At 58.0% G+C, this 57,671-nt stretch carries 49 protein-coding genes (2 of these 49 running past the window's edge); 23 read left to right on the forward strand and 26 right to left on the reverse strand.

Features of this window, described 5'->3' with window-relative positions; genetic code table 11:
- On the forward strand, window positions 1-846 hold the 3' end of the coding sequence (locus tag ACO079_RS11640) for an alpha/beta hydrolase family protein (protein WP_421790228.1). Its footprint begins 1,146 nt before the window's first position; the window shows 846 of its 1,992 coding nt (coding positions 1,147-1,992); its start codon lies off the left edge, out of view; the stop codon is at window positions 844-846.
- A 77-nt stretch (window positions 847-923) separates the two neighbouring features.
- On the opposite strand, the gene cpdR is transcribed toward ACO079_RS11640, so the two are convergent.
- Window positions 924-1,289, reverse strand: coding sequence for a cell cycle two-component system response regulator CpdR (cpdR, locus tag ACO079_RS11645; protein ID WP_421790230.1), 366 nt, complete (start codon window positions 1,287-1,289; stop codon window positions 924-926).
- 117 nt (window positions 1,290-1,406) lie between these two features.
- Between cpdR and ACO079_RS11650 the strand changes: the two genes are divergently transcribed.
- From ACO079_RS11650 to ACO079_RS11660, 3 genes are all read left to right on the forward strand, one after another.
- A complete protein-coding gene (locus tag ACO079_RS11650; protein WP_421790232.1) occupies window positions 1,407-2,300 on the forward strand; it encodes an N-formylglutamate amidohydrolase in 894 nt (297 codons plus the stop codon).
- A gap of 117 nt (window positions 2,301-2,417) precedes the next feature.
- A complete protein-coding gene (locus ACO079_RS11655; protein WP_421790234.1) occupies window positions 2,418-2,810 on the forward strand; it encodes a helix-turn-helix domain-containing protein in 393 nt (130 codons plus the stop codon).
- A 43-nt stretch (window positions 2,811-2,853) separates the two neighbouring features.
- The gene (locus ACO079_RS11660; protein ID WP_421790236.1) at window positions 2,854-3,642 is read left to right on the forward strand and encodes an inositol monophosphatase family protein; all 789 of its coding nucleotides are present in this window, start codon (window positions 2,854-2,856) and stop codon (window positions 3,640-3,642) included.
- Here the strand turns inward: ACO079_RS11660 and ACO079_RS11665 are convergent.
- Window positions 3,639-4,586, reverse strand: coding sequence for a class I SAM-dependent methyltransferase (locus tag ACO079_RS11665; protein ID WP_421790238.1), 948 nt, complete (start codon window positions 4,584-4,586; stop codon window positions 3,639-3,641). The two genes, ACO079_RS11660 and ACO079_RS11665, sit on opposite strands and share 4 nt — an antisense overlap.
- A 228-nt stretch (window positions 4,587-4,814) precedes the next feature.
- On the opposite strand from ACO079_RS11665, the gene ACO079_RS11670 reads away from it, so the two are divergent.
- Window positions 4,815-5,288 (forward strand): Hsp20 family protein, encoded by a 474-nt coding sequence (locus tag ACO079_RS11670; RefSeq protein WP_421790239.1) that lies wholly within the window; start codon window positions 4,815-4,817, stop codon window positions 5,286-5,288.
- 70 nt (window positions 5,289-5,358) lie between these two features.
- On the opposite strand, the gene ACO079_RS11675 is transcribed toward ACO079_RS11670, so the two are convergent.
- From ACO079_RS11675 to gpmA, 3 genes are all read right to left on the reverse strand, one after another.
- Entirely contained in the window at window positions 5,359-6,660 is a 1,302-nt protein-coding gene (locus ACO079_RS11675) for a pentapeptide repeat-containing protein (protein ID WP_421790241.1), read from the reverse strand.
- Window positions 6,661-6,723: 63 nt separating this feature from the next.
- The gene (gene ribD, locus ACO079_RS11680) at window positions 6,724-7,359 is read right to left on the reverse strand and encodes a bifunctional diaminohydroxyphosphoribosylaminopyrimidine deaminase/5-amino-6-(5-phosphoribosylamino)uracil reductase RibD (protein ID WP_421790242.1); all 636 of its coding nucleotides are present in this window, start codon (window positions 7,357-7,359) and stop codon (window positions 6,724-6,726) included.
- Window positions 7,356-8,081 (reverse strand): 2,3-diphosphoglycerate-dependent phosphoglycerate mutase, encoded by a 726-nt coding sequence (gene gpmA, locus ACO079_RS11685; RefSeq protein ID WP_421790243.1) that lies wholly within the window; start codon window positions 8,079-8,081, stop codon window positions 7,356-7,358. Before gpmA ends, ribD begins: the two co-directional genes overlap by 4 nt.
- Window positions 8,082-8,215: 134 nt before the next feature.
- Here gpmA and ACO079_RS11690 point away from each other — a divergent pair, with 134 nt between their 5' ends.
- From ACO079_RS11690 to ACO079_RS11705, 4 genes are all read left to right on the forward strand, one after another.
- Window positions 8,216-9,886, forward strand: a complete 1,671-nt coding sequence (locus ACO079_RS11690; RefSeq protein ID WP_421790245.1) for a hypothetical protein — start codon at window positions 8,216-8,218, stop codon at window positions 9,884-9,886.
- Window positions 9,887-9,976: 90 nt separating this feature from the next.
- A complete protein-coding gene (locus tag ACO079_RS11695) occupies window positions 9,977-10,942 on the forward strand; it encodes a KpsF/GutQ family sugar-phosphate isomerase (RefSeq protein WP_421790247.1) in 966 nt (321 codons plus the stop codon).
- Between the two features lie 71 nt (window positions 10,943-11,013).
- Window positions 11,014-12,315, forward strand: a complete 1,302-nt coding sequence (locus ACO079_RS11700; protein ID WP_421790249.1) for a UDP-glucose dehydrogenase family protein — start codon at window positions 11,014-11,016, stop codon at window positions 12,313-12,315.
- A 24-nt stretch (window positions 12,316-12,339) separates the two neighbouring features.
- Window positions 12,340-13,848, forward strand: a complete 1,509-nt coding sequence (locus ACO079_RS11705; RefSeq protein WP_421790251.1) for a phosphomannomutase/phosphoglucomutase — start codon at window positions 12,340-12,342, stop codon at window positions 13,846-13,848.
- Here ACO079_RS11705 and ACO079_RS11710 read toward each other — a convergent pair.
- Window positions 13,845-15,077 (reverse strand): glycosyltransferase, encoded by a 1,233-nt coding sequence (locus tag ACO079_RS11710; protein ID WP_421790253.1) that lies wholly within the window; start codon window positions 15,075-15,077, stop codon window positions 13,845-13,847. The two genes, ACO079_RS11705 and ACO079_RS11710, sit on opposite strands and share 4 nt — an antisense overlap.
- Before the next feature lie 74 nt (window positions 15,078-15,151).
- On the opposite strand from ACO079_RS11710, the gene asnB (ACO079_RS11715) reads away from it, so the two are divergent.
- On the forward strand, window positions 15,152-17,056 hold the full coding sequence (gene asnB / locus ACO079_RS11715; protein ID WP_421790254.1) for an asparagine synthase (glutamine-hydrolyzing): 1,905 nt from the start codon (window positions 15,152-15,154) through the stop codon (window positions 17,054-17,056).
- On the opposite strand, the gene ACO079_RS11720 is transcribed toward asnB (ACO079_RS11715), so the two are convergent.
- The 3 genes from ACO079_RS11720 to glmM form a co-directional block, all read right to left on the reverse strand.
- The gene (locus ACO079_RS11720; protein WP_421790256.1) at window positions 17,035-17,769 is read right to left on the reverse strand and encodes an ABC transporter ATP-binding protein; all 735 of its coding nucleotides are present in this window, start codon (window positions 17,767-17,769) and stop codon (window positions 17,035-17,037) included. The genes asnB (ACO079_RS11715) and ACO079_RS11720 overlap by 22 nt on opposite strands.
- 4 nt (window positions 17,770-17,773) lie before the next feature.
- Complete coding sequence (locus ACO079_RS11725) at window positions 17,774-18,601, reverse strand: ABC transporter permease (protein WP_421790258.1); 828 nt, start codon at window positions 18,599-18,601, stop codon at window positions 17,774-17,776.
- Between the two features lie 70 nt (window positions 18,602-18,671).
- Window positions 18,672-20,039 (reverse strand): phosphoglucosamine mutase, encoded by a 1,368-nt coding sequence (glmM, locus tag ACO079_RS11730; protein ID WP_421790260.1) that lies wholly within the window; start codon window positions 20,037-20,039, stop codon window positions 18,672-18,674.
- Window positions 20,040-20,193: 154 nt separating this feature from the next.
- Here glmM and glmS point away from each other — a divergent pair, with 154 nt between their 5' ends.
- Window positions 20,194-22,014 (forward strand): glutamine--fructose-6-phosphate transaminase (isomerizing), encoded by a 1,821-nt coding sequence (gene glmS, locus ACO079_RS11735; RefSeq protein WP_421790262.1) that lies wholly within the window; start codon window positions 20,194-20,196, stop codon window positions 22,012-22,014.
- On the forward strand, window positions 22,014-22,883 hold the full coding sequence (galU, locus tag ACO079_RS11740) for a UTP--glucose-1-phosphate uridylyltransferase GalU (RefSeq protein WP_421790264.1): 870 nt from the start codon (window positions 22,014-22,016) through the stop codon (window positions 22,881-22,883). Before glmS ends, galU begins: the two co-directional genes overlap by 1 nt.
- Here the strand turns inward: galU and ACO079_RS11745 are convergent.
- From ACO079_RS11745 to ACO079_RS11765, 5 genes are all read right to left on the reverse strand, one after another.
- The gene (locus ACO079_RS11745; RefSeq protein ID WP_421790266.1) at window positions 22,880-23,992 is read right to left on the reverse strand and encodes a glycosyltransferase; all 1,113 of its coding nucleotides are present in this window, start codon (window positions 23,990-23,992) and stop codon (window positions 22,880-22,882) included. The genes galU and ACO079_RS11745 overlap by 4 nt on opposite strands.
- Window positions 23,993-24,061: 69 nt before the next feature.
- Window positions 24,062-25,435, reverse strand: a complete 1,374-nt coding sequence (locus ACO079_RS11750; protein WP_421790268.1) for a nucleotide sugar dehydrogenase — start codon at window positions 25,433-25,435, stop codon at window positions 24,062-24,064.
- Window positions 25,436-25,446: 11 nt separating this feature from the next.
- Complete coding sequence (locus tag ACO079_RS11755) at window positions 25,447-26,601, reverse strand: DegT/DnrJ/EryC1/StrS family aminotransferase (protein ID WP_421790270.1); 1,155 nt, start codon at window positions 26,599-26,601, stop codon at window positions 25,447-25,449.
- Window positions 26,602-26,689: 88 nt separating this feature from the next.
- Window positions 26,690-27,640 carry a Gfo/Idh/MocA family protein gene (locus ACO079_RS11760; protein WP_421790272.1) on the reverse strand — a complete coding sequence of 317 codons (951 nt, stop codon included), beginning with the start codon at window positions 27,638-27,640 and terminating at the stop codon, window positions 26,690-26,692.
- Between the two features lie 248 nt (window positions 27,641-27,888).
- Complete coding sequence (locus ACO079_RS11765; protein ID WP_421790274.1) at window positions 27,889-28,905, reverse strand: transglutaminase-like domain-containing protein; 1,017 nt, start codon at window positions 28,903-28,905, stop codon at window positions 27,889-27,891.
- 153 nt (window positions 28,906-29,058) lie between these two features.
- Between ACO079_RS11765 and ACO079_RS11770 the strand changes: the two genes are divergently transcribed.
- The gene (locus tag ACO079_RS11770) at window positions 29,059-30,540 is read left to right on the forward strand and encodes a transglutaminase-like domain-containing protein (RefSeq protein ID WP_421790276.1); all 1,482 of its coding nucleotides are present in this window, start codon (window positions 29,059-29,061) and stop codon (window positions 30,538-30,540) included.
- On the opposite strand, the gene ACO079_RS11775 is transcribed toward ACO079_RS11770, so the two are convergent.
- From ACO079_RS11775 to ACO079_RS11795, 5 genes are read right to left on the reverse strand one after another with little or no spacing between them, the layout of a single operon-like run.
- Window positions 30,537-30,923 carry a DUF4345 family protein gene (locus tag ACO079_RS11775; RefSeq protein ID WP_421790278.1) on the reverse strand — a complete coding sequence of 129 codons (387 nt, stop codon included), beginning with the start codon at window positions 30,921-30,923 and terminating at the stop codon, window positions 30,537-30,539. The genes ACO079_RS11770 and ACO079_RS11775 overlap by 4 nt on opposite strands.
- Before the next feature lie 14 nt (window positions 30,924-30,937).
- Window positions 30,938-32,776 carry an asparagine synthase (glutamine-hydrolyzing) gene (asnB, locus tag ACO079_RS11780; protein WP_421790280.1) on the reverse strand — a complete coding sequence of 613 codons (1,839 nt, stop codon included), beginning with the start codon at window positions 32,774-32,776 and terminating at the stop codon, window positions 30,938-30,940.
- 21 nt (window positions 32,777-32,797) lie between these two features.
- On the reverse strand, window positions 32,798-33,538 hold the full coding sequence (locus ACO079_RS11785) for a hypothetical protein (protein ID WP_421790282.1): 741 nt from the start codon (window positions 33,536-33,538) through the stop codon (window positions 32,798-32,800).
- Window positions 33,535-34,485 (reverse strand): methionyl-tRNA formyltransferase, encoded by a 951-nt coding sequence (locus tag ACO079_RS11790; RefSeq protein ID WP_421790284.1) that lies wholly within the window; start codon window positions 34,483-34,485, stop codon window positions 33,535-33,537. Before ACO079_RS11790 ends, ACO079_RS11785 begins: the two co-directional genes overlap by 4 nt.
- Window positions 34,486-34,500: 15 nt before the next feature.
- Complete coding sequence (locus tag ACO079_RS11795) at window positions 34,501-35,649, reverse strand: glycosyltransferase (protein ID WP_421790285.1); 1,149 nt, start codon at window positions 35,647-35,649, stop codon at window positions 34,501-34,503.
- A gap of 205 nt (window positions 35,650-35,854) precedes the next feature.
- Here ACO079_RS11795 and ACO079_RS11800 point away from each other — a divergent pair, with 205 nt between their 5' ends.
- Entirely contained in the window at window positions 35,855-36,046 is a 192-nt protein-coding gene (locus tag ACO079_RS11800; protein ID WP_421790287.1) for a hypothetical protein, read from the forward strand.
- A 59-nt stretch (window positions 36,047-36,105) separates the two neighbouring features.
- Here ACO079_RS11800 and ACO079_RS11805 read toward each other — a convergent pair whose 3' ends face one another.
- Window positions 36,106-37,419: an ABC transporter ATP-binding protein gene (locus ACO079_RS11805; protein WP_421790289.1), complete on the reverse strand. Its 1,314-nt coding sequence runs from the start codon at window positions 37,417-37,419 to the stop codon at window positions 36,106-36,108.
- 187 nt (window positions 37,420-37,606) lie between these two features.
- On the opposite strand from ACO079_RS11805, the gene ACO079_RS11810 reads away from it, so the two are divergent.
- Genes ACO079_RS11810 through ACO079_RS11825 form a run of 4 tightly spaced genes read left to right on the forward strand, consistent with a single transcriptional unit; the run spans window position 37,607 to window position 46,626 of the window.
- Window positions 37,607-38,410 (forward strand): ABC transporter permease, encoded by an 804-nt coding sequence (locus ACO079_RS11810; RefSeq protein WP_421790291.1) that lies wholly within the window; start codon window positions 37,607-37,609, stop codon window positions 38,408-38,410.
- Between the two features lie 59 nt (window positions 38,411-38,469).
- Complete coding sequence (locus ACO079_RS11815) at window positions 38,470-42,768, forward strand: glycosyltransferase (RefSeq protein WP_421790293.1); 4,299 nt, start codon at window positions 38,470-38,472, stop codon at window positions 42,766-42,768.
- A complete protein-coding gene (locus ACO079_RS11820) occupies window positions 42,765-44,948 on the forward strand; it encodes a glycosyltransferase (protein ID WP_421790294.1) in 2,184 nt (727 codons plus the stop codon). The genes ACO079_RS11815 and ACO079_RS11820 overlap by 4 nt, the downstream gene beginning before the upstream one ends.
- Before the next feature lie 22 nt (window positions 44,949-44,970).
- Window positions 44,971-46,626, forward strand: a complete 1,656-nt coding sequence (locus ACO079_RS11825; protein WP_421790296.1) for a D-glucuronyl C5-epimerase family protein — start codon at window positions 44,971-44,973, stop codon at window positions 46,624-46,626.
- On the opposite strand, the gene ACO079_RS11830 is transcribed toward ACO079_RS11825, so the two are convergent.
- Window positions 46,623-47,696: a glycosyltransferase gene (locus tag ACO079_RS11830; protein WP_421790298.1), complete on the reverse strand. Its 1,074-nt coding sequence runs from the start codon at window positions 47,694-47,696 to the stop codon at window positions 46,623-46,625. The two genes, ACO079_RS11825 and ACO079_RS11830, sit on opposite strands and share 4 nt — an antisense overlap.
- 162 nt (window positions 47,697-47,858) lie before the next feature.
- Between ACO079_RS11830 and ACO079_RS11835 the strand changes: the two genes are divergently transcribed.
- Window positions 47,859-48,497, forward strand: a complete 639-nt coding sequence (locus ACO079_RS11835) for a hypothetical protein (RefSeq protein ID WP_421790300.1) — start codon at window positions 47,859-47,861, stop codon at window positions 48,495-48,497.
- A 51-nt stretch (window positions 48,498-48,548) separates the two neighbouring features.
- Here the strand turns inward: ACO079_RS11835 and asnB (ACO079_RS11840) are convergent, their stop codons facing one another.
- The 3 genes from asnB (ACO079_RS11840) to ACO079_RS11850 are packed head-to-tail and all read right to left on the reverse strand — an operon-like array spanning window position 48,549 to window position 52,360.
- Window positions 48,549-50,441, reverse strand: a complete 1,893-nt coding sequence (gene asnB, locus ACO079_RS11840) for an asparagine synthase (glutamine-hydrolyzing) (protein ID WP_421790302.1) — start codon at window positions 50,439-50,441, stop codon at window positions 48,549-48,551.
- A 34-nt stretch (window positions 50,442-50,475) separates the two neighbouring features.
- Complete coding sequence (locus ACO079_RS11845; RefSeq protein WP_421790304.1) at window positions 50,476-51,297, reverse strand: NAD-dependent epimerase/dehydratase family protein; 822 nt, start codon at window positions 51,295-51,297, stop codon at window positions 50,476-50,478.
- 55 nt (window positions 51,298-51,352) lie between these two features.
- On the reverse strand, window positions 51,353-52,360 hold the full coding sequence (locus tag ACO079_RS11850; protein WP_421790306.1) for an NAD-dependent epimerase/dehydratase family protein: 1,008 nt from the start codon (window positions 52,358-52,360) through the stop codon (window positions 51,353-51,355).
- 165 nt (window positions 52,361-52,525) lie between these two features.
- Here ACO079_RS11850 and ACO079_RS11855 point away from each other — a divergent pair, with 165 nt between their 5' ends.
- The 4 genes from ACO079_RS11855 to ACO079_RS11870 are packed head-to-tail and all read left to right on the forward strand — an operon-like array spanning window position 52,526 to window position 56,461.
- Window positions 52,526-53,647, forward strand: a complete 1,122-nt coding sequence (locus ACO079_RS11855; RefSeq protein ID WP_421790308.1) for an NAD(P)/FAD-dependent oxidoreductase — start codon at window positions 52,526-52,528, stop codon at window positions 53,645-53,647.
- Between the two features lie 22 nt (window positions 53,648-53,669).
- Complete coding sequence (gene wecB, locus ACO079_RS11860; protein ID WP_421790310.1) at window positions 53,670-54,722, forward strand: non-hydrolyzing UDP-N-acetylglucosamine 2-epimerase; 1,053 nt, start codon at window positions 53,670-53,672, stop codon at window positions 54,720-54,722.
- A gap of 58 nt (window positions 54,723-54,780) precedes the next feature.
- On the forward strand, window positions 54,781-55,386 hold the full coding sequence (locus ACO079_RS11865) for an acyltransferase (RefSeq protein ID WP_421790312.1): 606 nt from the start codon (window positions 54,781-54,783) through the stop codon (window positions 55,384-55,386).
- 40 nt (window positions 55,387-55,426) lie between these two features.
- Window positions 55,427-56,461, forward strand: a complete 1,035-nt coding sequence (locus ACO079_RS11870; protein ID WP_421790314.1) for a glycosyltransferase family 2 protein — start codon at window positions 55,427-55,429, stop codon at window positions 56,459-56,461.
- On the opposite strand, the gene ACO079_RS11875 is transcribed toward ACO079_RS11870, so the two are convergent.
- Entirely contained in the window at window positions 56,449-57,414 is a 966-nt protein-coding gene (locus tag ACO079_RS11875; RefSeq protein WP_421790316.1) for an NAD-dependent epimerase/dehydratase family protein, read from the reverse strand. The genes ACO079_RS11870 and ACO079_RS11875 overlap by 13 nt on opposite strands.
- A gap of 4 nt (window positions 57,415-57,418) precedes the next feature.
- A protein-coding gene (locus tag ACO079_RS11880) for a hypothetical protein (protein ID WP_421790318.1) crosses the window boundary here: on the reverse strand, window positions 57,419-57,671 show its end. It continues 359 nt past the right edge of the window; 253 of the gene's 612 nt are visible here — the last part of the coding sequence; its start codon lies beyond the right edge, outside the window; its stop codon occupies window positions 57,419-57,421.

The raw sequence follows: 57,671 nt of genomic DNA on the forward strand, positions 1-57,671 counted from the left end.
CAGCCCACAGTTATTGGGCGGCAGTACCCGCAATTGCTGGACGCCGCATTCGGTGAAGAGCAGTATTTTGAATATACGGCCCGCGACGGGCTGGTCATCCCGTCACTGCTAACCTTGCCGCCCTTTGGCGAAGCGCCGTACCCGCTGGTTGTCGTGCCTCATGGTGGGCCATGGTCAGCCGATCTCCGCTCCTATGATGAATGGGTCACTGTTTTGACCAATCGCGGATATGCGGTCATGCAGCCTCAATTCCGTGGAACCACGGGCTATGGTTTGCGTCATTGGCTGCTCAGCTGGGGCCAGTGGGGTATCACCATGCAGGACGACAAGGACGATGGCGCCCGGTATCTGGTTGAACAAGGCATTGCCGATCCCAACAGGATTGCCATGTTCGGTTGGAGTTATGGCGGCTATGCGGCCTTTGCGGCCGCTGTGCGACAACCGCCAGCCTATAATTGTGCGATTGCCGGCGCAGGCGTATCCAACATTGATATCATCCAGCGAGACTTTGGAGGATCGCCGATCCGGCGCGAGCTGATTGAGGATGGCTATCAGGGCATGTCTCCGAACGAGTTTGCCGAAGACATTCGGATGCCCCTCTTGATTATCCACCCTGAGAACGATCAGCGCGTGCCGATCTATCAGAGTGAGTTCATGGTTCGGGCACTTGAACGCAATCGGGTTCCGCACAGATTCGTGCGGCTCCCCGATGCGGATCACTTTGGCATCACCTTGAATTTCGACAATCAGCTGACACTCTTTACCGAGCTGACCAGCTTCCTTGCGAATGAGTGCGGGATGCCGACTGATCAAAACCCGCCACGGCAGGGTTCCGGTCCAAACTAGGAGTGGCATAATAACTCTTACAAGAAAGGCCCGCTCGGTTGAGCGGGCCTTTTGCTTGACTGCGGTTTGCTGAACCGTCAGGCCGCCATCACTCGGTCAACCTCATCGACCAACTCACGCAAATGGAAAGGCTTGGACAGCACTTTGGCATTTGTTGGCGCGCTGGAGCCCGGATTGAGCGCAACGGCCGCAAATCCGGTGATAAACATGATCTTGACCGAAGGCGTCAGCTCGGCGGCGCGGCGCGCCAGCTCGATGCCGTCAATGCCCGGCATGACAATATCGGTCAGCAACAAGTCAAAACCGTCCTTATTGGCTTCGAAAACCGACAGGCCTTCATCGCCGTCTGAACACGCAACCACTTCGTGCCCGGCGCGCTTCAGCGCCTTGGCAAGAAAATCGCGCATCGACCCATCATCTTCCGCAAGCAGAATTTTTGCCATTGTTGAACTCTCCACCCGACCTGTTCAGCACATGTCTCTAGCCCATTAAGGTAAAATTCCGCTGAACGCCGCCGCAATCGCTTGACCCGATTCACCTCGCTGGAACACACTGCACTCATGACGCGGAAGACAGCGCATAAACCCCTGCCCATGGATACGCATCCAGCGGTAATTGCGCGGATCGAAACCCCGGTGCATGTCCGGCGGCCAGAAAGCCGCCGTTCACCGCTCGTGCTGGCCTCCCCGCATAGCGGCCGCACCTATCCGCCGGATCTGATATCCCAGACCGTGATTCCGCTCGAATTGCTGCGGCGGTCGGAAGATGCCTATGTGGATATCCTGATTTCCGGCGCTAGCGAGATCGGGCTGACCACGGTGACCGCAGCTTTCCCGCGCGTCTTCATCGACCCGAACCGCTCTACGCGGGAGCTCGACCCCGCCCTGTTTGCCGACTTCACGTCGCCGGACGGTGCAATGACCGCCCATGTGCAGGCCGGTCTCGGCATTATCCCGCGCATCTCTGCAAATGGCCGCGATCTTTATCCCGACCCATTACCGCTTGCCGAAGGACGGCGGCGAATCGCAGACTTCTACCGGCCTTATCACGGCGCTCTGGATATCGAACTCAAGGCCGCGCGCGATATTCACGGCCTGGCCATCTTGCTGGATTTCCATTCCATGCCCGCCGCAGCGGCTGCCGGCGCAGACATTGTGCTGGGCGACCGGTATGGCGAGGCGTGCGCGCCGGAGATTATCAACGAGGTTGAACACCGCTTCGAGCAAGCCGGGCTGCGCGTGCGCCGCAACCGGCCCTATGCCGGCGGCTATACGACGTCCTTTTACGGGAAACCGGCCCAGCATCGCCATGCCCTCCAGATCGAGATCAATCGCGGTCTTTATCTGGATGAGGACCGGGTGACCCGTTCCGGGACATTTGACCAGTTAAAGTCGGTTCTGGAAGGCGTCTTGCAACAGCTCGCCGATGCTGACTGGGCATCATCAAATCAATAAATCACTGAAATAACGGCGTAAAAAGTGCCAAATAGGGTCCGGCACGGGCTTTGCTCTCCTCTCAGGCGAACGCGCAGTTTGCGCTATTCGAGCAAAGCAGGGATCGGAGCCGGGAAGATGACGAACGAGATCGATTTTCACATTGGCAAGAGGCTGCGCCGCCGCCGCCGCCTTTTGGGCATGACGCAACAACAGCTGGCGGAATCCGTCGGGATTCGCTTCCAGCAGATTCAGAAATACGAGTGTGGCGCTAATCGTGTCAGCGCCAGCCGGCTGTTCGAGCTCTCTCGATCGCTCGATGTGCCTGCGCAGTATTTCTATGACGGTCTGGTACCGGATGATGAAGAGGCTGGCGAAAATGAAGACGCTATGGCGGCCGACATCCTGTCGCAAAAAGAAACCATGGATCTGGTCCGGGCCTATTATCGGCTGGGTGAACGGCCCCGCAAGCGGCTGCTGGAACTCGCAAAGTCGTTAGAACCCTCAGAGCCAGCCAACGACGCCGCCTGACCTGCAGGCTGACAAGTGCGGCCCGGCCTGATAACCGGACGATATGACCGCACGTGATTTAAACTCTGATCTGGCTTTTGCGCACCGGTTGGCTGATGCCGCCGGTGCCGCCATTTTACCGCACTTTCGCAACCTTCAGACCGTGGCCAATAAGGCTACGGAAGGCTTCGACCCTGTTACTATTGCTGACAAGGCCGCCGAAACAGCGATCCGTGAGTTGATCGACATTGAGCGGCCCGAGGATGGTATCCGTGGCGAAGAGTTTCCGGAAAAAACCAGTCAGACGGGCTGGTCATGGACGCTCGATCCGATTGATGGCACCCGCGGATTTATCGCCGGCACCCCGACCTGGTGCGTGCTGATCGCCCTCGCATTTGAGGGCAAGCCGGTGCTTGGCCTGATTGATCAACCCCATACCGGCGAGCGGTTTTCCGGTCTGGGCGCCGAGGGTTTTTTGCGAACGCGCGCCGGACGCAACCCGCTGGCGGCTTCGTCGATTGCAACGCTTGCCGACGCCATTCTGGCGACAACCGACCCTTATCTCTTTGAAAAGGATCAGGCGGAAGCCTTCGCACGTGTCAGACGGGGTGCCCGCCTGACCCGCTATGGCATGGATGCCTATGCTTATGGCCTGCTGGCGGCCGGTGGCGTAGATGTTGTGGTTGAATCCGGTCTCGATCTACATGATCTCCATGCCCTGATCCCCGTTGTGAAAGCCTCCGGCGGCGTGATCTCGGACTGGAAGGGCGGTGAGGATTTCAGGAGCGGAAACCTGCTGGCGGCTGCGACCCCGGCCTTACAGGCCGAGGTCCTGGCATTATTAGAGGCCTAGCCGCCGTCAGACGGGACCGGGCTGGTTTCCGGTTTGCGGAACAGCAAGGTCATCCGATCGCTCTCGCCAATGGCTTCGTAGGGCGCAGAATCAAAGCCCTCTTCATCCCAGCCATTTCCGACGGGTTGAAGGGTCCAGACCCCGTTAGGGTGGTCGGCTGTGTCCGCAGGGTTGGCATTGACCTCGCTGCTTCCGACCAATTCAAATCCGGCTTCTTCCGCCAGGGCGATCACATAGGCCTGTTGCACATAGCCGCTCATCGCGCGCGGATCCTGTTCGCGCGTATCGGGCAGGCGGTGTTGTACCACGCCCAGATGTCCGCCGGGTGCCAGCACCTCGAAGAAATCGGTAAAGGCGCGCTCGGCATAGCCGCCCCGCATCCAGCCATGCGTGTTGCGGAACGTCAGGACAAAATCTGCTGATCCCGGCGCGCCCATATCGCTGCTCTCCGGGGTGAATTCACCCATAACGATGTTGCCAAACACATCATTGTTCAAAAAGCGCTCTTCGAAATTTGCCCGGGAAATACGGCGAAACTCACTGGAGGAATCCGCGTCAAAATGAGCGGCCACATATGTGCCGCCATTCGCTGAGATCCAGGGCGCCAGAATTTCGGCATACCAGCCGCCACCCGGCGAAATCTCGATCACAGTTGAGCTTGGATCCACTCCGAAGAACTCAAGCGTTCCTTCAGGATTCCGGAAACCGTCCCGTGCGGCGTTTTCACCGCGCCAGTCACCGGCGATGGCCCAGGCCAGCGTACCGGTGTCCGGTCCCGCTACTGCGGCCTCCATTCCGGAGGTTTCACTGTCTGCGTCACCCGCTGTTTCCGTCGCCAGATCGGCCACATCCTCATCGGCAGACGCCTCCGATTCGGTTGTTGAATTGCCGCATGCCGCGAGCGCGAGACTGGCAAGTCCGGTCAGCCAGATTGATTTCTTCATAAAACCCTCTCCCGTTTGGGCTCGATATAGGATGTGACGGCTAAACATCCAGCCACCCCCTTGCAAGCAAATTGGTCGCTTCCTAACTGGTATTTTGCAGGCCGCCACAACGGGGCCTGTGCGTATGGCAAAACCGGCCGCAATGGCGGTTCCAGGCCCGCGCAATCCGATCCGGCCTCAGGCTTTGGCCGGTGACACAACTTGTCGCTTCTGAAGGAGGATAAGACTATGAGAAGCCTTGATTATTCCCCGCTTTACCGGTCCATAGTCGGTTTTGACCGCCTGGCCAATATGATTGATTCGGCCTCGAAGACCGATCCGTCCGCGGGATTTCCGCCCTATAATATCGAACAGCTTGGCGAGCATGATTACCGCATCGAACTGGCCGTAGCGGGCTTTGGCGATGAGGACCTGACGGTAGAGGTTCAGGAGAACGTATTGACGATTTCTGGCCGCAAGGACACCCGGTCCGAGGACGAAACGCCAAACTATCTCTATCGCGGCATTGCCGAGCGCGCCTTCGAGCGCCGCTTCCATCTGGCTGACCACGTCGTGGTCGATAATGCAGAGCTGAGAAACGGCCTGCTGGCGGTGACGCTGCGGCGTGAAATTCCGGAAAGCGCCAAGCCGCGCCGGATCGACATTGCGAATGGCGGCCCGGCCCGCAAGGTAATTGAAGGCAAAAAGTCGAAAGCGGCTTAAGCCTCATGAACCGAAATTCGAGTACACAGCACGAGCGCGCGCCTTTCCCTTCAGGCGCGCGCTTTTGTGTTCAGGCGGCATCCATATCGATGGCGCCTCTGGCATCTTCAACGTCATCAAGAAAAGAGTCGCCCAGCCGTGCGCCGGTAAAGCAAGAGCCAGTAAACAGGCCATGTCGGACATCGGCCCCGAACAGTGTCGAATAGGAAAAGTCAGCGCCGGTCCCCTTTAGATGGCGCAGATCCGCCCCGGTGAGATCACTGTAGCGGACTTTCGCGGCCGCCAGCGAGGCCGGCAGCAGGCGGTCACCTTCGAGCAGGAGAGGGCCCAGCTTGCAGTCGCGTAAATCGGCATTGTTCAGCTTGGCACCGGTCAGATCCGCACCACGTAAATCCGCGCCGCGCAGGCCAGCCATTCGCAAATCCGCGCGTTCCAGTTTCGCACCCTGCAACTGCGCGCCTTCAAGATCCAGCCCGTAGAGCGTGGCCCCACGGGCATGGAAAGCCGTCAGCGTTTTTCCGGCCAACGATTTCAGCGGCCGCAGATCGGTCTCGTCAAACGAAGACGGCTTGCCTTCCTTGCCACCGGTCGCGCACCATTTCATGTGATCAGCAATCATGTCCTCAACCGGCCGGTCCAGCTCACGCATATTTTTGCCGATGGGGTCGTCGGTCAGCGCACCGGTCCGGTCACAATTGTCCAGACGTGCCATGGTCAACGTCGTATCGATCAACACCGTGTCGGTCATATCCGCATCGGTCAGATCGGCACCGGACAAGTCCGCGCCTTCCAGATTGGCACCTGAAAAGCAGGCAGAACGGAGATTGGCGCGCACCATGCGCGCACCCAGCATAACGGCGTCGGTAAAATCAGCCTTCTGGGCTGTGGATCCCGACATCTTGGACCGGGAAAGGTTGGCGCCCTGAAAATTCGCCATGGTCATTTCGCCTGGTCTCGTCTGATGCTTCAGCACTGACAGACCACGGTCGCGATCAACCTGGGCGATCATGCCCTCACGCAGATCGGTTTCAGACAGGTCCGCACCCTGCAGATTGGCCCCGCGCAGGGCCGCACCCCGCATATCAGCACGACGCATGGACGCCCCGGCAAGGTTGGCGCGGCGCAGATCAGCGCCATACAGGCTGGCAGAGTTGAAAACCGTGCCGGAAAGGTCGGTCCCCACCAAAGTCGATCCGGTCAAATCCGCGTCTGATAGATCGCGGTTAGAGAGATCCAGCCCGTCAAGAACACAATAAGTCATGGAGGCGCGGGCGCCGCCGGGCTTGCCGCTCCACAACAGCTCGTGCCGGCGGCAGATCTCGTCGACCTGCGCCTGGTCAAGCGTGCGGTATTGAACTCCCGGGCCGGACATGGCGAATCATTTTCCTGCGTCAGGAAAAACAATGCAAAAACAGAGTTAACGCCCGGTGTCTGGCTATGGGTAGTGAGGGGCGGTGAGGCCTGCGGCCTGCGCGGCTTTTGCAGCCGGAGAATTCGGGACCAGCCGAACGCGCAGCACTCCCGCCTCCGCCAGGGTTTTCAACGCCGCCGCTGGGTCATCCTGCTCAAAGGTCTCTACCGCGAGATCATAGCCTACAGGATTGTCGTCGATTATAGCCAGGGCCTGACCGGTTTTCAGACGGTAAAGGAAACCGGAATTAATGGCCCTGGCTTCGGTTTCGCGAATGCCACTCACGACCTCGACCCCAGCAGCTTCCAATCTGGCAAGACCCTGTCCGGACGTCCGCGGATCCGGATCAACCAGCGCAACGACACATCGGGCAATGCCGGCGGCGATCAGGGCCTCCGAGCAAGGCGGCGTCTGCCCGACATGGGCGCAAGGTTCCAGTGTCACATAAGCGCAGGCCCCGCTTGCGGCCTGACCTGCTATCGCCAGCGCCTGTGTCTCGGCATGTGGCCGGCCACGGTCAGCGGTTCGGGCGGCCCCGACGATCTCTCCCGAATTTACAATAATACAGCCAACGCTGGGATTGGGCGCGGTTCGGCCCAACCCGGATCGGGCGAGTGCCAGTGCGGCATCCATGAATCTCAGATCTTTGAAAAGGCTCAAGGAATTTCTGGCAGGCGTTGGGCCCGATCCGCATCCAGATATCGCGCGGTTGCCGGCAGTTTCCCGGCGCCGTCCATGCCAATTTCCAGCGGATTGCCGGTGGGAATTTCGATGCCGATAATGTCTTCGTCACTGACATCAAACAAAAGCTTCACGATAGCCCGCAAGGAATTGCCGTGGGCCACCACAATGACGTCCTCACTTGCTTCGAGCAGTGGCGCAATTTGCTCCTCCCAATAGGGCTGGACCCGCTCCAATGTGAGTTTCAGAGATTCTCCGACCGGGAGCTGATCTGGCTCGAGGCCCGCATAACGCGGATCGTGCGAGGGGTGACGCTCATCATCCAGCGCGAGCGCTGGCGGGGGGATATCAAAACTCCGCCGCCAGATCTTCACTTGATCCTCGCCGTGCTTGGCGCGGGTTTCATCCTTATTCAGACCAGAGAGGCCGCCATAATGCCGCTCGTTCAGCCGCCAGGCTTTTTCGACAGGAATCCAGACCCGGTTCATTTCTTCCAATGTCAGCCAGAGCGTCCGGATGGCGCGCGTGAGTACGGAGGTAAAAGCGCGGTTGGGAGCAAAGTCGGTCGCGGCCAGCAACCGACCCGCCTTGCGGGCCTGCGCCACCCCTTCATCGGTCAGATTAACATCCACCCAGCCGGTAAACCGGTTTTGCAGATTCCATTCGCTTTGTCCGTGACGGATCAAGACCAGCTTGGCCATGTCGCCTCTCCTTGCGGTTCGTGATGCGAATAACGTGGCTGACGCCGGGGGGCAAGCTGGCTTGGCCGCAGACTCAACCTCGTCATCAAAACATGGTAAATAACCCCAATGAAAATGTGGCAAGGGGAGGTTCCATGAGGAAGTCAATGTTGGTTGCTGCGAGCGTTTGCTTGCTTGCCGGCGTCGCCAGCGCGGCCCCGGTTTTGAATGCAGCAACACTGCCGAATTCGCGCGCAGTCGCTGTTGGGGCACCCGCTACAACATTTGCCAGCGTCATTAACTCCGGCGATGAAGTGGCGACCAATTGCCGGGTGGCACTCGGTTTCGGGGCTGACCCAAATTTAGCCGTTAGTTATGCACCGGCCGATGGCGGCGGCGTGATCAATGGCCCGGTCGATACTCCGGTGGCAATCGGGATCGGTGCAACCCAGCAGTTTGTTGTTGCCGTGACGGCAGCAACACCTTTCTCGGGAAGTGTTCCGCTCGCCTATGTTTGTGACAATGGCCAGGCTATCTCGGCAACGGGATTGAACGATTTGGCGTTGCGCGCCACGACCGCCGCCGGCCCAGATATTATCACGATAGCATCGACGCTGAGCGGTGACGGCATCATGGCGACCAATGTAAATGGACGGGCACTTATTGCCATTTCAGCGGTGAATTTCGGCACCGCAACAGCACAGGCGGGTGATATCAGTGCACCGAATGCGAACGAGGCCGATATCTCTGTTTCGATGAGTTTCACCAACTTCACTGATGGCGCTCAGCATTCACTGACGATTTGTCAGACAAATGCAGTTGCAGTTTGCCAGACACCATTTGCGGAATCGATCCAACTTCAGATCGGAGACGCACCCGTCACTTTCAACGTGGCGCTTCAACAACTGGCAAATATTGGCGTGCCTTTCTTTCCGGGCGAATATCGCCTGCGTGTCGAGTTCCGGGACTCCAATGGCAATTTGGTCGGTGCGACAAGCGTTGCTCCGCGATCCGATACCCCGGCGCATCAGGAATCCCTGCCACATGGGTATTGGGACTTGTTTGTACGGGATGATTCCGATCCAGGAGGCAGGTTTACCCGTGTCGGCCGGCTATTCTTTCCACCCGACGGAGGAGTGCCGACTGGCGGAATCGTTCGCGATGGACCCGGGGGCCAATATATTCAGCCCGTGGTTCTGCAAGGTGACTATAATGCCGATCGGTTTATCGGCTGCATGCGTTTTCTGGACACGGGAAACAACGATGCTGCCCACCCCGGTGTAAACATCCGGTTCGAACCACGGCACTTCCTGCGCGGAACCTATGACTCCAATAGCCTTGATTCTTGCCCTCCTCAGGCAGGCGCTGGAGTAGACGCACCGATGATCGACCCTGGCGGTTCGTCAGGTGTCTTTTTCGGAGGCTATGTCGGTCTCGCTGAAGACGACGGCATGGACCCGCCACTGGTCAATTGGACAATTACCAACCCGATTGATGAATCCGACAATTATGGCACCGCGACCATGACGCTGGTCGATGGTCAGTTCCAATTCTCGGGGACATATCGCGATTGCGATTTGACCGGGACGGGGATGCGATATGGTTCCATTTCAGACACCTTTGGAACTCAACTTGCCTTCCAGGTCAGTTACACGACCAGTAATTGCCCGCCCGGTGCGCCGTCATGGGCCACCGGGGATTTCACCGGTTTCTTTGTGGTCGGCGCCGACGACGATGATTCTAATGATGTAGAAGCCTTGCAGGGCATTTTTACGGACGGCTTTGAAAGCGGGGATGTATCAGCCTGGTCGGCAACAATTCCATAGCCTGATTGCCAAGCATTCATAATGCCGCGCCCCCTTCCCGCAGGGGGCGCGCATCTGCTATGCCGCGTCAGGAACAAGGTCTGGCGTGACATGACGCAATCTGATGCTTTGGCGGCGGCCCGCCGCGTGATTCAGCTCGAACAGGACGGGCTTGGCCAGCTGGCAGACAGCCTGGATGACAGCTTTGCCGGGGCGGTCGGGAAGCTGACCGGCTTGAAGGGCCGCGTCATCTGTGCCGGCGTGGGCAAGTCCGGGCATGTCGCCCGCAAGATTGCTGCGACACTCGCGTCAACCGGAACGCCTGCCCAATTCGTTCATCCGACTGAAGCCAGCCATGGCGATCTGGGCATGATTACGCCCGATGATGCCGTATTGGCACTCTCCAAGTCCGGCGAAACCCGGGAGCTGGGCGACCTGATGGCGTATTGCCGACGGTTCGGCACGCCGCTGATCGGCATGACCTGTGGCTTGGACTCGCAACTGGCAAAAGCCAGCGATCATTTACTGCGGGTACCGGATGCACCCGAGGCGTGCGCTGAAACGCGGGCCCCGACGACCTCGACAACGCTGATGATGGCGCTGGGCGATGCGTTGGCGGTCGCCTTGCTGGAAGCACGTGGATTTACCGCTCAGGATTTTAAAACCTACCATCCGGGCGGCGCTCTCGGTGCGGCTTTAGCCACCGTTGGCGATCTTATGCACGGTGGCGATGCCATGCCGCTGATCGGCATTGAAACCCAAATGAGCGACGCCTTGATCGAGATATCTGCCAAAGGACTGGGATGTGTGGGCGTGACCACCGAAGATGGAAAGCTGGCCGGCATGATCACGGATGGTGATTTGCGCCGGCATATGGGTCCGGACTTGCTGGATCAACCGGTCTCTGAAGTCATGACACGCCAACCCAAGACGATTTCGCCGGAGACTTTGGCGGCCGATGCTTTGCGTGAAATGACAGCCGGAAGCGTTAAAATCACCCAGCTCTTCGCGGTCAGGGACGGCAAACCGGCGGGACTACTACACATTCACGATCTGTTGCGCGCCGGGGTAAAATAGCCCTTGCGCATTGACCGCCCGGCCCCCTTATCGCTAGAGGGACCGCAACACTCAAATAAAAGGATCGCCCCATGCGCGTTGCGATGATTGGGACTGGATATGTCGGGCTTGTCTCCGGCGCCTGTTTTGCCGATTTCGGCCACCACGTCACCTGTATCGATAAGGATCAGGCCAAGGTCGATATGCTGCGCTCTGGCGGCATCCCGATCTATGAGCCGGGCCTTGATCAGCTGGTGCAGCGCAATGTCCGTGAAGAACGGCTCAGCTTTGATACCGATCTAACGCAAGCCGTGCGCGAGGCCGATGCGGTGTTTATCGCGGTGGGTACGCCTTCACGGCGCGGCGATGGCTTTGCCGATCTGTCCTATGTCCACGCAGCGGCGAAGGAAATCGCCCAAGTCATGGACGGATATACTGTGGTTGTCACTAAATCCACGGTTCCGGTTGGAACCGGCGATGAGGTCGAAAAGATCATTCGCGAAACCCGTCCGGATGGTGAGTTTGCCGTGGTGTCGAACCCGGAATTTCTGCGCGAGGGTGCCGCGATTGATGATTTCAAGCGCCCGGATCGCGTCGTCGTCGGCACAGAAGAGGAGCGTGCCCGTGAAGTCATGCGGGAGCTTTATCGCCCACTTTATCTCAATGAAACGCCGATCTTGTTTACCGCCCGCCGGACGTCCGAGCTGATCAAATACGCGGCGAACGGCTTCCTGGCGATGAAGATCACCTTCATCAACGAGATGGCCGATCTGTGCGAAGCGGTCGGCGCGAATGTGCAGGAAGTGGCACGCGGTGTGGGTCTGGATAACCGGATTGGCGGAAAATTCCTTCATGCCGGTCCCGGCTATGGTGGCTCCTGCTTCCCCAAGGACACGCTGGCGCTAACCCGCACCGCACAGGAAGCTGGCACGCCGCTTGAGTTGATCGAATCCACCGTGCGCATCAATGATCGCCGCAAGCAGGACATGGCCAAGAAAGTCGTCAAAGCGATGGGCGGAAACGTCACCGGCAAGACCATCGCCGTTCTGGGCCTGACTTTCAAACCCAATACGGACGACATGCGCGAAGCGCCGTCTCTGGACATCATCCCGGCCCTGCAAACCGCTGGCGCGACCGTGCGGGCCTATGACCCGGCCGGCATCGTGGAAGCAGAAAAACTCCTCAAAAATGTCGAGTTCACCTCTGGCCCCTATTTGTGTGCCGAAGGTGCGGACGCGCTGGTCATCATCACCGAGTGGAATGAATTCCGCGCGCTGGACACCGACCGTCTGAAAGAGGCGATGGCCGGCGATGTGGTGGTGGATCTGCGCAATATCTACAGCCCGGAAGACATGATCCAACGTGGCTTTAAATACACGAGCGTCGGCCGTTAGGTCGCTCAAAACCGGAGACATTTCATGAGCCAGACGCCGCGCGCCGATCTTGTGCCCAATAGTTGGGAGTTTGAGACCTCCGCCCTGATCAAGCCGACAGGTTTCCGCGAATACGATGCGCGCTGGTGGTTTGGCCATCCAGCTTCCGACAAGGCACCCGAGATCAATCTTTATGGCATCCAGGCGTTGGGTCTGGGTCTGGGCACATTGATCCATGAGCTGGGGGTGCCCCCGAAAATCGTCACCGGTCATGACTTTCGTGGCTACTCACTGGGCGTGAAACAGGCCCTCACCGTGGGCCTGATGAATGCCGGCATCGAGGTCCATGATATTGGTCTCGCGCTCTCACCGACCGCTTACTATGCGCAATTTGATCTCGACATTGATTGTGTCGCCATGGTCACCGCCAGTCACAATGCCAATGGCTGGACAGGCGTGAAAATGGGCGTTGAAAAAGCCTTGACCTTCGGCCCGGATGAAATGGCCCGCCTGAAAGAGATCGTCTTGAACGGTGACGGCGTGGCCCGGTCTGGAGGCGGCTATGTCCGTCAGGAAGGTGTCGCTGAGCGCTATCTCGCTGATCTGTCAGACGGCGTTGCGATTAAGCGTCCGCTGAAAGTCGTCGCCGCTTGCGGCAATGGCACTGCGGGGGCGTTTGCGCCCAAAGCGCTGGCCGCCATGGGCGTTGAGGTCATCCCGATGGATTGCGAGCTGGACCACACCTTCCCGCGTTACAATCCCAATCCGGAAGACATGAAGATGCTCCACGCCTTGCGCGATGCGGTGCTGGAACATGGCGCAGATGTCGGCCTCGCCTTTGATGGTGATGGGGATCGTTGCGGCGTGGTCGACAATGAGGGCGAAGAGATTTTCGCCGACAAGGTCGGTCTGATGCTGGCACGGGATCTCTCCGGCCGCTTCGAGGACGCAAAATTCGTGGTGGACGTCAAATCCACCGGCCTCTTCATCACCGATCCGGTGTTGAAGAAAAACGGCGCGACGACCGAATACTGGAAGACCGGCCATTCCTACATCAAGCGATATTCGAAAAAGACCGGCGCACTGGTGGGCTTTGAAAAATCCGGACACTTCTTCTTCCAGCCGCCATTGGGCCGGGGCTTTGATGACGGCATTGTCGCGGCGCGCGCCGTGCTGGATATGCTCGACCGCAATCCGGACAAGACGATGGCGGATCTGCGCCGGGATCTGCCGGTCAGCTTCTCTTCGCCGACCATGTCGCCGTCTTGTGCTGATGAAATCAAATACGAGGTCGTCGATAAAATCGCGGCGGCCTATCAGGCGCGCCCGGAGATCCTGGGCCGCAAAGTGCGCGATGTGCTGACGGTGAATGGCGTGCGCTTCACGTTGGAAGATGGCGCTTGGGGATTGGTCCGTGCGTCGTCAAATACGCCGAACCTGGTGATCGTGGTGGAAAGCCCGAATTCAGCGGATGATATGAAAGCGATCTTCCGGGACATCCAGGAAGAACTGGCCAAACATCCCGAAGTCGGCGAGTTCGATCAGTCGCTCTAGCTGGCGTTCAGCAAACCAAACAGGCGCTGCTTTTCCTCGCTCCAGGAAAGCGTGCTGGCCGTTTTTGCACAGTTTTCCCGCATCCGTGCCATATCCTCATCGGAGAGACTCGACACCATTCGGGCAATCGTTTCCGGTGAAATTTCATCGGTCATGACCCGGCCACACCCGGCATCCTGCGCGAAGTATCGCAACTCGGGCAAGTCGCTGGCGAGAAACGGCACGCCATAGGCGATATATTCGTAAAGCTTGTTCGGGCTGCAATGGTGCTGGTTCAGGCCGACATCCTCATAAAGCACCGCGCCGAGATCGGCTCCGGCGAGCCAGAGCGGCATGTCTTCATAGGGCACCATGTCCATCAGTATTGCGGGACCGCCGAGCTCTGCCAGTTCCGCTTTTAGCGGACCGTCCCCGAGGATGACCAGCTTCCACGGCTCGGGTAGGAGGGCGGCAGATTGCGTGAGTTCGCGCAGATTCCGCAAGGACCGGAGCGCACCATGATAAAGCAGGATTTTTGTGTCCGGCGACGCGCCTGCCGCCACTCGCAAGGGCGAGACATCGCGATCTCCAGCACGGGCATCGACCACATTGCGGATGATCACCGGGTCGATACCGGGCAGGGCGCTTTTGTATAGATCTCCTATCGAGGGGTTGATCGTCACCAGATGAGTCAGGAGGGGGGCCGCAGCTTCTTCCTCACGGATCACCCATTGCCGGCGGGCTTCATCCTCGGGTGCCTCTTCGCGATGGAATTCATGCGCGTCATAAATCAGCCTTGCGCCATCGCGTTTGGCAATGCGCGTCGCGAGCCGCAGACTTTCCGGATCGGCCGCCCAGATGACGTCAAAGCGGGTTTTTGCGCTGAGGAAATCGCCTATCCGTTCTGACAGGCGCGCCAGTACGACATTCCGGACCGTCAAGCCCCAGGGGCTAACAAAATAGATGGCACCGACAACCAGCGTCCAGAAGGTGATTGTCATCGCCAGCGGGTAGAAGGTCAGGAAATATCCCGCAATTACACCCGCCACGACCAGCTGACTGCCCAGCATGAGCAGGCCTGTGGCCCGCGGACGCAAATCCCTTGTCTCTGGATCGCGCCGGTCTTCTCCGCCGGAATTGAAGGCCAGTGAGGTCACGGAATAACCCGCCTCGCGCAGCGCCGCGCGAACCCGCAACTGCCGGCCATCGCGCTTGTCGAAGCGCTGAGCGAGAAGAAGGGCGTTAGGCATGGCGATGATCCTTGCCGGTTGGCTCTGGGACGAATAGGGGTTGTTACCAGAAGGGGTAAGAGGCGGCTAAGGATATGTGCGGGATTTGGGCGTCCATCAATGCACCAGATGCAGTATCAGGGCTGGATGCCGCAGCCCATCGCGGTCCTGATGGAGAGGGATGGGCGCGTTTTGACACCCCCGCAGGCCGCCTTGAAATGGGCCATAAGCGCCTGGCCATTTATGATCCGACCCCGGACAGCTCCCAACCCATCCAGACGGCGGATAAGCGCTATACGCTGATCTTCAACGGCGCGCTCTACAATTATCGCGAGCTTCGCGAAGAATTGGCCGCCAAAGGATATAATTTCCAGACGACAGGGGACGCAGAAGTTTTCCTCAACGCGTTTGTCGAATGGGGTCCCGCTTGTTTTGCCAAAATCGACGGCATGTTTGCGGCGGTCTTTTACGATGCTGACCGCCAGGAGCTGACGGCGGCAAGAGACCGGTTTGGCGAAAAGCCCCTCTTTGTGGAATGCCGCACCGGCAATCGGCTGGTCTTTGCGTCCGAATTGCCGCAACTGCCGGCCGGATTGCATGAACCGCCTCTTGCCCGCCGCCGGGCACTCTTCCGTTTTCTGGAATCGGGTCTTGTCGAACGGGGCGATGGCAGCTTTGTCGACACAGCACGCACATTTCCCGCAGCCCATTGGATCGAGATCGATCTGTCGAAACATAAACTGCCAGTCGATACCGAAATTGATTATCAGGCCGTCCAATTCTGGCAACCACCAAAGCCCGCGCAAATGGACGAAGAGGCCGCGATCAAGGCGCTGCGCGCGGCCATGGATGAGGCCATTGGGCGCCAGCTTGTCGCCGATGTTCCGGTCGGCGGTTGTCTTTCTGGCGGCCTGGATAGCTCCATTATTCTGGGCACCGTGGATCAGCTCCGCGGCGATCAAAGCGATCCCTTCATTTGTGTGTCGGCGATATTTGATGCCGAGGATGACGCCGGAAATTCGCTGTCAGAGCGCCCATTTGTCGACGCTGTCATCAAAGGCAAAAATGTCGAACTGATCGAAGTTCACCCCACAGAAGATGAAGTTGTCGACCGGCTGGACGAGATTATCCTGACACAGGGAGAGCCCTTTCCAGGAACCTCAATCTGCGCGCAATTCTTCGTGTTTGAGGCCGCACGAAAGGCCGGTATCAAGGTCATGCTGGACGGGCAGGGCGCAGATGAATTGTTCGCCGGTTACGCGCCCATGACAGGCTATGCCATGGCCGACCGGCTGGCGCGGCTGGACCCGGCGGTTATTGGCGAGTTCGAAAAACTGGTCGAATCCCCGTCGGATCTGAATACAAGCACATTGCTTCGGGGAATGTGGCGCGCGCTGGTCTCGGAACGCGCGCGGCGAGCGGTGTTCAAGGCCATCGGCCGATATCCGCCCAAGGGTGGCCCGGTCACCGAACCGGCTCTTCCAGCACCCTTTTCGCCGGCACCAGGAGAGTCCCGTCTGGATACCTTGATCCAGACCCTTGTACTGCGTGACAGCCTGCCCGGCCTGCTTCGATACGAAGACCGCAATGCCATGGCTTTTGCGGTGGAAACGCGCTTGCCTTTCCTGTCAAAGGCCGTTGCTGATCTGGCCTTTCAGATCCCAGGTGATCTCAAAGTAAAAAACGGTTTCACCAAATACATTCTCCGCAAGGCATTCGAAGATCGGCTGCCGCCGGAAATTGCCTGGCGGCGAAAAAAGCTCGGCTTTGTAACGCCGCAGCGGGCCTGGATGCGTGGACGGCTGGGCCAATGGGTCGATCTGCATTTGGCAGAAGCGATCGAGAAGTTGGGCCCGCTGCTCAACCCCGATTGGATCCAGAACGAACACGCGCGAATGGCGGAAAGAAGAACGCCGGGAGATACAGCCTTCCGTGTCGCGATGGCCGGACGTTGGCTGACACTGCAGGAAATGCAGCTTTATCCGTCCAGTCCCTCATAAGCCTCGACAACGTCACGCGCTGGTCCGGTCATGTGCAAGCGTCCCTGATCAAGCCAGATCGCCTGATCGCAATGGCGCAGGATCAGATCCGGATTATGGCTAGCCAAAAGGACAATCCCCGCCTCATCGACGATTTTCTGCATCCGGGCTTCGGCCTTGGTTCTGAAGTCCTTGTCGCCGGCTCCGATCCATTCATCGAGCAGCGCGATATCCGCACCGAAAAACGTCGTCAACGCAAAGGCCAGCCGCATCATCATGCCTTGCGAATAAGTTCGCACGGGCAAATCAAGAAAGTCATGCAGGCCGACAAACCCGGCGATTTCATCAATCCGCGCCTCGGCCTGTTTCCGGGTATCGCCCTCCAGCAGAGCCCGAAGGATGATGTTGCGGCGGCCGGTCGCCTCGATCCGCATACCCAGACCCAGCTCAAAAAGCCCGGCCGTGCGGCCCTTCACCTCGATCCGGCCGGAATCCGGCGCGTAAATCCCCGCAATCACGCGCAACAAGGTCGACTTGCCCGATCCGTTGCGCCCGATAATGCCCAGCCGGTCGCCCTGTTTGACCGTAAGGCTGAGTTGATCGATGGCCTTGAGCCCCAGCGCTCCACCGGATCGCGTTTCAATATTCCCTGCGCCGTCGGGCGTGGTTTCCGCCGTCCGGTTGTCAAAAATCGGATAGGTCATCGAGACCTTGTCGAGGGTGATTGAAACCATCTCGTCAGAACCAGAATGCGATGCGGCGCCGGAAGTGCGCAAACAGCAACAAGGCGGCGACCCAGAGACCGGCAGAGATCGCAAGACAGACCAACCAGCTTTGCACAGGGAAAGCGCCGTCCAGAATAGGCGCGCGGAAGATGTCGATGAAATAGGTGAACGGGTTCCACCACAACCAGTCGCGCAAACCTGTCGCCTGTTCAGGTGTCCACAAAAGGGGTGTCAGGAAAAAGAGTACCCGCATGGCCGTCTGCACGATCTGTGAGATGTCGCGATAACGCGTCACGATAACGCCCAGTAAAAGATGAACGGCGACGGCGTTGAGCAGGAAAAGGGCAAGAGCCGGAAGAGCGCCGAGTGCCGCCAGCGACAGGCTGTGCCCGGCGAGGAGAATGATTCCCAGCGCAATAAGGCTGCAATATCCGAAAATAATGACTTCGCGTGCAATGCTCTGAAAAACGTAAAGCGAAAAGGGCAATCGCATACCGCTGATCCAGTTTTCTGTATTGATGAAAACCGAACAGCCATCCGTTACCGAGGCATTCATGAAGTTCCAGGCGAGAAAGCCGGTCGCGACATAGACCATGAGCGGCGTCAGCGCGGTGCCCGACATCTCCGAGCTGATAAAGGCGATCGCGATCGAGAAGATCAAATAGGAAATGCCAACCCAGAGGGCCCCGAAAACGGTCCGGCGGTAGCGCTGCCGCAAATCATCCTCGGCCAGTTCGAACCATAGCCGCCAGAGCGCGACGCCGCGGCCAAGGTCCTGCAAGGCGCGCGAAACATCTTGCCGGTTTCCGGCGTCAAAGGAGTAGTGATCGGGCAGGCTCATTACCGCTCCAGCGTCTCAGCGCAGACCCTAGTGTGCTTGGACCGCTTGGCCAGAGCGGGCCGCATAAAATCTATTTGGCGGCGTTGGGGATGTCCGGTGCCGAGGCGTCGGCCACTGAATTGGCAACAGAATCCACGACGGATTCAACCAGGCCCAGATCATCGCCCTCTGCCATGACCCGGATCAGCGGTTCTGTCCCTGATGCCCGGACGAGCAACCGGCCCCGGCCATTCAGCTTCATCATGGCATCTTCAATCGCCTGTTTGACGGGCGGCAGGTTGAGCGGAGATTCGTTTTCGTACCGCACGTTCTTCAGGATTTGCGGGGCTTTCTCGAAAAGATCGCAAAGCTCGCTGACCGGCTTGCTATAGCGCACGCAAGCCGCCAGCACCTGAAGCGCGGCGATCATGCCATCACCGGTCGTTGCGTGATCGGTCAAGACAATATGGCCGGAAGGCTCGCCGCCGATATTGATGCCCGTAGACCGCATGCGTTCGACCACATAGCGGTCACCGACGGGCGCGCGATGCAGGGTCAGCCCCAGATCATTGATAAAGCGCTCGAAGCCCAGATTGGACATCACGGTTCCGACAACCCCGCCGCCGCGAAGCGCAGAACTCTCCATCTGGTCCTTGACAACTCGCGCCATGATCTTGTCGCCATCGACGATCTGACCGTTTTCATCCGACAGGATCACCCGGTCTCCATCGCCGTCCAGGGCGATGCCGATATCCGCGCCAACTTCCTTGACCTTCGCGGACAGGGCTTCTGGCTTGGTGGAGCCACAATCCATATTGATGTTGAGCCCGTTCGGGTTGGCGCCGATCACCGTGATATCCGCGCCCAGCTCCCAGAGCGTTTGCGGGGCGACGCGATAGGCCGCGCCATTGGCACAATCGATGACGATTTTAACGCCATCCAGGCGCAAGCCACGCGGGAAGGACGACTTCACGATTTCCGCATAACGGCCCTTGGCGTCTGGGAAATGACGCACCTGTCCGATTTGTCCGGGATGGGCCAGCGTGGAATCATCCAGCTCGTCCATCATGGTTTCAATTTCAAGCTCGGCTTCATCAGGCAGTTTGAACCCGTCCGGGCCAAACAGCTTGATGCCATTGTCTTCAAAACCATTGTGGGAGGCGGTGATCATGACGCCCAGATCGGCGCGCATGGACCGCGTCAGGATGCCCACAGCTGGCGTCGGGGCTGGTCCAATGCCCGAAACATCCATGCCTGAGGACGTGAAGCCAGCGGTCAGCGCCGCTTCAATCATGTAACAGGACAGCCGTGTATCCTTGCCAATCACCACAGAATGGCGATGGCTGCCACGGCGGAAATATTGTCCGGCAGCGCGGCCCAGCTTCAACGCGACGTCTGGCGTCATCGGAAAACTGTTTGCGCGGCCCCGAACTCCGTCGGTCCCGAAATACGTCTTCATTACACCCCCCGGTACAGGTCAGGAAAAGCATATGGAACGCGCCATGCAAATGGCATGCAAACCATGGCTTTTTCCAGATGTATCGTTTACATCGCTTACGTCGCGGCGTCCATTCCGGAGCGCGGTTTTTCATATCGGGGAGTAGTTAGGGACCATGTGTGGAATTGTTGGAATTGCAGGCAATTCTCCGACGTCGGAACGGCTGGTCGATGGCCTGAGGCGGCTGGAATATCGCGGCTATGACTCCGCCGGGATCGCGGTGGTTCAGGATGGCACAATCGCGCGCCGGCGCGCGGAAGGCAAAATCCGGAATCTGGACAATGAGCTGATCAAGAACCCGATTGAAGGGGTAACCGGGATTGCGCATACCCGTTGGGCAACGCATGGCCGTCCGACCACGGACAATGCTCACCCGCATACATCGGGCAATGTAGCGATTGTCCACAACGGGATTATTGAGAATTTCAAGGAATTACGTGAGTCGCTGGAGCGTGCGGGCCATGTCTTTCAGACAGAGACGGATTCCGAGGTCATTGCGCACCTGATCGATAGCAATATCCGCAGCGGAATGGATCATCAGGATGCGTTCAGCGCGGCCATTGGAAAGCTGCGCGGCGCATTCGGCGTCGCTGCAATTTTCGCTGACCGGCCGGATACGGTTATGGCCGCCCGTGAGGGCAGCCCGCTGGCCGTTGGTTTGGCCGATGAAGAGACTTTTATCGGGTCCGATTCCATGGCGCTGGCCCCGTTTACCCGCCAGATCGTCTATCTTGAAGAAGGGGATTGGTGTGTTGCCACGCCGGGCGATGTCCGGATTTTTGATTCCGCTGGCAATCCGGCCAATCGCGAAGTGACCATCTCCACCGCAGCCGCCGAACTGGTGGATAAGGGCGGGCGCCGCCATTTCATGGAGAAGGAAATCCATGAGCAGCCGGAATCTGTGGGCCGGACGCTTTCGCAATATATCAGCGCGGTGGATGAGAGCTTTGCGTTTCAGCCCGGCGAGCTGGGCCTGTCCAATGCCGATCGGCTGATTTCTGTGGCCTGTGGCACGGCCTATTATGCGGGTGCCACGGCAAAATACTGGTTCGAGCGCTATGCCGGGCTTGCGGTAGAAGCCGATATCGCCTCGGAATTCCGCTATCGCCATCCGGCCTTGCCGGAAAATGGTGCGGCGCTGTTTATTTCCCAATCCGGAGAAACGGCCGACACGCTGGCAGCCTTGCGTCATTGCAAGAAAAACGGCGTGCGCACCATCGGTGTCGTGAATGTTCCGGAAAGCTCGATTGCGCGGGAAGCCGACTTGCATTTACGCACGCTGGCAGGTCCGGAAATCGGTGTGGCTTCGACCAAGGCCTATACCGCCCAGCTTTCCGCCTTGGCCTGTATTGCGCTCGCCGCTGCATCCAGCCGCGGCAAGATGAGCGCAGATGAAACCGCGGAAAAAGTCCGTGCGCTTCTGGAAATCCCGCGCCTTATCAACGAGGTCATGCATGTCGAGCCGAAGATCGAAGAGCTCGCGCGGTCTCTGACCTACCACAATGACGTGCTTTATCTGGGACGGGGGCAGTTTTACCCGCTGGCGTTGGAGGGCGCGCTGAAGCTCAAGGAAATCGCTTACATTCATGCCGAGGGCTATGCCGCCGGCGAGCTCAAGCATGGTCCGATTGCCCTGATTGAGGATGGCACACCGGTTATTGTTGTGGCGCCGTGGGATGAGTTGTTTGAGAAAACAATCTCGAATGTGCAGGAAGTGGCGGCTCGCGGCGCGGATGTGACCCTGTTTACCGACCCGAAAGGCGCCGCGCTGGCAGGAGACAGTGTGGATACGATTATTATCCCCGAATGCGACCCGATTGCGCAGGCGATTGTGGCGGCGATCCCGATCCAGTTGCTCGCCTATCATACGGCGGTCCTGATGGGCACGGATGTGGATCAACCGCGCAATCTCGCCAAATCGGTGACGGTGGAATAATGGCTCGCGTCAGAAAAGCCGTTCTTCCGGTTGCAGGCCTCGGCACGCGGGTTTTGCCTGCGACGAAGTCCATCCCCAAGGAAATGCTTCCGGTGTTCGATCGTCCGGCCATTCAGTATGTGGTCGATGAAGCGATCGAAGCGGGCATTGATCACTTTGTGTTTGTGACGGGCCGCAATAAGGGCGCGATCGAGGATTATTTCGATCGGGCCTATGAGCTTGAAACGACGCTCGCCAATAAAAACAAGAAAGGCGTGCTGGAAGAACTGGAAGCGACTTTGCCGGAGCCGGGCTCAATGAGTTTTGTGCGCCAGCAGGCGCCGAAAGGCCTCGGCCATGCGATCTGGTGTGCACGGGATGTGATCGGACATGAACCCTTCGCCATTCTCTTGCCGGACGTTATCGTAAAGGCGGCACCGAGCTGTCTGGCTCAGATGATCCATGTTTATGATCAGGTCGGCGGCAATGTCATTGCGGTTGAGGAAGTTCCCGAAGAGCGCGTGTCCAGCTATGGCGTAATCGATCCGGTCGAGCGCGATGGCGCGATGGTGCGCATGAAGGGCATGGTCGAAAAACCCCCGCGCGAAACCGCGCCGTCAAACCTCGCCATCACGGGCCGGTATGTTCTGCAGCCTGAGATCTTCGAGCTTCTGGCCGGTCAGGCCGCCGGCGCAGGAGGTGAAATCCAGCTCACAGATGCAATGGCCACGCTGATGGACAATCAGGATTTCCACGCCGTTGTGTATGATGGCAAGAGCTATGATTGCGGCTCCAAGATCGGCTATCTGGAAGCCACATTGGCTCACGCATTGGCCGATGAAGAAAATGGCACTGCAGCCCGCGCATTGCTGAAAAGCATGTTGGATTAAAGCCGACGCAGCGTATCCGAGACCTGTTTCATCGCATCATCATAAAACACGACGCCTTCAGGGCAGGCTGAGCCTGAGAAGGGTTTAACCGCTGCCAGCTGTTCAGCATCTGAGCCGGGTAGATCATCGACCAGCTTGCGCCATTCCCCCTCGCCAACAGGAATGACTGGCCTCCCGGTCGCGCGGTATTCCTGCAGCTTGCCCGGTGGAACAGGCGAGTTCGGCGCTGCCACCACGATCAACGCATCCGCGCCCGCTTGCAAAGATAACGCGGTGTCGAGTGGCACAATCCCGTGTAGCTGGATGGAATCGCAAGCCGTTGAATTTTGTACAGCCTGCGATTCATCGTCGCGCAACCGGCCCGCCAGATGCAGCTGAAGTGAGGGTGACCGGTCCAATGCCTGTTCAAATGCGCGCAATAGCGGATCGATCGAGACATAGGGGTCGGATAGATTGAAACTGCCGGTATGAACCAGGTGCGGGCCGGGACCTTCGAATTCGAATGGTTCCGCAGGCCGCCTTACGAAATGCGCAAGCGTGTGAAATTCTGCATTCGGGGCATAATCCCTGAACTCATCCCGGATCGGATCATTGACGGCAAAGACCGCGTCGGCAGAGGCCAGCATGCGTTTGGCCAATGAGGCTTCGATGGTTTTTCGGGTAACAGACTGGCGTTGTTCACGAAAGGGCCGGATCAGCCAGTGATCCCGCGCATCAATGGCCCATTTCGCCCCCTGCCAATGGGCTTTAAGCGCTTTTCCTGCGGCATGGATCGATTCCGGCGGACTGGTGGTCAGTATCCAATCGGGTTGAAACGGACATTCAGCTTTCGCAACGGCCAACGCGCGCCGTGTCCAGCGGATATCCGGATCCGGCCAGAGCAAAAGATCGCGGGCATGATCCCGCAGGGTCTTGGGACCCGGGACGCCTGTCGGTGGATCCCGGAAAGGATGTGGTACCGCCTTGCCATCGACGCCCTCCAGCATGTCCGGCGCAATGACAAACACCTCATTGCCCGCTTCCATCAGTCCTTTTGCCCAAAGATAAGGACGCCGCGCACCGCCGGAAACGGCGGGCGGAAAGTGCCGGGAAAGGACCAGAATCTTCATGGCACCAACCCATAAAACGAAAACGCGCCGCTGTCGCGGCGCGTCTCCAAATCAGATCAAGATGGCCGGTTAGGCTTTGACGATTTTCTCGCGCAGCTGACCGGAAATCATGTGTGTGGCGTTGCGCGTATCAACCGCGAACGGAATGTTCTTCAACAGAAGATCATAATCCACATTGTCATGATCAGTGGCGATCAAGGCGGCGTCATATTTCGCCAATGCCTCCGGCGTCCAATCGACCGACTTGCGGCCTTCGAACTCGGCATGGTCGCGATCATATGGCACCACCGGGATATACGGGTCGTAATAATCGACCTTGGCGCCGCGGGCTTCGAGCATTTCGATCAGCGTCAGCGACGGGCTCTCGCGCATATCATCGACATTCTTCTTGTACGCGAGGCCAACCAGCAGGATGTTGGCGCCCTTGATCGATTTCTGCAGGCGCGCAGACAGTTCTTCGGCCACTGTCTGTACGACAATTCCCGGCATGTTGGCGTTGATCTCACCCGACAGCTCGATGAAGCGCGTGGTCAGACCGTATTCGCGGGCTTTCCAGGACAGATAGAACGGGTCGATCGGAATGCAGTGACCGCCCAGACCCGGGCCCGGATAGAAAGCCTGGAAGCCGAACGGCTTGGTGGCCGCGGCGTTAATGACTTCCCAGACATCAATTCCCATCACCGAGTAAACCGACTTCAACTCGTTCACGAGCGCGATATTGACCGCGCGATAGATGTTCTCGGTCAGCTTCACGGCTTCGGCTGTGCGGACGTCAGAGACCGGCACCACCTGCGGGACGATGGCCTGGTAAACAGCGATCGCCATGCGCTTTTCAGCGTCGGTATCCGCACCCACGACTTTCGGAATGGTCGAGGTCTCAAATTTCGGATTGCCCGGATCTTCGCGTTCCGGCGAATAGGCGATGGCAAAATCAACGCCGGCCTTCAGGCCGGATTCCTGTTCCAGGATCGGCTTCATGACCTCATCGGACGTTCCCGGATAGGTCGTCGATTCCAGTACCACCATCTGGCCCTTGCGCAGGCGCGTTGAAATCTCGCGCGTTGCAGATTCGACATAAGCCAGATCCGGGTCACGATGCGCATTCAGCGGCGTCGGCACGCAGATCAGCAACGCATCCGGCTCGTTCAGGCGATCGAAATCCGTGGTCGCTTCGAAGCGGCCCGTATCGCGCATCACTTTTACCGACTCATCGGAGATGTGCTTGATAAAGGATTTGCCGTCCCCCAACAGCTTTACCTTTTCAGGCGACACATCAAAACCGACCACGCGGAAGCCCTGGCGGCAATAGGCCTGTGCCAGCGGCAGGCCGACATAGCCCAGGCCGATCACGCCGATGATCAGCTCGCGCGTCTCGGCTTTCTTTTCCCATTCAGTGGCAATCATATCCATGGAGGCAAACTCCGTCCCGGTCTCAGCGTTCATGACTGGTTTCCTTAGCCGTTATAACTACGGACCGCATCAATGATCTGGTCCTGGGTGGCTTCATCAAGATAAGGGTGCATTGGCAGCGACATGACGCGCTCGGCTTTCTCTTCCGATACCGGCAGGCCGCCCGGGCCCAGCGGCCAGCGCGAGTAGATATCCTGCTTGTGGATCGGGATCGGATAATAGACAGCCGTCGGCACGCCTTTTTCTTTGAGGTGCGCTTGCAGGCCCGAACGATTGTCATGCTCCAGCGTGTACTGCGCCCAGGTGGAGATTCCACCATCGATGACGAAAGGCACGCTGGCGACATGGTCGGCCAGATGTTCGTTGTAACGCGCAGCCACGCGGTTCCGGGCTTCGATCTCATCACCGAAAATGGCCAGCTTTTCGATCAGGATCGCGGCCTGGATTGTATCCAGACGCGAATTCATGCCGATCCGCATGTTGAGATATTTCGGGTCGTGATCGAAGGACCGGCCTTCGACGTCTGACTTGGTGGCTTTGCCGTGGACGCGCAGGGAGTCGAGGATTTCAGCCAGCGCATCATCATTGGTCAGAACGGCACCGCCATCGCCATAACACCCCAGCGGCTTGGCCGGGAAGAAGGAGGTGGTGACCGCATCCGCCCAGTGACCGGGATGATTGCCATTGATGGTACAGCCAAAGCCTTGAGCGCTATCCGCAATCAGCTTCAGGCCATGCTTTTTCGCAATGGCGGAGATTTCCGGATAATTTGCCGGCTGACCGAACAGATCGACCGCGATAATGACTTTCGGCTCCAGCTTGCCTTCGGCCTTCACCATCTCGATCGAGGCTTCCAGATGGGCCGGATCCATATTGTAGGTCTTCGGATCGATATCGACGAAGACCGGCGCGGCTCCCAGCCATGGCACCACTTCGCCCGTCGCGGCAAAGGTGAAGGACGGGCAGAAGACAGCATGGCCGGGGCGGATATCCCAGGCCATCAAAGGCAGAGCGATGGCTTCCGTGCCGTTGGCGCAGCCAATGGCGTGCTTGGTGTTGGAGAACTCTGCGAGCTGTTGTTCGAACAGCTTCACTTCCGGGCCCATAATATACTTGCCCTCTTCGATCACCTTGGCGACGGCGGCATTGATCTTGTCAGAAATGCGCGCGCGCTGGGCTTGAAGGTCGATGAATTGCATGGCGTTTCGCCCCTGTACCTGTTTCGTCCTGATTGCGCGGGCCTTGTGACGTCTAAACCCGCAGAATTCAACTCACTTTGCGTTGCGCTTAGCCCGCTTTTCCCTTGATGAGCACATCCAGCACCCGCAGCGCCTCATCTGCATCGGTCAAAGGCGCATGCTTGCCGGCGCAGGCATCGAGGAAATGCTGGCATTCGGTTTTTAGCGGTTCGTCATCCCCGTAAGGCAGTGCTTCCCAGTCCGCCTTCGCGGGTGCAGGAACCGGGCCAGACGTATCAATCTGGTGGCGGTATAGGCGAAGTTTTTCCTCGCCGTGGGCAGAATCTTCAAACACCGCCATGCCAGTTTCACCCACCACGATCAGGCGATGTTCCTTGAACGGGTGCAGCCAGGTCGCCATCACATGGGCGCGGCCGCCATCGGCAAACGTCATGTCCAGCCGGCATTCGTCTTCAATGCCTTCAGTGACATAAGCCCCGCCCATGCCGCGCACGCTTTCCGGCGCTTCGCCAAACAGGGCGAGCAACATGGACACATCGTGCGGTGCAAAGCTCCACAACGCGTTTTCTTCCACGCGGAACTTCCCCAGCGAACAGCGGTGGGAATAGGCATAGCGCAGCTTGCCGAGGCCGCCGCCTTTGACGAATTCACGCAGCGCCACGAAGGCCGGGTGATATTGCAGGAGGTGACCGACCATCAGCGCCTTACCAGCGGCGTCGGCGGCGGTTTTCATGCGCTCGCCATCTTCCATTGTCAGCGCAATCGGCTTTTCAACGAAGACGTGCTTGCCATTGTTATAAGCCGCAATCGCCAGATTCGCGTGTAGTTCGGCTGGAGCGGCGATAACCACGCCATCTATGTCATCAGAGGCAATGGCTTGTTCGAAGCTCAGTGCTGGAACGCCATATTCCTGAGCGAATTTCTCAGCGGTCGGCGCGTGCGGGTCCACGACCGCGCCCAGCGCACCTAACTCAGCGAAATTGCGGACATGGTTCTTGCCCCAATGGCCGCAGCCAATGACTGCTACTTTCACACTCATGAAGGTCCCCCGGAAGTCCTGTCGAATCGTGATGGTGCACCGCACCAAAGCTGGCGCGGCTTATAGCAGGCTGAGTGTGACGGTAAAGCGAAGACTGTGTGACGATACCGCGCGGGGTCTTATTCCAGGAATTGCGCCGGAATATTCACGCCTTCATTCCAGATCACGCGCCAGTTATCGACCAGTTCCTCGCCGCGCTCGAGGCGCGGATTATGAATGAAATAGCTATAGGTGAACTCGCCCAGGCCTTACTCATCGCCAACGGCCGCCCGGACAAACCAGACATTCCGGAAAACGGTGGTTTCCACCTGTTCGGCGAAAGCCAATTGCTCGGCCGAGCAGGAAAAGGCCAGATCGTCAAAGGTCGTGCCAATAATCTGCGGGTCGGTGGTATAGACGGTGCCCGGGATTGTCGTTTGCAGAGACGGGCTCGCCAGATAGCTTGAGAACATGTCGCGATAAACAAAGGGGGCGTTGGGATAGATGGTGTAATTCAGCGCATCCTCGTCGCTATTGACCTCTTCGACGATTTCATCAGCAGAGCGGTTGAACGCGATATGATAGAGCGGATCAAACGCTTCCCAGCCGTCAGCGGTCTGAACTTCTGAAATGATATGCCCTGTAGTGCCGCGGATGCTCAGAATGCGGGACTCCAGACCTGCCGCGACGCTCATTGCGCTCATCAATTCAGCCGTATGCCCGCACACACCCATGGAGCGGCTGAGGATCTCGTAGGCATCGTAAAAGGCGACATTCGTACCCTCATTCACGACATAGGCGCTGACAAATTCGAAAATCGCATCGGCCGGATCTTCATGACCCTCGGTCACGCGGTCGGTAAACGCGCGCAGGAATTCGCGGCAGCCGACCTGACGATAGCCATAGGGCGGCAAAAGAACCGCCGTCAGATTGTAGTTGACCCGCCATTCATTCCAGTCGCCTTCGCGATAGCGATTGGAACGCTCATAAGCATTCATGCCACGCAAAATGTCTTCATATAGCCAGCCCGACCGACCCACGGCGAGGCTGACGGTTTGCTCGTCGGGACCGCCGACAAAAATCATCGTATTATTGTTGGCGAACTGCGGCTCGGGCGAAATCTCGATATAAACGACCTGATCGTCGGCAACAGGTGTTGTGGCAATAACAGGGCGGAGCTCACGCACAATCTCGCCACGCGCCGGTGCCACGATTTCAAATTCCGGCACGGCGTCTTCTTGCGCAGCCGAAAAAGCAACAACACCCGCTAGAAGGCTTGTGAGCATGACATTCACCTGTAATGACCGGTCGCGCGTCTAGATGGCACCGCTCCCGGTTGGATTCAAGCGAAACCGCATGACATCGGATAATATGATTGTGAGGACGCTTGGCACATCCTAGCATCGGGAGCGTAGGGATAGAGAACGCCGGGGCGCATTGTGAAATTCCGAAGTCTCGTTATTTGCCTGATTGGGTTGGCCGCTTTTGCTGGAGACCTGAGGGCGCAAGAGAGGGGCGCGGCTGCCGCGGAACCACGCCAGCTGAACTCCACCGAATTTATCGCAGATCGCCGGTACACGCCGATTGGCGCGCTCTCCCAGATCGATTATTCCGGCCTGGCTCCGTTTGACGAGGCCGTCATTGACCCCTGGCTGGACCGGTTTGCCTTTGAACCGTTCGAGTTGGTCCTGATGCAGCCTCGGGAGCTGGACACCACGCCAATTACCCCCGCAACCGCACCCCCGAATTTCTGGCGGAACATTCGCAGCGATATAGATGAAGCTCGCATCTCTGCCCCGCAGCGCCGCTATTTCGATCTGGCGCACGCGGACGTCCGGGATGGCTTCAACATTGAAATAGAGGTCTCCGGGCCTGCCGAAAGGCCGGTCATTCATATCAGGTTTGACCCCGCAGATTTGCCTGCGGATCTTGATCCGCTCTTTTATTTTGAGGTCGATACAGCAGACGGGTTCAACAGCCCGAATTTCTGGATGTATCCGCCTTTATACAACACGGCCGCATTTGCCGATGACGAAGACCTGAATCAGAACGGCATGCTGTTAAGCGTGATACGGTCAGTGTCGCGAAGCGCATCGGCCCGTTCACCAGATCTCGAATTTCCTTTCGACCCGCGGCTGATGGTTTTACCGGGTTGGGACGCGCTTGATGCGGATGTGCTGATCAGCCATGCGGCGCATGCTGCTGGTCTATATGAAGATCCTTCCGCCTACATCAGCGATCTCTACCGCTATCTGCAATACGGCTATCCGTGGGGCACAGCCCCGAGCAGCCGCATGCCCATTGATGTTTTCGTTAGCGGCACCGGCTCCTGTTCCCATATCAACGGGTTGGCCGGAGTTTATGCCGAGATGGCGGGCCTGCCTGCACGGGTGGTTGGGGGGACAAATCCGGTGGCCCGGACCCTGCGCCCCGGTGGCAATCACGGCGCGATGGAAATCTACCTGCCGGAAAGCGGCTGGTCCTATTTCGACCCGTTCTATGATGTGTTCTTGCCGGGCATTTCCAGTGCGGAGCTTGGCGAAAGTCCGGCCACAGACGTCGAGCTTTATTCCCTGCCGGTGGACATGCCGGGCATTGGCCAAACTGTTACACTGGATGAGGTGTTCCGCTACCGCTCCTATCTTGATCCTGTTGGCAATCGGATCTCCAACACGCCGATGACCCGAATCCCGGATGAAGACGCGTTTGGCGTAAGCTGGGTCCGCCTGTCCGAGCATCTGGACTCCACCCGGGATCTGAGCGCAGACCGGCTGGACCTGCATATTCGTGCGAGGGTTATATTCGTCGAACCGGGCGGACAGGTCAGGTATTATTCCGACAAGGAAAACGTGGTTATGCCAGTGGCGTATACTGATTGGGTAGAGCATACCCACACGCTGGATTACCGTGACACACGCTAGGTCAGGAAGAACTCCGCCGCTGGCAGAATAAGCGCGACCGCCAGAGCCAACTCGATCACAAGCATGATATAATTCGACTTATGCCGCGTGCCGTCTTCCAGTGCGAGGGCAACCAGCCTGCCAGAGGCCGAAGCGCCCCATGCCGCAGCGAGCACGAAACTGGCGCCAACCACACCGCGATCAAACAGGATGCCCAGCATGGCAGCCGCATGCGCGCCAAGGAAAAACCCGCCGAAGGTTGCCCGGAATTCTGCAGCGCCTTCTGGTTTCGCCGGCATCAGCCGTGTCAGCCCCATCCGCCATTTCGGCGAGATCAATCCGCCCACGCCGAGGCAAAATCCGATCACAGCGGCGGCAAAAGCGATGATAACGAACCAGCTCATCCCGGCGTGGGCTCCTAGGGCGCGTAATAGCCGTAATTACGGCTCCAGCTCATGAAGTTGAGCATGGTCCAGATCAGATAAGTGTAGTCCGAGGCGCCCGAGAAATGGCTATCGAGAATCCACTGCACGTATTCCGGTTTGAACACGCCTTGTTTCTTGATGTTTTTCTCGGACAACTGATCCTTGATCCACGGCGCCAGCTTGTTGCGATACCAGGATTTATCCGGCGGGCCGAAGCCCATTTTCGGCTTGTTATAGATCGCTTCCGGCACGAAGGGCCGGACCGATTCCCGGAACAGCATCTTGCCTTTATCGCCTTGCGCCAGCCTTTCGAACGGCACGTCCAGCACAAAGTCGATCAGCTCATTGTCCATCAGCGGCACGCGCGTTTCCAGCGAATGCGCCATGGAGACCTTGTCTTCAAAGGCAAACAGGCCAGCAAGATAGGTCTTGGCATCGACATACCAGACAATGTCGCGCCAATCCTGGCTGGGTACTTTTGCGAGGAAGTCATTCATCTGCCCCTCGGCGTCGAACTCCTTCGTCTCCTCGCAGAACTCCGGCGTGAAGACGGAGGCGTATTGCTGCGGCTGGAAGATCGCGTTCAGCACATTCTTGTAGGTGCGCTGGCGGTCGGCCGAGGACATCAGGCCGAGGTCTTCATTGAAGGCCAGCGAATAGCCTTTGTAAGGCTGTTCTTCGGTCAGTTTCAGGATGGAATACCGCGCCACATAGCCGGCGTGGTATTCATCGCCGCCCGTGCCGGAGAGCACGACTTTCGCATCCTGCGCCACGCGCTGGGCGATGAGATAATTCACATAACCCATGCCCATTCGCAGGTCTTCCAGCGACTCGGTATAATGATCCATGCAGGACATGAGCGCGTCTTCAGAGACTTCCATCTCGACGCGGTCGAGATTGTATTCCTCGGCCACTAGGCGGGAAAACTCCCGTTCATCGGAGGCGCGGTCCGTGCCGACATTGTCGAGATTGAAAATGCACGAATAGGCCCGAACGGACGGGTCCTCTTCATAGGCCGCAATCGTGATCGAGGTGGAATCAATGCCGCCCGAAAGATAGCTCATCACCGGCACGTCTGCTGCGATCTGGCGTTTCACGCCGCGGCGGACAATCGCGCGGTGCTCTTCGGCCAGCTCGTCCATTGTGCCGGTCCGCGAGCGCGTGAAGGACAGGTCCCAGAACTTCCGCATGGAATAGCGGCCGGCCTTGTAGACCAGATAGGTGCCCGCCGGCAGCTGATTGATGCCATGGAACATGGTCCGGTCACCCCAGAGATTCTGGAAGTTCATATATTCCATGACACCCAGCGGATTGGGCTTTTTCTCGGTCACATTGGCGGCGAGAATCGTGCGGATTTCCGAGCCAAAGGCGAAGGCGTCATCATGCAGGGGTGCGTAATAGACCGGCTTCACGCCATAGCGGTCGCGCGCCAGGACAAGAGTGCGGTTATCATTATCCCAGATGGCCACGCCGAACATGCCGTTCAGCTTGGGAAAGAGGTCCGTGCCCCATTCGCGGAAGCCATGCACGAAGACTTCTGTGTCCGAGTGATCGGTGAAGAAGACATGGCCTTTGGCTTCGAGTTCCTGGCGTAACTCGCGGTGATTGTAGATTTCGCCATTGAAGACGACTGCAATGCGGCCATCCTGCGAGACCATGGGCTGGTGGCCGTGATCCAGGTCGATGATGGACAGGCGGCGGAAAGCAAAGCCGACGCCATCACCGGTGTAATAGCCCTCATCATCCGGACCGCGATGGATCATGGCATCTGCCATGGCTTTTAGCTGTTCAGTGTCCGGCGCGCGTCCGACGATCCCTGCAATGCCACACATGATTGCCCCCTGATTGTCTTTTTAGGCTGCGCGCGACAGCGCGTTGTCACCACCGGTTTTATAGGCATCCAGCGCTTCACATAGCGAAACGCTCTTTACGCCCTTCTTGTCCATAGCTTCGCACAGGTCTTCGTAGAAATTGGCGGTGCCATACTCGCTTGAGCGCAGCTCAAACGGGCTTTTCTGGCGCGACAGGAGCTCGCCCTTGATCGACTGGTAATAGCTGAAATTCGGTGTGTTCAGCGCGATATGCAGCGGGTGGAAGTCGTAGACAAATAACCCGTCCTCATTGAGCGAATCCTCGATGATGCCTTTTCGGAAGGGTTTGTGGTTCAGGTCCGGCCAGTTTTCCGGCGTGCAGAAATCCATATTGTCCATGTAATAGATCGGCATTTCCCACACACCCCAGGGATGACGGTAGGGCTTCAGGCCCAGATGCTCGGTCGGGGAAGCCATGGAGACATATTCCACGCCGACCTGTTTCGCCGCCAGACAGATCATGTGGGAGGTCACACAGGAATGCGCCCGGAAACCGCGTGGGTTGGTGTGATCCAGCGTCTTGAAGAACTCGGTCAGCTGGCCCGGCGCATCCGGCAGATGCTCGAAATGCGGGTGGGGTTCATTCACATGCCCCCGCCAGTCCATGCCGGGGAAGGGCGCCCACATAAAAAACGTGCCGCGGCCGGGCAGGGGCGTTTCCTCAAAGAATTGGTCCATCCAGTCCGGCGTCATATGGTCGGTATCAAAAGTCAGGCAGATCATTCTGTGTAAATCTCTTTCTCGGGACTGGTCAGAATCTGGCCCGCGGCCAGCTTTGCGTCGCACAATGCAATATCCTCGCCGAGGCGCAGCCCGCCCAGCGTCACCCCGCCACCGGACCCGCAGATTACGGCCCATTCATTGTCCTGAAACACCACCTCACCCGGCTGACCGGTCAGATCGGCGCGCGCCAGGGCGGAACCGAGAATGCCGATCTCCTCGCCATCCGGCAGCTGTGTGCGGCCGGACGGGTGCGGGAAATAGGTGAGGGCGTTGATCACGTCGGCGACGTGGCGGGCATCCAGATGCCAGGGGATCCAGCGCTCATAAGGATGGCGCATCTTGTGATAGGTCGCGGCATCATCATCCTGCGCCACAGATTTGAAGCTGCCCGTTGGTGCATAGCCCGCCCAGAATTCACGGAACAGCGTGTTGCCGATATCCACGCAAGCCGCATAGCCTTCGCCGGCAGTCGTGCCCGGCGTCATCGGGACCGAGCCCTTTGACAGGATCGCCCCTTCATCGAGACCTTCGGTGACCTCGTGCAGCGTTGCGGTCAGCTTGCTGTCACCTCCGGCGATCGTCCAGACGACGGGCAAACAGCCGCGATTGATCGGCAAATCCGCGAAATGGACATTGAGAAAACCATGGGTCGGCATCTCGATGACGTCCGGCGGAATAATCTTGGCGTAGGAACACGACAGCCCGAAAGTCGGCTTGAAACCCCGCAAGAGCGCTTGGGTCTCTTCGTCGCGAAGGCCCCTGGGCTGGATATGATCCACACCCCAGGCCAGCACGCGCCGCTTCAGCGACAACCCGCCCGTATCATCCACGCCGGTATCATCCGGGTTCAAGACAACAAGAATATCGCGCTCGCCCTGTTCCAGCAGGTGATGCAGCGCATGAATGCCAAGGGCGCGATTGCCGAGAATGAGAATGCGATGGTCCAATTTGTGTCCTCAGGCTCAGGCGGTTTTCAGCGCACGGTCGGCCTTGGCGGCCTCGACATGCTTGGGCAGGTCAAAAACAGAATCGGGCGTCGTGTAGCACTCGATCATGGCTTTGGCGATAATCTGCGGGTCATGCCAGGTCTTGGCGTATTCCAGCGCCTGATCGGACCAGTCCGGCCATTTTTCGCGCTGGCCCAGAACGGCGCGCAAATCCTCAACAAGGTGATCAGGGCGTGCCTGCAGCGTGCCGATCTCATGGCGCATATTGCCGGGCAGATGATCGAAATCCTCTTCGCGCAGATAACACATCACCGGCTTGCCCATGGACATCAGCTCCACGGCAAAGCCGCCATACCAGCCGTGCAGCACCTGATCGATTACCACATCGGCCTGACCATAAAGCGCCATGGCTTCGTCATAGGGTTTGCCGGTCACCAGGATCAGTTCGAAATCAAACTCGTCCTTCAGCTGATCCAGCGCCTCGGTGATATAGCGCGTGCCTTTCATGGCCGGATCGCTGGGCCCGTGCAGGATTTTCATCCGGCCGGTTTTCTGCGGTGGCTTGGGTTCGAAATCGCGCCAATCGACACTGGAATAGGGCAGGAAGTGCCCGCCCTGCGAATAAAAGCCGAGTTCCGGATTGAGATAGAAATACGTGCTCAGCTTGGGCAGGACATTATCCGCCAGCCATTGCCGTTCCGCATCATAGGTCGACACACACGCTTCAAAGGCACCGCACTCGCCCTGACGGCAGGCGGTAAAGGCATTGCGCTGATCTGACTTGCCGGCCATGCGGATGTCACAGCCTTGCAGTGTCATTACCGCTTTTTTGCCGAGGAACCGGACCCGGTCGAGATCGGTAAACCAGCTCTCATCGCGCGGGCCATAATCATCCCAGCAGCTGAAAGTACGGCCGAAATAATAATGGAAAACGTCGTAATCGTGCGGCAGATCATCGAGGAAATCCTGACGCCGGCGCAGCGTTTCCTCGGACTTGTCGCCATATTCTTCCGACAGGCAGATATCGTTGGGATAATTGATCCAGGTATTATAGGTGATCGCCAGATCGCTCTTGAGGCCAAGCTTGCGCTCGGCGCGCGACATCGCCCATGGCTGATTGCCGATATTCACCGGTCCGTGCAGCACGCGCAACGCGTCAGACATGACCCTACTCCCAATAAAACAATGGCCCCCGGAAGGTCGCCGCGGGGTGTATCACTGCGCCGCAACAATAACAATGACCTAGGCTCAGCGTTTTCGCGGGAAAATTCCAATGGTTTGAACCTTTTGTGTCAAAGCGGACGGGCGGTGGCCATCCGTTCGATTTTCTCGTAAAACCCGTGCCGCCAATCAACAACAGGGGGACAGCATGGCGAATACCAGTTTTGCATTGCCGGAAACGGCAGATGTTTCAACGGCAGACCAGCAGGAAATGCTGGCCATTCAGGCGACCGCCGGGGTCGTTGCTGCCTGGATTGAAAACCAGTCCAATGCGGGCGAACGCGTGTCGGCAGAGATGGTGGCCGATGCGGTTCGCGTCATCCGTAAATCGCTGGCCTAGGCCAAGCCAGACATATGAACGGAAAAGCCGGGCGGCAGTGCCCGGCTTTTTTCGCTTGGCTATTCGACCGTTTCGACTTCGACGGCCTGTGTTTCCATCGGAATGACATCAGCCTCGACAATGTCATGGCTCATCATGCCATCCATCCCGCACAGCCCGCCAAACTCCTCGGTCTGGGCAACATGGAAGGTGCCCATGGAATTAGCCGCCTGGATCTGCGTGTTGACCGGCGGGGTTCGGTCCTCATACCGCTCGCCCAGCCCCAGCGCGATGATGTAGTCACCGCCGCCGCACCGGCAGATGAAATCGTAATGCACTTTCACCGTTTGTCCGGCCTGCACTTCGATCGGGTAATCCTGCAAGGCATTATGGAAAGAGTGCACGATAAAACCGGAGGCCAGGCGGAAATTGGCAGAGACGAGCAGATAGTCACTCGGCTGGTTCACCTGAATGGTCATGGTCAAACGATAACGCTGACCAACATTCAACACATGCACTGGCGCGCCTTCTTCGTCGAACAATTCGCAATCAGAGAAATAGGCCTTCATCTCCTGAGCGGTTTGTTCATCCGGCACATTCACATATTCAGCCGAACTGCCCGTCTCGACCTGTTTCGTGTTGTCGCGGGCATTGGCCAGGATCTCATGATACTTGTTCGACGCCGCTTCGGTATCGCCATCAAACACCAGCCGGCCCTCATGCAGGACGAGACCACGCGTGCAGAGCTGCTGGACCGCAGCCGGGCTATGGGAGACAAAAAACACCGTCCGGCCGCTGGCCGCGATCTCTTTCATTTTCTCGTTGGATTTTTCCTGGAACAGCGCGTCACCGGCGGCCAGCGCTTCATCAATGATCAGAATGTCGGAATCAACGTGGATCGCGGTCGAGAACAATAGCCGCGCCTGCATACCCGAGGAATAGGTTTTGAACGGGCGGTCTATGACGGCCTCAAGCCCGGCGAACGCAACAATATCGTCCAGCTTCTCTTCCATGGCCTGACGCGTCTCGCCGCGGCAAATTCCGCCAAAGATGGCGTTCTCGCGGCCCGAAGCGGTCGGGTTCAGACCCACGCCCAGCTCCAGGATCGCGGCTATCTTGCCGTGGCTGGTAATCGTCCCTGAGTCATAATCCAGCACGCCGGTCAGCACTTTCAACAAGGTCGACTTGCCGGCGCCATTGCGGCCCAGCACGCCGACAACCTCACCCCGGCCAACGGTGAAGGTGACATCATAAAGCGCCGGCACTTTCATGTGCTGTTGCTTCATGGTGACGAATTCTTTCAGCACATCACCCGGCTTCTTGTAGATGCGATAGCTTTTGATGAGGTTTTTGACCTCAATCGCTGTCGCGCCGGTCTGAATCAGATCACTCATACTGCCCTCTTGACGCTGCACGCGCACAATTTGGGAAATCCCCAATCCCTGCCGCAGCTTATAGGCAGAACATGTCGGGTCCGTAAAGCACTGTGACAAGGCCACGATTGCCGTTGCACCACAGGAATCAGCGTTCTATAAGCGCCCCGATTTACGGAAACATCTGTGTTTTCGTCCGGGGGACATCATGCTGGCACCTTACAAGCTGATCTACCAACATCGCGTGCTGGCCTATGAGCTGGTGCGCCGGGAGTTGTTTGATCGCTATGGCAATGCGGTGCTGGGCGGGGCCTGGGTGATCATTCAGCCACTCGCCCTGATGCTTGTCTTCGCCTTCATCTTCACGATTGTTTTCAACGTGCGTTTTGATCAAACCCCGGAAGTCGATATCCCGTTCGGCTTCGGCACATTCCTCATCATGGGGTACCAAAGCTGGATGAGCATCATGATGGGCTTGTCGGCTGCCACGCTTGCGCTGACCAGCAATGCCGGCCTGCTTAAACAGATCGATTTTCCCTCACCGGTGTTGGTGGTGAAAATCATCGTCACCGCGATTATCGCTCAAGTTATCGGGATCGTTTTTGGAATCGTTCTGGGATTCCTTGATGCAGGCATAATTCATCTAACCGCGTTATTGGTTATCCCGCTTCTGTTTTTCCAGATTCTTTTCATCATCGGGCTGGGCTGGATTCTCGCTGCGCTCACGGTGTTTTTTCGTGACATTAGCGAGCTATTGAACACCTTCTTCCTCGTGAATCTTTACATCATGCCTGTGATATGGCCGCCGGGGAATGTTCCGGGCGTGTTCGAACCGATTATCAAATACAATCCGTTTTCCTACATCATCTATACCTACCAAGACGCTTTGGGTTACGGAAAATTCGAACACCCCATCGCCTGGATCGTTTTTCCGTTGATGGCGCTGTTTTTCTTCCACTTCGGCTATTGGCTGTTCCGGAAGATGGAGCCGGTCTACGGCGATATGCTTTAAACTGTCACATTCCGCCGCTAAGGGGCGGCGTTCAGGGACCCTAAGGACGCGTTTTTAAGATGGCCACGAAGGCAAATTCCAAGCCGCGGGCGAAAGCCGCCGCCAAGAAATCACCGGCGAAAACGTCGGCGAAAAAGACCGCCGCAAAGAGGGCGCCAGCGCGCAAAACCACCGCGCGCAAAACCGCGATGCCGGCACCGATCAAGACCTTGATCGAAGACGGTCTGGCGTGTCCCAGCTGTGTCTCGCAGGATTTGCGCTATCTGAAAAAAGGCCAGAAGGAATTCCTCAATTGCGCGTCCTGTGGCGCGGTCTATCCGATCCATCACGGCGCGCCGCACATGATTGACAACCGGGCCTTGCTGCGCATGGACCCGGAATTACTAGGTGCCTGGCGGGTCTCACAGAATAATTCGTTGGAAGAATACAAGACCGATTCCGCGCATTCGGTGTCCAAGGCCGCGCGCGATGACGTCCAGCAGGTCATCCGCTATCTCGAAGTCTATGGCATGAAAGTGCTGGATATCGGGTCCGGCGTTTATGCACCGCCGGAATATCTGACCGAAGCGGGTGCCGCCAATATCATTGGCCTCGACCCGATGATCCCCGAGAGCAAGCCCGACCTCAACCTGGTCGGCGGGATCGCGGAATATACGCCCTTTGTGGACGGGTCTTTCGATGCCGTCACCATCATCACCTCGGCAGACCATCTGATCGATATCGAAAATGGCTTGCGAGAATGCGCCCGTGTGCTGAAACCCGGCGGCGCGATCTTCGTCTGGATTGAGTATGCGGCCGATCCGAAACTCTTGCGCCAGCCGACGCCCTTTCAGCGTATGCCGCGCGAGAAGTTCGCCAAATCCGCAGGCCAGACGAAGGACTATGAAGCCTGGCAGACGGCAGAAAAAGAACTGAACACCTTCATGAAGAAGGTGGACAAAAACCCGAAACCCTTCTCCAGGCTGATGGTCGACAAATACCATCTTCACCATCTCGGCAAGGACGACTGGGTGCAAAGCCTGGCCAATTCAGGTCTCGAGATTATCGCCGACAAGCCGGTGACCTATCCCAGCGGCGGACAGAACAATTTCCTGGTGATCAAAAAGGTGGCCGACCGCGTTGTCGCTGGGCCGCCCGAATTGCAAACGCTCAACCTGATCCGCGCCATCCCGGAAGCATTTGAAGCAACCGCGAAAACGCAAGCCGAGGCGACACAGGTCAAGCTGAACGAGCTCAACGCGGCTTTGGAATCTGTTCGCGAAAACATCGGGAATGCGGGCGAAGCTGGCGTTAATCCGGAGATTGATAGCCGGTTTAAGAACCTTGCCGATATGATTGATGCGCTGGTGGCCCGGTCTGTCGAAAGCAATCTGGTCAGTTCAAATGAGATCAAGGGTCTGATTGGCGATCTGAAAGGCAATCTGAAAGCCGTGCCGGATCGCGGCGTTCAGGCGCCTGCTGCTTTGAACACCGCCTTGCGGGCGATTGAACTTGCTATCGAGGAAAATGGCCGCGAAGTCGTCCAGAAAGCGACGGCCCAGGACGCCGCCCTCGCCGAGCAAATAAAAACCGTCGATATGGTGATTGCCCAGCTGCGCGAGGACATGAGCGGGCTCAGCGGGTCCTTGCCGCAGGACCGGACGGACGAGATCACCGCGAAATTCGACGAGATCTCGCATTCCCTCCACGCCGCCGTCACGTCCAATGTCAGCGCCGCGGAGCTCGAACAGGGGCTGGGCGGGTTGCAGAGCCAGATGGCAGGGCTGGCCGATGAGCTCAAAGCCGCCATGGCCGGCAATGTTTCGCCCGAAGATCTCGAGGCCTTAAAGCAAACGATTTCCCAGGGTCTTCAGCCGCTGGCAGGGGCCAAGACCGTTGAAGACGGCTTCGGTGCCATGGGGGAAAGCGTTGAAACCGGTTTCTCGACGCTGGCCCAGAGCCTTGGCGCGTTGAACGAGCGTTTCGACGCTTTACAAGCCTCTGCGCTTTCGCCCGGAGACATTTCCCGCCTGAAGGATTTTGCCCAGGAAGGTGTCCGCAAGGCTGATCTCGACACGCTTCTGGATCAGGCAGGGAAAGCCGCTACACGCGATGATCTGAAATCCCTGCTCGACCGCGCCGACAAAGCCCCGACCAGGGACGACCTCAAGCCGCTTTTGGATCGGGCTGATAAAGGTGCGACCAGGGACGACCTCAAACCTCTGCTTGACCGGGCTGACAAGGCCGCGACCAAGGACGATCTGAAGCCGATTCTCGACCGCGCCAACAAGGCCGCAACCAAAGACGACCTCAAGGCACTTTCTGAGAAAGGCCCGACCAAAGACGATCTGAAACCGCTTACGGAATTCACCAGGGATGCGGCCAAGCGTTCGGACATTGAAACCGTCGCGCATGATGTAAAGTCAGCCCGCGAGCTGGCGGACCGGCGGGCCCGTCGACTGGAAGATAATCTCAAAACAACCCGTGAGTCCCTCGATGCGCTCGTCTCCGAACGGTCCGACGCGCTGGGCAAGGATATATCGGCGACTCAGGCGGCATTTGCCCGGCACGTCACCGAGCTCAAAGGTCAGATTGAAGCTGCCGAGTCCGCGCTCAAATCCGCGCAGACCAGCGCCGAGACGGGCCTATCCAGCAAGATCGACCAACATCTGGAAGCGTCGATCACGGCCTCCAAGGCGAGCCTCGAAACGGCCGAGAATGCGCTCGGGCGCTTGATCGGTGAACTGCCCGCACAAATCAATCGCATGGTCGATGAGCGCCTCAGCCGAGCGGAGGCGGATCTTGCTCAACGTCTGGAAGAGGCGGTGACAAACCGTGTCGAGCCGAAGGTCGATTCCGTCCGCGTCACCATGTTGGATCAGGGCACCTATTTTGAATCGCTGATCGGTGGCGCGACCGAAGCGGCCAATACCGCAAATGCCGGCATCGCCCGCATCGAGGCCACGCTGGCTTACAAGAGCCCGGCGCGCCGGTTCTTTGAAGGCGTTTTCAACGTCATTGCCTGGCCGTTTGTGATGTTGTTCAAACTGGTCTGGCTGATCTTGTGGCCGTTCCGCAAGATTGCCCGTGCGGGGTTGAAGCTCTGGAGCATCTTCTTTGGCAAGACCCATGCGCGCTTGCGTATGCGGGTGCTGAGGGCGCTGTTCCGTCCCGCGCCGAGACGAAAAAATCTCGGCAAGCGCATCATGATGATCACGATCAGCCAGATCGAGATCGATCCGCGTATCAACAAGGCTGCCCGGACGCTGGCGCAGGCGGGTTATGAAGTCGATATAATGTGCCAGCAGCCCAATATCGTGGACGAAGACATCACCTTCGAGGATGTCTATCCGGGCGTGCGCTGGGTCCGCGTGAAGTGGAAGCCGGATTATATCCGCTTCTGGAACTGGTATCAGGACATCTACGCGCATGCGCTCGAAGAGCTGCACTATGATTATATCCATGTAAATGATCTGACCGCCGCAGCCGTGGGCTGGATGGGCGCGCGTGCCAAGGGTGTTCCGCTTATCTATGACGCGCATGAAATGTGGTCGGAGAACGTCTTTTTCGACGGCGAGAAATACGTCGAAATGCCGCTCAAGGACCGGCTCTTCGGCCGTTGGTATGAAGGCTTTATCCTGAAATATACCGACAGCTTCTTCTCGGTCTCCAACTCCATCAATTTGGAATATGAGCGCCGCTACGGAAAAAAACCGCTCCTGCTCGCGAACTTCCCCGATGTCACCAATATGGACATCGACACGACGGATTATCCATCCGTGCGCGAGATGGCGAATATCCCCGAAGACAAGTTCGTCACCATCTATATCGGCGGTCTGGGGCCAGCCCGGAATATCGAAACCATCGTCGAAGCCCATGCGCATCTCGATGATGATTTTGTCTTCGTCATCCGTGGTCCGGAAGCGGAAAAATGGGGCGAACCGCACCTGGAACAGGCCCGCGATCTGGGCATTGAACACCGCATCAAGGTGTTGCCAGGCGTGGGCCGGGATGAGGTAATTGCGGGCATGAAAGGCGCTAATGCCGGCGTCGTTATGCTCAAGAATCTCTGCAAGAATTTCTACTGGTATTATCCGAACAAATTCTTCGAGTATCAGCTGGGCGGACTGCCGGTTCTGGTCTCCAACTTCCCGGATGTCACCGAACATGTCGAACGCGAACAAAGTGGCATGACATTTGATCCGTCCGATCCGGTCGATGCGGCCCGCGCCATCCGCGAAATGGCAGCAGATCGTCAGGCGGCTTATGAAATGGGCCAGCGCGGCCGCGCCTCCATTCTTTCCACCTACAATTGGGAAGAAGCCATGAAACTGATGATCGGCGAATACGACCGGCTTGAGGCGGAGAGCCAGAAGTGATCCCTGAGGCGATCAACGCGCACTCCAAGAAGATCGAAATCGGCGGCGAAAAGTGGACCCGGATTATCAATAAGGTTCACAAGCTGCGGCCGATCGCCTTTGTGACCGTCATACTGCTCTTCCCGTTTTTCGCGTTGATTTCCTGGTTGCGCATCGGGTTTAAGAAACTGCTTGGCTATAAGCCGTCCATCGTCTGGACGCCGACGCCGATCCTGAATATCGCCGAGAGCTCCCAGCTGCTTCAGGATATGGGCTATAAGAGCGATACGCTGGTGTTCACGTCCTACTTCATCACCAGCAAATTCACTTACAATATGAAACCCACGCTGGAGAATGCAGCGGTGAACTGGTGGTTCACCAGCGTGCTCTTCCTCTGGTCGATGCTGAAATACGACATCTACCATTTCTATTATGATGGCGGGCTGTGGTCGGGCATGAAGATCGTGCCCTGGGCGCGCTGGCTGGAAGCGCCCATGCTGCGCCTCGCCGGCAAGCGTATCATCGTGACCGCCTATGGTGCCGATGTCCGCACCCGCAAGCGGAACGAGATGTGGCGGCCCTGGAATTTGTGCGTGGAATGCCCAGAACCCGGCACCCAATGCCTGTGTGATGATATCGAGGGCATGAAGAGCGGGAAATATCACCGCGACTGGTGCAACCGCATTCTCGCCATGGGCGATATGCATGATTACATCTATGGCTCGGATGTCGCCTTTGCCTACTGGCCGATCGATGTGAAATCCGTGCCCTATGTCGGTGCCAAGCCTGACCCCACACGCCCGGTAATCATTGCCCACTCGCCCAATCACCGCCATTTCAAAGGCACACGCTTCATCCAGGCCTGTATCGAGCGCTTGAAAGAGCAGGGCTATAATGTCGAACTCGACATCATTGAGGGCCTGCCCAATGATGTCGCCAAGCAGCGCTATGCGGCGGCTGATATCATCTTCGCACAATGCATTCTCGGTTGGCCGGGCTTTACCGAGATTGAAGGTATGGCCGCGGGTAAGCCGGTGCTGACCAATGTCCGCAATGAGCCGCATTATCTCTCGCATGTGCCGGGCTGGACACCGATATCGGTGACACCGGACACGATGGAAGGCGTGCTGATCGACCTCCTGGAAAATCCGAACAAGCGCGAAGAACTGGGCCGGGCCGGGCGCAAATACGTCGAGCGCTACTGGTCTTATGAGGGCTGCGAACAGCCCTATCGCGAACTTCACGAGGGCGTCTGGAAAAACGGGAAATTCTGGTCTCTGATTTCAAACAAGCTGAAAGACCTGAAACGGGGAGATTTGCGCGCGCGGCCTGGCAGAGGCCTGAACCGCAAGGATCTCGCTGAATTTCCGGTCTGGACGGATCCGGCCTATGAAATCGACCGGTTTGAATGGGGGCTTTATGGCCTGCCGGTCTTTGATTCCAGCCTGAATTTCCGGGTCAAAATCCCCGGCGATGAAATCGTCCATCCCGCGGCAAGTGCGCAAATGGCCATGGCGTCCTGGCAGATGTCGCTGCGCGAAACTCATATCGCGAGGCACCGGGAACGGTTTGACGCCTCGGCCAAATGGATGGCTTCTGTGGTCACACCGGCCACCGAAACCAGCGCCGCGCGACTCGACGGCTATAAGACGCCGGAAATTGACGCCATGTATGAAACGCCGAGCCGCATCGTTGCGACCCGCGCCATGGCATTACCCGTTTTCCTGCGCGGCGAGAGACTGGGGCTGGAGGGCATGGCCGAGGCCGCCGATGCCATGGCCGACGCGCTTGTCCGTCCCATCGGACAGGGCGGCGCTTGGTTCAAAGGCAATGCAGGCAGCTGCTTTGCGGACGGGCATAATGCCCGCGATCCGTTGCGGCTGGCCTGTCAGGTCCAGGCTGCCTGCGCGCTTTATGAATATGCGCTGATCCGGGGCCGCGACGACATGATCGAGAAAGTCCGCGAGGCCGTCGGCGACATGGTCCGCCGCCTGAAGAAGTACAATCCCGGACAGCTGATCCGGAATGATCGCGTCGGTGCGGATTTCCAGATGGATGATCTTTATTTTGCCGCAGCGGGATTGCAGTCTCTGGGCCGTGCGTTAGGTAACGGCAAGGCGCGTGCTACAGGCAAAAAGCTGGCGCGCGGTGTTCGCAAGCTACGTCTAAAAATGTTCGTTGCCTTCAAGGCCCCCATCTAGAGTTTGAAAGCCGGAGTAATTGATGTCGGACAATGAGAACAAGCCCGATCTGGATCGCGATAAGTGGTCATTCTGGCTGATCGCCGTAACCGCCGCGCTCACGCTGGTGACCTTCCTGTTGATGGTCAAGCTAACTTTCGACCTGGCCGATGGCCCGCCCGCCACCAACTCGCGCGCGGTCAACCGGGCGATTGAGGCGACTCCGGTCGCCGAGCCAGAAATGGCCGAGACCGGTGAAGTTTCCGCAGCGCAGGATAGTGACGGCCCGACTGATGAAGCGGGAAACGCAGACGCCGCTCCGGCTGAACCGGCGCCTATGCGCCGTGCCAATCTGGCGCCGAGCGGCGAATTTGTTCCTCCTGCGCCGCTGCCGGAAATCACGACCCATGATGACAGCTTTTATGACGTGCCCATGCTGGTGCGCCGGGTCAATAATGACCTGATCCGGCCTTACTATGCCGAACGCGAAGGATTGCGCGTCCGCTATACCACGCCGACCCTTTCCAGCTTCCAGCCGGACATGATGTATATTCCGATGGATCGCGAAGGCCGGGTCATGCTGCCCTGGCAAACCAGTAATGAAGGCGGCCCGGGATTGTGGGGCATTTTCCCCGGCAATGAATTGGTTTTGCTAGATAATTACATCTACGATTTTGGTGTGAATGCTTACTATGTCCGCATACACAACCTCACCAACGATCTTGAAGGGTTTATGCCGCTGGAAACCTTGCTGGCGGAAACCGAGGTTGTTGGCGACCAGCTCTGGGAAGCAATCGACCTGGATCGCTTGTTTGCGGCATCCATCGTCGAATTGGAAGGGATGCGGATCTATGCCATCCAGCTGCCCGTCGACCGCAATGTGATCGAGCAGACGCTGCAAGCATTCGAAGACCCTTCGCAACAAGTTGCTGTTCTCGGCGGCGGTCAGAATGCCGGCGTCCACCCGGTGTTCGCGGCTAACTCGCTACAGGGTGTCCTTGCGCATTATCTCGAACCAGAAACGTCGGAAGAGCAGCGTGCCCGTATTCTGCAGGCCGCCGAAGCCTTCTTCGACAATTATGTGTTTCCTGAGGCAGACGAGCTGGCCCCGGGCATCATTTCCTGGCCGTACGAATTTCCGTGGAATATGAATTGGGGCGTCCGCCTCGATGTGCCCTGGTATTCCGCTTATGCGAATGCCCGTTTCGGCGAAGCGGCCGCGCTGATGTATCGCCTGACCGGCGAGGAGCGCTATGCCCAGCTTGCGCGTGATGCGATGGCTTTCGTCACCACGCCGCTGGATGAAGGCGGGGCCGAATACGAAGTCTCCGGATTCCACTTCAACATGGAGTATTACTACCCGGTTCATGGTGTGCCGAATACGCGCGTGATCGATGGTGAAATGATCGCGGTTGTGTCGCTCTACAATGCGGCGCGTTTGCTAGAAGACAGCGAGATGATGCGGCAGTTCTTCCGTCAGGGGGCCAGCCTTGCCATGAATCTCAGCCTCTATGAGCAGGAGGACGGACGCCTCTTGTTTGCTGCCTATGTCGAGCAGATGCCGCATCAGTATCAATGGGTGATGTGGTCAAACCTGATGACGCTGGCCAATATCATGAAGGACCGGCGCTTCTTTGAATGGGCTCAGGGCGTACGCCCGCACATCAGCGATTTCTGGTGTGAATCAAACGGCTGCTAGAGCGTTTCCAGGAGCCGCTTTGCCAGAGCTTCCGCATTGTGGTGCTGTTGAATGAAGGACTGGCTGGCGCGGCCTCGCGCTGGCCAGTTTTCTTTATCTTCCAGCAGGCGCTGCAGATCTTCCTCCAGCGAAGCCAGGCTCAAAGGATAGATCGGCAAGGCCGCCGTAAATTGATTGCGGACATTCGCCAGATCTTCCGGCCGGATATAGCACGCCACCGGCTTGCCCAGCGCCATGCATTCCACAGCTACAGCGCCATACCAGCCGGCCAACACCTGATCGATGCACAAATCCGCAGCCCGGTATCGTTCAAGCGCATCGGGATAGGTAAGCCCGCTGACCACATCGATATCGATCGGCCAGCCGCGATCCTTCATCGCTTGCAGTGCCTGAAGCACCTGAGTCGTGCCCTTGATTCCGGTATCAGAGGGGGCGTGGACGATTTTTATGCGGTCGCCCTCCGTTTCGGGCGCAGCGTCCGTCAGTGCAGGATCAGGCGCGGCATAGGGCAAAAACTCGGCATTGGGATAGTAAGTCAGCAAATCCGGGTTCAAGACGAAGACCCGGTCTGCCAAGGGAAGAATTTCATCCATCAACCGTTGCCGGAACCCATCGCGGGTATCGATGCAGCTGGCGAAATGTCGGCAAGCCCCGGCCTTGCAGGCGGATATCTCATGCAGCTGGTTTGAAACCGAGGCGAGCCTCAGATCACAGCCTTGCAGGGTAATATAAACGGTCTTGCCCATGGCCTTTGCCAGCTTCAGATCGGCAAAGGAAAACCGGCCCCATGCAAAATTATTGAGATGGGTAAAGCTGCGCCCGAAATAGAAGTGAACTACGTCGAACCGGGTGGCGATATCGAACATGGTCTGCCCGACCGACGCCAGATTGCGCCAGCCCGGACGTTGGTCATCGAGAATGATCTTATCAGCGTGATGCGGATAAAAACTTTCCGGGGATGCCAGCCAGACCTGGCTGTCATGGCCGAGTGCCCGTTCCGCCTGCGAAAGACGCCACGCCTGATCGCCCACATTCGACGGACCATGAAGGATTTTAAGGGAGCGGCTCATGCCCGTGTCATTTCATCGCCATGGCGGGTCATGTCAACTTGATGAAATACCGTCTGGATCATGTGCTTGTGTCTCGAAGCTGCCATAAATGTCGCTATAGTCCGGTCCTGACGCTGATTGCATTCAGCTGCTTAGGAAACCGTGTACAAAAAGGGACCTTGTATGAAAGCCGAATTACGACTGCTCGCTGTTCTGACTACCGGATCTTTGGTTCTGACTGCCTGTATGCAGGAACCCGAGCCCGCTGACATGACGCCCACCATTGATGTGGTCGACAATGGCACTGATTCGGACGCTGGCGACGAACAGATGGACGGTGAGAGCAGCATGGAGCCGGAGGCGCAGCCTCTTCCGAGAACGGTGGCGCTTCTTGGTGTGGCAGAGCCGCAAATCTATGGTGACTGGTTCGTCGCCTGTAATGAAGAGAACACCTGCGAGACAGCGACATTCGTTCGAAACAATGAGAACCGCATGCTCTTTGCGATCGGCCGCACGGCGGATGCGGAAGGGTATTATTTCCGGTTTTCAACCGCCGAACTCGGTCCCATTGAAGGGCCATTTGGCTGGGTGATCGAAGATATTCGCGGACGTCAGTTCCGGTCGAATAGCTATGACGCTACGCGGTATGCCAGCAATCACGGTGATACACGCGATCAGGGTTATCTCGCGGCGCTTGAAGATGGGCAGCGGGTCCGTTTTGCTCTGTTGCGCGAAAACCGCCGCTATATCTACGATATCCCGACCGAGGGCTATGCCGACGCGATCAATGCCGTTGCTGCAGGTTCGACGACGGCTGAGTAGGCTCTTTTTTTCCAGGCAGGGAAAGACCGGCAGCGTGTGCTGCCGGTCTTTTTATTTGAATTTGTAAGCGTTGAACATCTCTTCAAGGTTCAGCAGCGACCAGACAAGAAGCCGGCGGTTTGCCTTGCCTTCCAGATGCTCGTTCAGCAGGCCTTTGACAGTAGAATAATCCAGTAAATCATACAGATGGGCCTTCGGCGTCATCAGCGTTTCCCGAACATAATCAATGCTTTCCCCTTTGAACCAGCTGGCATCTGGGGCGGAGAAACCCTGCTTGATCCGGTGCGAGATTTCATCTGGTAACAAACCCTTCATCACCTTGCGAAGGATCAGCTTGCCGTCCGTGGTTTTGGTCTTGAATTTCGCAATGTCCTCTGCCGAGGCATGGGGGCCAAGCGCGGCCACTTCGTCCAGCCGGCCCAGTTTCAAGCGCGCCGGAATTTTCATGGCGAAATCAACCAGGTCATTGTCCAGGAACGGCACCCGCGTTTCCAGCGAATGCGCCATGGCGATCTTGTCTTCAATCGCGAGGAGGCCCTGCAGGAAGGTCTTCGCCTCGAAATAGAGCGAGTGGTTCACATAGTCTTCCGGGCGAGAGCCCGAGACATCGCGGCCCTTGAAGACGTCTTTGAACACTGCGCGCGGATCAAAATCGCCTGCCTCTTCCCAGATCGGGGCAAACACGTCCGGCGCGGCATCGGCGGGCAAAAGCCGCCGCCAGAATTGAAGGTATTTGTCGATATACTGGTCAAAATCCGTGTTCGAGACGGCGCTGTAGTATCGCCAGGGATAACCGGCAAACAATTCATCGCCACCTGTGCCCGCCAGCACCACCTTGTTAAACTTGCCCGCCAGCTGGGCGACATACATGTTGGGATAGGATTGCCCCACGCGCGGCTCTTCAAGCGTATAGGCGAGCGCCGGCATAATACGTTCCATATCGCCGGATTTCAGAACCATTTCATACTGCTCCGTCTGGAACAGATAAGACATGTGCTCGGCGTCTCGGCGTTCGTCGAACTGCAATTCCATGCCCGAGGCCGAGGACAGATCAAAGCCGCAGGTAAAGGTCCGCATGGAATCAAGCTGCTGCGCGGCCACCGCTGTGATCGAGCCCGAATCCATGCCCCCTGACAGGTAGGCACCGACATCCACATCTGACACCAGTTGCCGGGTCACGGCTTGTTCGAACAGGTGGCGCAATTCGCGCTGATAATCTTCTTCGGACCCGGTATCGCCTTCCGGTTCCTGGAAATCGAAATCCCAATAGCGCGTGATCTTGAAGTCCGGCTTGCCGGGGTCATCCACGCCGATCTGGGCGTAACAGCCATGTGGCAGGGTTTTCACGCCCGCAAACAGGGTGCGGTCGGTAAAGTAATTCTGGAAGGTCAGGTATTCACGAAAAGCCGACGGATCGAGGCGGGCATCCAGCGCGGGATGGGCCAGCATCGCCTTTATTTCGGAACCAAACAGCAGAACCGAGTCATTCTGCCAATAATACATTGGCTTCACGCCAAAACGGTCGCGGGCCAGCGTCAGGTGGCCGGTCTTCCTGTCATAAAGCGCGATCCCGAACATGCCGTTGAATCGTTTGAGAGCGGCTTCCAACCCCCAGTGATCCACCGCATGGAGGATGACCTCGGTATCGGTCCGGGATTGGAAACGGACGCCTTCCGCCTGCAGTTCTGCGCGCAGATCCAGATAGTTATAAATCTCGCCATTGAAGACGATGGTCAGCCGGCCATCCGGCGTCTGCATCGGCTGCAAGCCAGCCGTCGACAGATCAATGATCGACAGGCGGCGATGGCCGAGCGCAAGACAATCATGCGTCCACTGGCCTTCGCCATCGGGACCACGATGCACGATGGCATCGGTCATTTTCTTCAGGAGTTTGGTCGATGCCGGGCGGCCGTCGAGATTGAGAAAACCGGCTATCCCGCACATAAGCGACCTCTTACTTTACGGCGCGGCCATGGCTTCAAGCCTGACGCGCAGCATCCACAGTCCGCCGGATACCCTCAGACAGCGTGACAAGCGAGTCCTTGCGGCACATGGCATGAAATTTATCCGCCGGCGGCGTCATTTCCAGACCCGGCTGCTTTCCGGAGCGCTGAATTACGGCTTGTTTTCCCGCCGCCGATTCGACCGTGCGGATGATGTCCTCAATGGTCGCGGGCTGCGGCCCGGCGACATTGACAATGCCATCGGTTTTCTGCGCCAACGCTTCAACAAAAAATCGTCCACAATCATCGACATAAGTCGGCGTGAGGGAAATCCCCGGACCGTCTTCCGGCAACGTCGCAGGCACACCATTCAGCACGCCTTCAACCAGGCGCGCGATCAGCATCTGTTCCTGACCCGGCCCGTAAAGGAAGAAAATCCGCGCCAATGCCACGGCGAAATGGTCGTTATAGCCGCGGCATACCGCTTCGCCCGCCAACTTGCTGGCTGGGTAGAAGTTTTTCGGTGAAACCAGCTGGTCTTCCAGCATCGAGCCAGTGAAGGGCTCATAGACGCTCCCCGTGGAGGCATAGAGGAAATGTTCTGCGCTGGCCTTGCGGGCGTATTCCAGCAGCTCGGCAGTCGACGCCGTATTCACCCGGAAGACATGCGGCGCGCCATCGGGCAGGTTCCGGTATTCCGGCGATTGCGCCAGATGGATCACCGCGTCGATTTTTTCCGGCAGTGTCTCCGGCTTCAGCGGTTCGGAGAGATCCGCTGAAATCCAGTTGATCCCGTCGCTCTCGCCGCTTCCGGACCGCCGCAGGGCGAAGACCTCATGTCCCCGCAATTGGGGCAACAGAGATTTCCCGAGAAACCCTGTTCCGCCGGTAACGAGGACACGAGCCAAAGGTCTAGCCTTCCTTGACGACGCGCGAGCCTTCGCGGCGCGCTTCGACTTCAGCTTTATGATTGGCGCGCCAGTCTATCAACCGGCGGAGGCCTTCTTCCAGATCAATCTGGGCATCAAAGCCGATTTGCTCGGAGGCTTTCTTCGGGCAGCCGATCCGGTTGCGCACAAGGGTGGCCTGGCTGCGCTCGACATAATTAATCGGCTGATTGGAGCCCGTCAGATTGAGCAGCATTTCCGCCAGCTCTTTCAGGGAGGTACGGATGCCGGTGCCGACATTGTAGTATTCAGCCACCGTATCGGCCTTCATGGCGCAGATATTGGCATAGGCGCAATCTTCCACCGCGACGAAGTCAAACGCTTCCGAGCCATCGCCCATAATGGTCGGGCCTTCGCCCTTATCGATGGCATCCAGCATTTTCATGATCACGGCGATATAGGCGCCGTTATAATCCTGGCGCGGGCCATACACATTCATATAGCGCATGCCGACGACCGGCAGGCCATAGCGGTAATGATAGGCCGTGGCCATCGCTTCGCCGGCAATCTTGGTGGCGCCATAGAAGTTCTTGTTATTGAAGGGGTGATCTTCCGGCATCGGATCCATCACGGCATCGCCATAGACCGAGGCCGAAGAAGAATAGACCAGGCGTTGGACCTGCTGTTGGACGCAGGCATCCAGCACGTTGAACGTCCCCTCGACATTCACTTTGAAGGCCGAACGGGGATACTCGTGACACTGCAACAGCCACAGCGCGGCAAAATGGAAGACGCAGTCTGCGCCTTTCAGGGCGGAGTTCAGGATATCCGGCTGGGTGATATCGCCGCCGACATCATAGATTTTCACGCGGGGATCTTTGAGCGCATCGGAAAGGTTTTCCGTCCGGCCGCGCACGAAATTGTCGTAGATCAGGATTTCTTCAACGTCTTCCTTGACCAGCTTGTCGACGCAGTGCGAACCGATCAGTCCGGCGCCGCCGATCACGACCGCCTTTTTGCCGCGAATATCCATGGTAAACCCCCGAAAAAAGAATAATTCTCGCTTAAGCGGGCTTCGCTTAGCGGGTTTGCATGTCATCTGCAAGACACCACACCGGTGGACTGCATGTCGCATCCAAGAGGACTTGCCATCGGGGTGTGGGAATGCTGTTCAGGCGCAAGCTTTGGGGACTTTTGAATGGACACGCTGGAATGTGTGGTACTCGGGGCGGGCGTTGTCGGCCTGGCGGCTGCGCGGGCGATGGCTCTGCGCGGATATGAAGTCGCCATCCTGGATCGGGGTCCGATTATCGGATCGGAAACCTCCTCGCGAAACAGCGAGGTTATTCATGCGGGCATTTACTATCCCAAGGGGTCGCTGAAAGCGCGCGCTTGCGTGGCCGGCAAGCACCGCTTGTACAAATTCAGCGAAGAACGCGGTGTTCCTTATAGGAATTGCGGCAAGCTGATCGTCGCGACCAATGCCGAGCAGCACGAGCGGCTGAAAGACATCCGCCAGCGCGCGGCGGACAATGGTGTGCCGGACCTTGAACACTTGCCGCGGGAAGCCGTCCTCGAACGTGAGCCACAGTTGAATGCCTATTCGGCACTCTGGTCACCTTCCACTGGCATTGTCGATAGTCACGCCTTCATGCTGGCGCTCGAAGGGGAAGCGGCGACGCATGGCGCAATGACCATCCTCAACACCGAAATTGCCTCGGTCTGCAAAAGCGCAACCGGCACGGTGCTGGAGCTAACTGATGGTTCAGCCTTCGAAGCGAAAATCTTCATCAATGCGGCAGGCCTGTTTGCCCCGGACATTGCCCGCCAAATGGGCGAGCCCTTCGCCTCGCAGGCGCCGCAAGCCCATTATGCCAAGGGCAGTTATTTTGGATTGGCGACCAAGCCACCCTTCTCAACCCTGATCTATCCCGTCCCGGAGCCGGGCGGGCTCGGCGTTCACGCCACGATCGATCTGGCGGGCCGGGTGCGGTTCGGTCCGGATGTCGAATGGGTGGAGGGTATCAATTATGATGTGGACCCCGATCGGGCCGAGCATTTCTATGCCCGGATCCGGGATTACTGGCCAGGCCTGCCCGATGGCGCGCTGACGCCGGACTATTCCGGCATCCGTCCCAAAATATCTGCCAGGGGCGAACCAGCCGCAGATTTTCGCATTGATGGCCCGTCCGTACACGGAGTAGACGGCGTCGTGCACATGTTCGGCATCGAATCGCCGGGGCTCACAGCCTCGCTTGATTTGGCTGACCGGGTAGCCCAAGAGATCACCGACCGGCCGGCACCCGCCGGGTCGCTGTAAGAATTAGGCAGGGGGATTTGCCATGAAACTCTTCACGATTGTGGGCGCGCGCCCGCAATTCATCAAAGCCGCCGCCGTAAGCCGGGCGGTCGCCGAAGCCGGTGGCATTGATGAGGCAATCATCCATACCGGCCAGCACTATGACGCGAACATGTCCGACATCTTCTTTGACGAGCTCGGCATACCTGCGCCGGCTCGCCATCTTGGGATTGGCGGCGGTTCGCACGGGGCCATGACCGGAAAAATGCTGGAATCGCTGGAAGCGGCGATGATGGAAGACAGGCCGGATGCGGTTCTGGTCTATGGAGACACCAATTCCACGCTGGCCGGCGCGTTAGCGGCCTCCAAGCTTCACATCCCGATTGTGCATGTTGAAGCGGGTCTGCGGTCCTTCAACCGGAAAATGCCCGAAGAGATCAATCGCGTGGTCGCTGATCACCTCTCGGTCCTGTTGTTGAGCCCGACGCAAACTGGCGTCGACAACCTCAAGACAGAAGGCCTGACCAAGGGCGTTCATGCCGTCGGCGACGTCATGCACGACGCGACGCTTTATGCCATCGAGCAATCGAAGACGCGTTCGACGGTCATGTCGGATCTGGAACTCGACGGAAAAGACTATGCAGTGTGCACCCTGCACCGCGCGGAAAATACCGATGATGTGGACCGCTTTGCCCGGGTCATTGCCTTTATCGAGGATCAAGCGAAGACCCGACCTGTCATCTTTCCGGTCCATCCGCGCACCCGCAAAGTGATGGCCGAACGCGGCATCAAGCCGGAAGGTGTCGTTCAGATCGACCCGCTGGGCTATTTCGACCTCCATCGCTTGTTGGCCGATTCGTCCCTGGTGCTGACTGATTCTGGAGGCTTGCAAAAGGAAGCCTATTTCCACCGCAAGCCCTGCATCACGCTGCGCGATGAAACCGAATGGACCGAAACAGTCGGGGCGGGCTGGAACCGGCTTTGGACGATGGACGACTGGAAATCGCCGCGAGTGGACATCACAGATTGCGGAGATGGTGATGCCGGAGCGAAAACCGTGGCCGTGATCAAGGACTGGTTTGCAGCGCAGAAATAGCGCTTGCTGGCCTATCACTTCCGGCAGATAAGTCACCGAAACGGAACGGGGAAAGACAATGAGCTATTGGGCACACGAAACTGCCGTGGTCGATGATGGCACCGAGATCGGTGAAGGCACGAAGATCTGGCATTTCAGCCATGTGTTGCCGAACACGAAGATCGGCCGCAATTGCTCTTTGGGCCAGAATGTGATGGCAGGCCCGAATGTCACGCTCGGCGACAAGGTCAAGGTCCAGAACAATGTCTCGCTCTATAAGGGCGTGCATCTGGAAGACGGCGTGTTCTGTGGCCCGTCTTGTGTCTTCACTAACGTCCTGACGCCGCGCGGTTTTGTCGAGCGCAAAAGCGAATTTGGCGAAACCATTGTGCGCCGGGGTGCCACGATTGGCGCAAACTCGACAATTGTGTGCGGCGACCCGAACGGCAAAACAGAGCTTGGCGAGTACTGCTTTGTCGCCGCTGGCGCGGTTGTGACCAAGGACGTGCCGGCCTTCGCGCTGATGGCAGGCGTGCCTGCCAAACGCATTGGTTGGGTCAGCCGGGCCGGTGAAGTGTTGGGCAAAGACCTGAAATGCCCGCGCACCGGCGAGCAATATGAAGAGCGCGAGGGTGTCCTGACGATTGTAGAGGAAGTCGATCAGGACAGCCCCCATATGGGTTAAGCCCATTGACCGGTTGTAAGGCTTGGTGAAAACCGCCCCTATGAGCCCGCCTGAAAAAGCCGATCCCGCAAACGCCGATGTCGTCAAGGCCGACATTGTCGTCGTCAATTATCGGTCCGGCGAGTATCTCCAGGCCTGCATTGACGGACTGTTGGCTCAGACGGAAACAGCATTCCGCGTGTTTCTGGTCGATAATAGCCCCGAGACAGGCGAGGTTGATGCCCTCATAGGGCTCGACGGCCGGTTCGAAATTCTACCGCAAAAGGACAATTTGGGATTTGCGGCGGGCTGCAATCTTGGCGCAGGACAAGGCTCGGCCCCGTTTCTGGCGATGCTGAATCCGGATGCAGCACCTGAGCCCGACTGGCTGGCGCGGCTGTTAAACTGCATGGACGACACCGGCGCTGACATGGCCGGATCCACCCAGTTGATGACCAATGATCCTACGCGGTTGGATGGCGCGGGCGATGCCTATGCCCCCTTCGGCGTAGCCTGGCGGGGCGGATTTGAAAAGCGCGCGGAAATCGCACCGCCAACGGGTTATTGTTTCAGCCCCTGCGCTGCGGCCTCGATTTACCGCCGCAATGTTTTCAAGGATGTCGGCGGATTTGACGAACGCTTCTTTTGCTACATGGAAGATGTTGATATCGCCTATCGAATCCGCATGCGCGGCGGGTTCGGCGTCCAGTGCAAGGAAGCCGTCGTACAGCATGTCGGATCCGCGAGTTCCGGCCGGGCTTCGCCCTTCGTCATTTATCATGGCACCCGAAACCGGGTCTGGACCTTCCTGAAGAACACACCGCCGGTCTTGTTCGTCGCCATGTGGCCGCTGCATGTTTTGGTGAATATCGCTTTTCTGATCCGTTCCCTCCGGCACCAGCGCCTCGGTATCACCTGGGAAGCCACACGCGATGGATTCAGAGGTTGGAGCTGGATTGCATCAGAAAGAAAACATCTGGCCCGGACGCGAAGTCGCGGAAGCTTTACGCTGGCGCGCGCCATGACCTGGTCGCTTTTCAAACTGGCGGGGCGTTTGCCGGATGTCCGGCCCTTGAAGCCGGATCAAACGCGGTAATAGGCGCGATACCAGTCGACGAATGCCTGAATGCCGGTCTCGATGCGGGTTGTCGGGGCATAGCCGTAATCGCGTTCAAGCGCCGAGACATCGGCACAGGTCTTGGTGACATCGCCGGGTTGCATCGGGAACATCAGTTTTTCCGCGGATTTGCCTGTGGCGGTTTCAATGGCGGCGATAAACGCGCTCAGCGGCCGGGGGTCCGAACCGCCAATATTATAAACCCGGTGCTGTCCAGATTGCGGCGCGTCCTCGGCGATACGGACAAGCGTCTCCACGACGTCGTCGATATAGGTAAAGTCCCGCTCCATCCGGCCTTCATTGAAGACCTTGATGGGCTGGCCCTTCAAAATAGCCTCTGTAAACAACCAATATGCCATATCCGGCCGGCCCCAGGGGCCATAGACGGTAAAAAACCGCAAGCCGGTCTGGGTCAGCCCGTACAGATTGGAATAGGTGGCGCTCATCAATTCGTCGGCGCGCTTGGTGGCGGCATAGAGCGAAGCCGGATGCTCGACCGGATCGCGCTCGCTGAACGGGGCCTGGTTCCGCTCGCCATAGACCGAGCTGGACGAGGCATAGACCAGATGATCAATCCCGCCTGCATGGCGGACGGCTTCCAGCACGGATAGATGTCCCATCAGGTTAGACCGCGCATAGGCCAGTGGATTTTCCAGCGAGTACCGCACACCGGCCTGGGCGCCCAGATGGACCACCCGGTCCGGTGCAAAGGACTTAAGAACGCTCGCCACACGATCGGCGTCAGCAAGATCCATCTTCTCAAATGCGAATCCGGACTGCCCGGCAAACTGATCCAGCCGCGCAGTTTTTAGCGCCGGATCATAATAATCATTGAGATTATCAATCCCCAACACCCGGTGCCCGCGGGCCAGCAGGGCTTGCGCTGAATGGAAGCCGATAAAACCGGCGGAGCCTGTGAGGAAGATTTTCATGAGATCAGCGGGGCAAGTCCGTGCAGTCAGCCTCGCCGGTTGTTTCTATGCGAATGCCATAAAGATCAACCGCATTGCCTGCGGAGGCTGCACTTGGCCACAGCCCGGCATAGGCAAAGGTCGGATTACAATAGGGCACGCTGACCCTGTATTCATAATCCTGTACGCCTGCCACAAGTTCGAAATTCTGCCAGGCGGATTGACCGATTCCGTCCTGAAAAAAGGCGAGATCCACAGCGTCCGCACCGTTCTCCCTG

This window comes from Hyphobacterium sp. (genome assembly GCF_965228115.1).
Taxonomy (GTDB): Bacteria; Pseudomonadota; Alphaproteobacteria; order Caulobacterales; family Maricaulaceae; genus Hyphobacterium.

Excerpts from the sequence above, each read along its gene's own strand:
- asnB (WP_421790280.1), bottom strand. The coding sequence starts at position 32,776 with ATGTGTGGCATTGCAGGGATCGTCGGACGCGCGCCGGACACTGAACAG.
- ACO079_RS11705 (WP_421790251.1), top strand. The coding sequence starts at position 12,340 with ATGAGCCAGACGCCGCGCGCCGATCTTGTGCCCAATAGTTGGGAGTTT.
- galU (WP_421790264.1), top strand. The coding sequence starts at position 22,014 with ATGGCTCGCGTCAGAAAAGCCGTTCTTCCGGTTGCAGGCCTCGGCACG.
- ACO079_RS11785 (WP_421790282.1), bottom strand. The coding sequence starts at position 33,538 with ATGATCTGCCTGACTTTTGATACCGACCATATGACGCCGGACTGGATG.
- ACO079_RS11815 (WP_421790293.1), top strand. The coding sequence starts at position 38,470 with ATGGCCACGAAGGCAAATTCCAAGCCGCGGGCGAAAGCCGCCGCCAAG.
- ACO079_RS11765 (WP_421790274.1), bottom strand. The coding sequence starts at position 28,905 with ATGCTCACAAGCCTTCTAGCGGGTGTTGTTGCTTTTTCGGCTGCGCAA.
- ACO079_RS11850 (WP_421790306.1), bottom strand. The coding sequence starts at position 52,360 with ATGGATATTCGCGGCAAAAAGGCGGTCGTGATCGGCGGCGCCGGACTG.
- ACO079_RS11720 (WP_421790256.1), bottom strand. The coding sequence starts at position 17,769 with ATGGTTTCAATCACCCTCGACAAGGTCTCGATGACCTATCCGATTTTT.
- glmS (WP_421790262.1), top strand. The coding sequence starts at position 20,194 with ATGTGTGGAATTGTTGGAATTGCAGGCAATTCTCCGACGTCGGAACGG.
- ACO079_RS11795 (WP_421790285.1), bottom strand. The coding sequence starts at position 35,649 with ATGTCTGACGCGTTGCGCGTGCTGCACGGACCGGTGAATATCGGCAAT.
- ACO079_RS11655 (WP_421790234.1), top strand. The coding sequence starts at position 2,418 with ATGACGAACGAGATCGATTTTCACATTGGCAAGAGGCTGCGCCGCCGC.
- ACO079_RS11660 (WP_421790236.1), top strand. The coding sequence starts at position 2,854 with ATGACCGCACGTGATTTAAACTCTGATCTGGCTTTTGCGCACCGGTTG.
- ACO079_RS11665 (WP_421790238.1), bottom strand. The coding sequence starts at position 4,586 with ATGAAGAAATCAATCTGGCTGACCGGACTTGCCAGTCTCGCGCTCGCG.
- ACO079_RS11825 (WP_421790296.1), top strand. The coding sequence starts at position 44,971 with ATGTCGGACAATGAGAACAAGCCCGATCTGGATCGCGATAAGTGGTCA.
- ACO079_RS11725 (WP_421790258.1), bottom strand. The coding sequence starts at position 18,601 with ATGAGCCTGCCCGATCACTACTCCTTTGACGCCGGAAACCGGCAAGAT.
- ACO079_RS11855 (WP_421790308.1), top strand. The coding sequence starts at position 52,526 with ATGGACACGCTGGAATGTGTGGTACTCGGGGCGGGCGTTGTCGGCCTG.
- ACO079_RS11650 (WP_421790232.1), top strand. The coding sequence starts at position 1,407 with ATGACGCGGAAGACAGCGCATAAACCCCTGCCCATGGATACGCATCCA.
- ACO079_RS11775 (WP_421790278.1), bottom strand. The coding sequence starts at position 30,923 with ATGAGCTGGTTCGTTATCATCGCTTTTGCCGCCGCTGTGATCGGATTT.
- ACO079_RS11835 (WP_421790300.1), top strand. The coding sequence starts at position 47,859 with ATGAAAGCCGAATTACGACTGCTCGCTGTTCTGACTACCGGATCTTTG.
- ACO079_RS11875 (WP_421790316.1), bottom strand. The coding sequence starts at position 57,414 with ATGAAAATCTTCCTCACAGGCTCCGCCGGTTTTATCGGCTTCCATTCA.
- ACO079_RS11760 (WP_421790272.1), bottom strand. The coding sequence starts at position 27,640 with ATGAGTGTGAAAGTAGCAGTCATTGGCTGCGGCCATTGGGGCAAGAAC.
- ACO079_RS11700 (WP_421790249.1), top strand. The coding sequence starts at position 11,014 with ATGCGCGTTGCGATGATTGGGACTGGATATGTCGGGCTTGTCTCCGGC.
- ACO079_RS11755 (WP_421790270.1), bottom strand. The coding sequence starts at position 26,601 with ATGCAATTCATCGACCTTCAAGCCCAGCGCGCGCGCATTTCTGACAAG.
- ACO079_RS11830 (WP_421790298.1), bottom strand. The coding sequence starts at position 47,696 with ATGAGCCGCTCCCTTAAAATCCTTCATGGTCCGTCGAATGTGGGCGAT.
- ACO079_RS11805 (WP_421790289.1), bottom strand. The coding sequence starts at position 37,419 with ATGAGTGATCTGATTCAGACCGGCGCGACAGCGATTGAGGTCAAAAAC.
- ACO079_RS11800 (WP_421790287.1), top strand. The coding sequence starts at position 35,855 with ATGGCGAATACCAGTTTTGCATTGCCGGAAACGGCAGATGTTTCAACG.
- ACO079_RS11675 (WP_421790241.1), bottom strand. The coding sequence starts at position 6,660 with ATGTCCGGCCCGGGAGTTCAATACCGCACGCTTGACCAGGCGCAGGTC.
- ACO079_RS11745 (WP_421790266.1), bottom strand. The coding sequence starts at position 23,992 with ATGAAGATTCTGGTCCTTTCCCGGCACTTTCCGCCCGCCGTTTCCGGC.
- gpmA (WP_421790243.1), bottom strand. The coding sequence starts at position 8,081 with ATGGCCAAGCTGGTCTTGATCCGTCACGGACAAAGCGAATGGAATCTG.
- ACO079_RS11670 (WP_421790239.1), top strand. The coding sequence starts at position 4,815 with ATGAGAAGCCTTGATTATTCCCCGCTTTACCGGTCCATAGTCGGTTTT.
- ACO079_RS11710 (WP_421790253.1), bottom strand. The coding sequence starts at position 15,077 with ATGCCTAACGCCCTTCTTCTCGCTCAGCGCTTCGACAAGCGCGATGGC.
- wecB (WP_421790310.1), top strand. The coding sequence starts at position 53,670 with ATGAAACTCTTCACGATTGTGGGCGCGCGCCCGCAATTCATCAAAGCC.
- asnB (WP_421790302.1), bottom strand. The coding sequence starts at position 50,441 with ATGTGCGGGATAGCCGGTTTTCTCAATCTCGACGGCCGCCCGGCATCG.
- glmM (WP_421790260.1), bottom strand. The coding sequence starts at position 20,039 with ATGAAGACGTATTTCGGGACCGACGGAGTTCGGGGCCGCGCAAACAGT.
- asnB (WP_421790254.1), top strand. The coding sequence starts at position 15,152 with ATGTGCGGGATTTGGGCGTCCATCAATGCACCAGATGCAGTATCAGGG.
- ACO079_RS11695 (WP_421790247.1), top strand. The coding sequence starts at position 9,977 with ATGACGCAATCTGATGCTTTGGCGGCGGCCCGCCGCGTGATTCAGCTC.
- ACO079_RS11870 (WP_421790314.1), top strand. The coding sequence starts at position 55,427 with ATGAGCCCGCCTGAAAAAGCCGATCCCGCAAACGCCGATGTCGTCAAG.
- ACO079_RS11690 (WP_421790245.1), top strand. The coding sequence starts at position 8,216 with ATGAGGAAGTCAATGTTGGTTGCTGCGAGCGTTTGCTTGCTTGCCGGC.
- ACO079_RS11750 (WP_421790268.1), bottom strand. The coding sequence starts at position 25,435 with ATGAACGCTGAGACCGGGACGGAGTTTGCCTCCATGGATATGATTGCC.
- ACO079_RS11865 (WP_421790312.1), top strand. The coding sequence starts at position 54,781 with ATGAGCTATTGGGCACACGAAACTGCCGTGGTCGATGATGGCACCGAG.
- cpdR (WP_421790230.1), bottom strand. The coding sequence starts at position 1,289 with ATGGCAAAAATTCTGCTTGCGGAAGATGATGGGTCGATGCGCGATTTT.
- ACO079_RS11810 (WP_421790291.1), top strand. The coding sequence starts at position 37,607 with ATGCTGGCACCTTACAAGCTGATCTACCAACATCGCGTGCTGGCCTAT.